The following is a 56,351-nucleotide window of genomic DNA, read 5'->3' as shown; positions in this document are numbered from 1 at the left end:
GGGCAGTGTGGACACTGCCGGAGGAGCGAGGGGCGGGCGGGGGTCAGTCCTGGCGGGCTGCCGTCGCCTTCGCCCAGCGGTAGTCGGCCTTGCCGCTCGGTGAGCGGTGGACACGGTCGGTGAGCACCAGCTTGCGGGGGATCTTGTAACCTGCGAGCCGGGTGCGGCAGTGGTCCTGGATCGCGGCCAGGTCCGGCGGGGCGGCGCCCTCGCGGACCTGGACGACGGCCGCCACCCGGTTGCCCCAGGTGGGGTCCGGCACTCCGGTGACCAGCGCGTCGTACACGTCCGGATGGGACTTCAGCGCCTGCTCGACCTCCTCCGGATAGACCTTCTCGCCGCCGGTGTTGATGCACTGCGAGCCCCGGCCGAGGACGGTCACGATGCCGTCCGCGTCGACGGTCGCCATGTCGCCGAGGAGCACCCAGCGCGCGCCGTCGCGCTGGAAGAAGGTCTCCGCCGTCTTCCCCGGGTCGTTGTAGTAGCCGAGCGGGACATGGCCGCACTGGGCGAGGCGGCCGATCTCGCCGGTGCCCACGGGTGCGTACGTCGCCGGATCGACCACCTTCGTCCGCTCGTTGACCTCCAGCCGGAAGCCCTTCTCGGGGCCGGAGTCGTCGGTGGCCCTGCCGTTGGAACCGGACTCGGAGGAGCCGAAGTTGTTCAGCAGCAGTACGTTCGGCACCAGCTCCTGGAACTGGGCGCGGACCGTCTCCGACATGATCGCCCCGGAGGAGGAGACGCTGAACAGCGAGGAGAGGTCGGTGCCCTTCAGGGGGCCGTTCAGGGCGTCCACCAGGGGGCGCAGCATCGCGTCGCCGACCAGCGACACGCTCGACACGCGCTCCTTCTCGATCGTCCGCAGCACCTCCTCGGGCACGTACTTGCGGTGGATGACGACCCGCTGGCCGTAGTGGAAGGCGATGAACGAGGTGAGCGTCGAGGTGCCGTGCATCAGCGGGGGAGCGGGGAAGAAGGCGAGGCCCGCACCGCCGGCCGCGACCCGCTCGGCCAGCTCCTCGGGCCGCCGGACGGGGTTGCCGGTGGGGTCGCCGCCGAACAGCCCCGCGAAGAACAGGTCCTCCTGACGCCACATCACCCCCTTGGGCATGCCGGTCGTGCCGCCCGTGTAGATGATGAAGAGGTCGTCGGCCGAGCGCTCCGGGAAGCCCCGCTCGGGGGACCCGGACGCCTCCGCCGCCGTGAACTCCACACAGCCGATGTCCGGGGCGTCACCGGCCGGCGGTCCCACCCGCAGCAGATGGCGCAGCTTCCGCGTGCGGGGGAGCGCGGCGGCCACCCGTTCGGTGAACTCCGCGTCGAAGACGAGCGCGGCGAGGTCCGCGTCGCGGTAGAGGTAGACCAACTCCTCCTCGACGTAGCGGTAGTTGACGTTCACGGGGACGAGGCGCGCCTTCAGGCAGGCGAGAACCGTCTGGAGGTACTCGACGCCGTTGTAGAGGTGCAGCCCCAGGTGCTCGCCCGGCTTCAGGCCCGCATCCATCAGGTGGTGCGCGAGCCGGTTCGCGGCCGCGTCCAGCTCGGCGTAGGTGAGACGGCGTTCGGCGCCCGTACCGGGATGGTCGACGTACACGAGTGCCTCGCGGTCGGGGACCGCGTCGACGACCGACTCGAACAGGTCGGCAAGGTTGTACTCCACCGTTCCTCCTGAACCCCGGTTGCGCACGGGCGAGTTGACGTGCCGGTCATCACAGCAAAGGGCGCCTCAAGTGGGAAGGGCGTACGCCGAACAAATCTGACTGACTGTCAGAAAACTCTTGAAGTGGCGGGTCCTCTCCTGCAACCTGTTCCAGGTCTGACGACGGGAGGACGGTCATGTCCGGTACGGACTCGGGTACGGAACACCTCACCGTGCGGCGCGAGGGCGCCACGCTGGTGCTCACCCTGAACAGGCCGGAGGCGAAGAACGCGTTGTCGTTGCCGATGCTGGTCGGGCTGTACGACGGCTGGCTGGAGGCCGACGCGGACGACTCCGTGCGGTCGGTGGTCCTGACGGGGGCGGGCGGCTGCTTCTGCGCGGGCATGGACCTCAAGGCGCTCGCCGGGCAGCGCGCGACGGGCGGCGACGCGGACGTCCACCGCGCCCGGATGAAGGCCGATCCCGACCTGCACTGGAAGGCGATGCTGCGCCACCACCGGCCGCGCAAGCCGGTGATCGCGGCCGTCGAGGGCCACTGCGTGGCGGGCGGCACGGAGATCCTCCAGGGCACGGACATCCGCGTGGCGGGGGCTTCGGCCACCTTCGGGCTCTTCGAGGTGCGGCGGGGGCTGTTCCCGATCGGCGGCTCGACGGTGCGGCTGCCGCGGCAGATCGCCCGCACGCACGCGCTGGAGATGCTGCTGACGGGGCGGCCGTACGGGGCCGAGGAGGCGGCCCGGATCGGGCTGGTCGGCCGGGTGGTCCCGGACGGGACGGCGCTGGACGCGGCGCTGGAGATCGCCGAACGGGTCAATGCCTGCGGTCCGTTGGCGGTGGAGGCGGTGAAGGCGTCGGTCTACGAGGCGGCGGAACTGCCGGAGGAGGAGGGTCTGGCGGCGGAGCTGAAGCGGGGGTGGCCCGTCTTCGACACCGAGGACGCGAAAGAGGGGGCGCGGGCGTTCGCGGAGGGGAGGGAGGCGGTGTTCCGGCGGCGGTAGGGGGGCGGTGCGGACTGTCCAGCGGTCGACGGGCCGTCCGGCGGTCGACGGACCGGCCGCCGGCCGGGGACGCGTGGTCGGCGGCCGCGCGGCGGACCGGGGGACCGCCCCGGCCCCGACCTCGGCCCCTGCCGCCAAGCCTTCGGCCTCGGACGAAGGGGCGGGGCTGGGGGGCCGATCCGCCGGAAGCCGCCCGCACCCGCGGTGATCCGCCGAAAGGCTCTGCACACCCCCTCAGCCCCACCCGTCGGCACAACCAACAACACATACCCCCCGCACACCGGAGGCCCCTCCCATGCCCACCCTGAAAGCCCCCCTCACCCTCGAATTCCCCTTCACCCGCTCCCTCGGGCCCGTCCAGTCCGCCTTCCTGTCCGGGCTGCGCCACCGCACCCTCCTCGGCGTGCGCACCGCATCGGGGCAGGTCCTCTGCCCGCCCACCGAGTACGATCCCGCCACCGCCGCCGAGCTCCGCGACCTCGTCGAGGTCGCCCCCACCGGCACGGTGACCACCTGGGCCTGGAACCCGCGGCCCCGCCCCTTCCAGCCCCTCGCCACCCCCTTCGCCTGGGTCCTCGTCCGGCTCGACGGCGCCGACACCGCCCTCCTGCACGCCCTCGACGCCCCCGGGCCGGAGCAGCTCCACTCGGGCATGCGCGTCCGCGTCCGCTGGGCCGGCGAACGCACCGGCGCCATCACCGACATCGCCTGCTTCGAACCGTACGAGAGCGAGAACGGGCACCAACCCGCCCCGCACAGCGGCGAGTTCGACGACATGACCACCCTCTTCACCGCGCCCGCCCGACTCGACTACACCTACACCCCCGGCCGGGCCCCCACCGACCACCTCACCGCCCTCGCCGACCACCGCATCGTCGGCGAACGCTGCCCCTCCTGCCACAAGGTGTACGTGCCGCCCCGCGGCGCCTGCCCCACCTGCGGCGTCGCCACCGCCGAGCGCGTCGAGGTCGGCCCCAGGGGCACCGTCACCACCTTCTGCATCGTCAACATCAAGGCGAAGAACCTGGACATCGAGGTGCCGTACGTCTACGCGCACATCGCCCTCGACGGCGCCGACCTCGCCCTGCACGGCCGCATCGCGGGCATCCCGTACGACCAGGTCCGGATGGGGCTGCGCGTCGAACCGGTGTGGACCGGGGACGCCCGCCACCCCGACCACTACCGGCCCACCGGCGAACCGGACGCCGACTACGACGCGTTCAAGGAGCTGATCTGAGCCATGCCCGCCACCCCCGCGCGGCCGCTGCGCGACGTCGCCGTCGTCGCCTTCGCGCAGACCGACCACCGCCGACGCACCGACGAGCTCTCCGAGGTCGAGATGCTCATGCCGGTCCTGCACCGGGTCCTCGCCGAGACCGGCCTGAAGACCAGCGACATCGGCTTCACCTGCTCCGGTTCCAGCGACTACCTCGCGGGCCGCGCCTTCTCCTTCACCATGGCCCTGGACGGCGTCGGCGCCTGGCCGCCGATCTCGGAGTCCCACGTCGAGATGGACGGGGCCTGGGCGCTGTACGAGGCCTGGGTGAAGATCCTCACCGGCGAGGCCGACACCGCGCTCGTGTACGCGTACGGCAAGTCCTCGCCCGGGCAGGTCCGCGACGTCCTGACCCGCCAGCTCGACCCGTACTACCTCGCCCCGCTGTGGCCCGACTCCGTGTCGCTCGCCGCCCTCCAGGCACAGGCCCTCATCGACGCCGGCGACACTGACGAACCCGCGCTCGCCGCCGTCGCCTCCCGCAGCAGGGCGGACGCCGTCGCCAACCCGCACGCCCAGCTCAAGGGCGACGTCCCGTCAGGCGACTACCTGGTGCGCCCCCTGCGCACCGCCGACTGTCCGCCCGTCTCCGACGGAGCCGCCGCCGTCGTCCTCGCGGCGGGCGACCGCGCCCGCGAACTCTGCGCGCGGCCCGCCTGGATACGCGGCATCGACCACCGCATCGAGGCCCATGGCCTCGGTGTCCGCGACCTCACCGACTCGCCGTCCACCCGGCTCGCCGCCGAACGCGCCGGGGCGTACGAGATCGACCTGGACACCGCCGAGCTGCACACCCCCTTCACCTCCCAGGAAGTCGTCCTGCGCAAGGCGCTCGGCCTCGGCGACGACATCGCCGTCAACCCTTCCGGCGGGGCGCTCGCCGCCAACCCGATCATGGCGGCCGGCCTCATCCGCATCGGCGAGGCCGCCGCCCGCATCCACCGCGGCGCGTCCGACGCCGCGCTGGCGCACGCCACGTCGGGCCCGTGCCTTCAGCAGAACCTGGTAGCAGTCCTGGAGGGGGAGCCCCGTGAGCACCGAACGCGCTAGCCACAAGGAGCCCGTCGCCGTCGTCGGCGTCGGCCAGACCGCCCATGTCTCCGCCCGGCACGACGTCTCGATCGCGGGACTGGTCCGCGAGGCCGCCCAACGCGCCCTCGCCGACGCCGAGTTGACGTGGGCGGACATCGACGCCGTCGTCATCGGCAAGGCCCCCGACTTCTTCGAGGGCGTCATGATGCCGGAGCTCTACCTCGCCGACGCGCTCGGCGCGGTCGGCAAGCCCATGCTCCGCGTGCACACGGCGGGTTCCGTCGGCGGCTCCACCGCCCTCGTCGCCGCCAACCTGGTCGCTGCCCGTGTGCACGGCACCGTCCTCACCCTCGCCTTCGAGAAGCAGTCCGAGTCCAACGCCATGTGGGGCCTGTCCCTCCCCGTCCCCTTCCAGCAGCCCCTCCTCGCCGGGGCGGGCGGCTTCTTCGCCCCGCACGTCCGCGCGTACATGCGCCGCTCGGGCGCGCCCGACCACATCGGCTCCCTCGTCGCGTACAAGGACCGCCGCAACGCCCTCAAGAACCCCTACGCCCACCTCAAGGACCCCACCCTCACCCTGGAGAAGGTCCAGGCGTCCCCCATGCTGTGGGACCCCGTCCGCTACTCCGAGACCTGCCCCTCGTCCGACGGCGCCTGCGCCATGGTCCTGACCGACCGGGCGGGCGCGGCCCGCGCTCCGCACCCGCCCGCCTGGGTGCGCGGCGGCGCCATGCGCAGCGAGCCCACCCTCTTCGCGGGCAAGGACTTCGTCTCGCCGCAGGCCGGCAAGGACTGCGCCGCCGACGTCTACCGGCAGGCGGGCATCACCGATCCGCGCCGCCAGATCGACGCGGTCGAGATGTACGTCCCGTTCTCCTGGTACGAGCCCATGTGGCTGGAGAACCTGGGCTTCGCCGCCGAGGGCGAGGGCTGGAAACTCACCGAGGCCGGCGTCACCGGACTCGACGGCGACCTTCCCGTGAACCCCTCGGGCGGCGTCCTGTCCACCAATCCCATCGGCGCATCGGGCATGATCCGCTTCGCCGAGGCGGCCCTCCAGGTGCGCGGCCGGGCGGGCGAGCACCAGATCGACGGCGCGCGCACCGCGCTGGGGCACGCCTACGGCGGCGGGTCGCAGTTCTTCGCGATGTGGGTGGTGGGGGCGGAGCAGCCTGGAGGGTGAGCGGGGGTGCGGGGGTCAGCCGGTGCGGAGGGAGCCCGCGAGAGCGGTGAGGAAGGCGGTGACGGCGTGCCGGTCGTAACCCGCCTGCCGGTGGCCCGCCGTGCCGAAGACGGCCCCGCCGATCCGCGCGGGGCTCACGGCGGGGCCCGTCCCCAGGAGACCGGCGCGGATACGGGCGAGGAACGCGTCGACCTCCGCCTGGTCGTACCCCGGCTGCAGGCGTGACGCCGGGAACCGGACGCCCGCCAGTTCCTCGGCCAACTGCTCCTGGAGGGTCGGCGTACGAGGCGGGGCGGGGCGGACCGGCCCGGGGGCGGGCCGGGCGGCCGGGCTCGGGCGCACAGGGCGCCGTATTGCTGCGGGGGCCGGGCCCAGAGGGGTCGGGGAGGCAGACGACGGCGGGGCCGGCCGTGCGCGGGACCTGCGGCGTGCGGCGGAGCGCAGGCTCCCTGCCGCGTCGGCGACGGGGCCGACGGCCAGGGCCGTGCCCCCGGCCAGGACGAGGCCGCCCACGCGCAGCAGCCAGTACGAGGCCTGGCCCGCCTGCTCCCGCTTCTCCTCGTAGCCGTCGTACGCCCCGCCGCCGACACAGGCGTCCCCCGGCTTCATGCTCTCGCCGCCGCACCGGGGGGACTCGGAGTCCGCCGCCGCGCAGCCGCCGCCCAGCAGGAGGAACGCCCCGATGACCAGGCCCATGGCCCCCAGGCCCCGCCTGGTGTCGCCGCCACTGCTGTACCGCGCCATGTCCGCCCCCGGTCGGTCGAGTCCGTGATCAGAGTTTTCCGGGAATGGTAGGGGCCGTTCCCCGTGCGGGACAGCGAAAGGGCACCGCCGGGGCGGGACAAGTGCCGTCCCCGGAAAGCGCGTTGCCGGTCCGGCCGCCGACCGCGCCCTGTCCGTCGTCCGGTGCGGTGACTAGGGTGGCTCGCGGACGACGGCGATGCGGGAGGAGCACGACGGTGGCGACGAGTACGCGGTACGGGGCGGTGGGGCGGGCGCGGCAGGAGCTCGATCTCAGCGGGGCGGACTGGCAGTCCGGGGCCGGGGGAGCGGGAGACGTGCAGATCGCCTTCGTGGAAGGGTTCATCGCGATGCGCAACGCCGCGCATCCGGTGGCGACTTCGGTCGTCTTCGATCCCGCGCAGTGGCGGACCTTCGTACTGAACGCCCGGGCCGGAGCCTTCGACGTGCGCTGAACACCCGGGCCGGGAGCTTCGACGTGCGCTGATCAGCAGGGCTTGCGCCAGGAGTCCAAGTCGAGGTTCTTGCGCATCGAGGACAGCCCGAGCCGGCGCGCGGCGGCGCAGAACTCGCCGTTGGGCACGGCGTACTCGACGTGGAAGACCGCCTTGCCCGCCGCGATGAAGGGGCGCAGGCGCTCGCACTCGTCGAACTCCGCGCACTGCTCGTTGACCGCGAAGTCGAAGTGGCGCACGAGCTGCGGGACGTGCTCCAGGTCGTTCTTGAGGCCGACGGCCAGGCCGCGTTCGTGGGCGATCGTGGAGAGCATCCTGTTGTACGTGAGCTGGTGGGCGGCGGTCAGCGGAAAGCCGGTGTCGTTCTGGTAGCCGTCCATCAGGTCGGGCTCGACCGCGTCGAAGCCCTTCGCCCTGCACATGTCGAAGCGTTTCTCCATGAGCGGGCGCAGCACGTCGACGCGGCGGATGTCGAGCCAGCGCTCGCCCGCCCAGCCGTTCGCGCCGCCGAGGACCGCCTCGGGGAAGTCGCCCTTGTCGGGCCGGAAGTCCTCCCACGCGCCCGCGTTGATGTAGCAGATCACCTTCCGGCCGTCCGCGTGCAGCCGTGCCACGTCGGCCGCGGTGTTCTCGAAGCCGTCGATGTCGTAGACGGGCACGTCGGTACGGGGGTCCACCCGCCCGTCCAACTGCCACTGCCAGGCCGTGCCCGGGCGGGGCTGCCAGATGCGGCGGGCGGCGGGACGGGTGGCCGTGTCCCTGCGGGGCGGCGGCGCGGAGGACGGCGGGCGGGAGGCGCTGCCGGGGGCCGCCGTGCCGGTGGGGAGCGGGGACGTGGCGGGCGACGGCGCGGGGGTGACGGGTGCGGGAGCAGTACCTGCGGCCTCCGGGGACCCGCCCGGATCGCCGTCCGTACCGGTGGACGAGCACCCCGCGACCCCGAGCAGCACCAGAAGCACCAGGAGCACCACGGGAAGCACCGGACGCGCCCGCCTCTTCCGTACGGGAGCGGCCCGGTGCGGCAGGGGGTTCATGACGCGTGCTCCAGGAGTTCGGGCGGCAGCGCCGTCCACGGGTTGGGGAGTTCGCCGCCGACCGCGCAGCTCACCGCCGCGCCCCGGGCGCGCGCGGTGCGGGCCGCCACCCCGGACAGGGCGCGGGGGACTCCGTACACCAGATGACAGAAGCGTTCCGGAGGGTGGTGTTCCGTCCAGCGGGGGCGGTGGAATCCGGCGACGTACGTCGTCCAGTGCCCCTCGAAGGTGACGACCAGGTCGGCGATGCGGGCGTACCCCGGGGAGGGGTGCACGCCCGGGTTGAGGACCACGGTCCGCGCACCCGTGCGGCGTGCGGAGCGGACCGTCCTGCGGCAGGCCGCGAGTCCGGCGCGCTCGGCGGGGGCCCGGTCGAAGAACCAGCCGTCGACGCCGAACCACTCCCGGTGCCGGCCGAGGTCGGCGGCGACCTCGGGGGCCGGGCGCGCCCCGTAGTCCAGGTCGACGTAGCCCAGCACGGGCACCCCCGCCGCGCGCAGGTCGGCGGCGGCGGAGGCGAACGCGGGGTCGAGCTGCCCGCCGGGACCGTCGGCGGCGTTCAGCACCACGCCGCGGACCCGGTCCCCGGCGCGCGCGGCGAGCCGCCACGCCTCGGGGTCCACGGCGGGGTGCGCGTACAGCGGCAGCAGGTAGCTCACCGCGGGGCGTCCGGGAGCGGCGTCCGGGCGGGCCCCCCGGCACGGGCGTTGCGGGCCGGGGATTCCGTCCGGGAGCGCACCGCCGTCCCCGGCCCGTGGGCGTCCGGGTGGGAGCCGGCCCTGACCCCCGGGGCGTGCGGTCCCGGACGGTGAGCGGTGCCCGGGCCCGGCGTGTGCGGGGCCGCGGGCGCGTGGGCCTGCCCGGAACCCGGCGCGGGGGCCGGTCCAGCCCCCTGCCCGTGCTCAGGACCGGCGTCCGCCGCCTCCCCGTGTCCCCCACGAGGAGCGCACTCCCGCCGCCCCTGCTGCCGTGCCGTCGCCTCCCACAGCGCCCGTGCCGACTCCTCCAGCGAGTGCCGGGGGCGCCAGCCCAGGGTGCTGCCCGTGTAGCTGATGTCCGAGCACTGCCAGGACACCTCCGCCGTGCGCGAGGGCGCCTCCCCCGTGTTCTCCGCCAGCCGTCCCCGGAAGCCCGAGACGCGGACCAGGCACTGGACCAGCTCGCGCACCGGCAGGGCCCGGCCGCCCGAGACGTTGAGGACGGGCGGGAGCGGGCCCGGCGCCGTGACCGCGAGCGCCACGGCCTCCGCCACGTCCCGCGCGTCCACGAAGTCGCGGAACGCGGAGAGGTCGCCGAGCCGGATCACCGCGTCCGCGTCCGTGCCCGCCGCCAGGAGTTCACCGGCCAGCCTGCCCGGCAGTCCCGCCGACGGTGCGCCGGGGCCCACCGGATTGCCGACCCGGAGCACCACCGCGTCCAGGCCCGAGGTCGCCACAGCCACCGTCCCGGCGAGCTTGGTGGCCCCGTACGGGCCCACCGGGCGGGTCGGGTCGGTCTCGGTGACCCGGATGCCGTGGGAGGTCGGCCCGTACTCGGCCGCCGAGCCCAGCTGGACCAGGCGGGCCCCGGGCGCGGCCCGGCGCAGGGCCGCCGCCAGCACGGCCGGGCCGCGCGCGTTGACCTCGGCCAGCGTGACCACGTCACCGCCCACCGCGCCCGCGCAGTTGACCACCGCGTCCGGACCGAACTCCCCGACCGCGTCCGACAGTTCACCGACGCCGACCGAGCCCAGGTCCACCCGCAGACCGGCCCCGGGCCCCCGGCCGCCGCACAGCAGCCGGACGTCCGCGAGGGACCCCAGCCGCTCCACGACGTGCCGGCCCAGATAGCCGGTCGCCCCCAGTACGAGTACGCGCATCGTTCCTCAGGCTCCCTTGAGCAGCAGCGAGCGGTGCGTCGTGAACTCCGCGTTCGCCCGGTCGTAGTCGTCCGGGCGGCCGATGTCGAGCCAGTAGCCGTCGAACGCGTAGGCGTGCGGGGGAGTGCCCTCCCGCAGCAGGTCGAGGACCAGCTCGTCGAAGCCGAGCGGCAGACCGGCGGTGTAGTTCGCGAGGGTGTCGCGGGAGACGCCGTACACCCCCATCGAGACCCGGTAGTCCATGCTGGGCTTCTCCGTGAAGGCCACCACCTCGCTCTCCCGCGTGGTCAGCACCCCGAAGTCGATGCGGACTTGACGGGCGTACGTGGCGATGGTGAGCGGTGCGGCCGAGGCGCGGTGGCTCGCCAGCACGTCCGCGTAGTCGAGGTCGGTGAGGATGTCGCCGTTCATCACGAGGAACGACTCAGGGAGCTTGTCGCGCAGGTTGAGCAGCGGGCCGATGGTGCCCAGCGGGCTGTCCTCGGTGGCGTAGTCGACCTTCAGGCCCCACTGTTCGCCGTCGCCGACATAGGCGCGGATGATGTGCCCGAGGTGCCCGATCGCGAGCGTGACACTGGTGAATCCGGCGGACGACAGCTGTCGCAGCACGATCTCCAGGATGGCGTGCTGGTCGCCGATCGGAACGAGCGGCTTGGGCAGGGCGGTGGTGTACGGCCGCAGCCGGACGCCCTTGCCTCCGGCGAGTATCACAGCGTGCATGGTGGCCTCCCTGAGTGGAACGCGGAACCGGCGGGGTGAGTGGTGCTGTGCGCAGTCGAGCGAGGGGTGACGCCGTGTGAGGTGACGCTGCGTCAGATGTTGTAGATGTCCGTCTTGTAGCGGGCCAGGTTCGCCGGGTCGCCGAAGAATCGGGCCGTGGCGGCAAGGCCCTGCTCCAGGTCGTACGCCGGGCTCCACCCGGTGGCCGCGGCCAGCCGGGACGCGTCCGCGACCAGGCGCATCACCTCGGAGTTCGCGGGCCGGATGCGCTGCTCGTCCTCCCGCACGTCGAGGTCGGCCTCCATCACCTTGCCGATCAGCCGCACCAGGTCGCCGACCGAGATTTCGCCGCCGGTACCGGCGTTGAAGGTCCGCCCCACCACGTCCTCGGCGGGCGCGGTGCCCACCGCGAGGAACGCCTGCGCGGTGTCCTTGACGAAGGTGAAGTCCCGGGTGGGGCGCAGGTCGCCCAGGGTGATGGTGCGCGAGCCCGCCGCGACCTGGCCGATCACGGTCGGGATGACCGCCCGCATCGACTGCCGGGGGCCGAAGGTGTTGAAGGGGCGCAGCGTGACGACCGGGGTGGCGAAGCTGGCGTGGTAACTGTCGGCCAGCCGGTCGCCGCCCGCCTTCGAAGCGGCGTACGGGGACTGGGTGTTGATCGGGTGGTCCTCGGTGATTGGCACGGTCTGCGCGGTGCCGTACGTCTCGCTGGTGGAGGTGTGCACCAGGCGCGGGGTGCCCAGCGCCCGCACCGCTTCCAGGACGTTGAGGGTGCCGGTGACGTTGGTGTCCACGTAACTGTGCGGCGCCTGGTAGGAGTACGGGATCGCGATGAGGGCCGCCAGGTGGTAGACGGCCTCCGCGCCCTCCGCCAGGGCCCGCACCGAACCGGGGTCGCGGACGTCGCCCAGGACGATCTCGACCTGGTCCAGGACGTCCGGCGCGAGGGTCTCCAGCCAGCCGAAGGAGGAGAAGGAGTTGTACTGCGCCATGGCACGCACCCGGAACCCGGCGGCCACGAGCGCTTCGGTGAGGTGGGAGCCGATGAAGCCCTCGGCCCCGGTGACGGCGGCGAGCGGTGAGGTGGTCAAGGTGAGCGTCCTTACGGGTTGTCGGGAGGAAAGGGGCAGGAGTCGCCCCGGAGGAGCCCCGGGGGCCGGGGTGTCCCGGAGACCGGGGAGGGAGAAGGGGCTCAGGCGTGCGCCGTGGGACGCCCGAGCAGGTGCAGCGCGCACGCCAGCAGCCCCGCGGCCGCGGCCCCGCACCACAGCAGCGGCACCAGCGGGCCCGCCGGTGGTCGCAGGAGGGCGTCCGCCGCCACCCCGGCCGCCGCGCACAGCGTCAGCGCCGCCGGAATCCAGGCGATTCCGAACGCCTGGAGGAGCAGCGCCGTCCACAGAACGGCGGCCAGCGCGAGGAGCGGCGCGATCCCGGCCCCGGCGACGTACGCCGCCGGCGCCAGCGGCAGCAGGTAGACGGCCAGACAACCGCCCAGCACGAGCGCCGACGTGCGCCGGAATCCGGCCGGTGTCCTGGCCCGGCGCAGCGCCGCGACCGACAGCCCCCGGTAGCGGAAGAGCAGCCACTCGGCCGGGCCCATGCTGAGCGTGAGCACGATCACCGCCCACGGATGCCGGAGCCCCGCGCACATCACCAGCACGCCCGCCCCCAGGCCGAACAGCCCGTACGGCAACGACACCAGCACGCCGGGCCGCAGCGCACCGGGCGCGGGGTCCTCCCGTACCGCGGCACGCGTCGCCCGGCCCGCCGCGGCGACCACCAGCACGGCGGTCAGCGCCGGCAGCCCGGCCCGCACCCACGGCCCCGGGTCCGCCCACGGCAGCACCGCCGCCCCGCCGATCACCGGCACCAGCGTCGCCAGCAGCAGCCGCTCCCGGGCGAACACCAGCAGCACCCCGGCCGCCGCGAGGTACACCGACTGCCACACCGCGAACAGGGCCGCCGGGGAGGGCCCGGCCAGCGCGGTGGCCGCCCCCGACGCCAGCAGCGCGCCCGCCGGGGCCCCGTACAGCAGCGTCCGCCCGGCCTCGTGCCGCCCGGAGGCCAGCCGCAGGTACGCCCGGTGCGCGAGCCCCTGGCTCCACGCCCAGGACACGAGGCCCGCCACGACCAGCGCGGCCACCGCACCGTCGGAGAACCACAGCCCGGAGGTGAGCGGATACGCCAGCCCCGGCAGCCCGAACAACGCCCCCCGCAACGCGCACCGCACCGGGTCCGGCGTCCACGGATCGACGGCCCCCGGCGGTTCCGGGAAGTCGCGCGGCACCCGTGTGAAGAGGTCGTCGGCCAGCGAGAAGAGGTCCCGGTGCCCGTACTTCTCGGTGATCGCCTCACCGGTCAGGCCCTCGGACTCCAGCAGGGCGGCCACCTCGTACGGGTGCACCGCCGGCCCGATCCGCTCGGCGAGCCGGGCCGCCAGCTCGTCCACCGCGTCGTCGGGGTGCACCCGGCGGCCCGCGCCGATGCGCGGCAGCCGCAGCGCCGCGGTGACCTGCGAGGGGGAGGCCAGGCGCAGGGTCAGCGTGTCCTCCTTGCCGCGGTGCTGCTCCAGCGAGACCGGGCCGCTCATCCGGCCACCTGCCGCAGCCGCCCGGCCCCGGAGCGGTCGGCGTCGGACCGGGCGGCGCGCGCGGTGCCGGACGCCAGGCCGACGTATATCTCCCGGAAGGTGTCGACCGTCTGCCGCAGCGTGAACTGCTCGATCACCCGCAGCCGGGCCGCCTCGCCCATCGCCGCCCGCCGGGCCGGGGCCCGCAGCAGCTCCAGCGCGGCCGCCGCCATCGCGGACGGGTCGCGCGGCGGCACCACCAGACCGGTGTCGCCGACCGCCTCGCGCACCCCGCCCACGTCCGTGGACACGGTGGCCCGCCCGCAGGACATGGCCTCGATGAGCGTGAAGGGGAACCCCTCGCTGATGCTGGAGAGCATTACCACGTTGCCCGCCGCGTACGCGTCCTTGATGTCGTCGACCCGGCCCTCGAAGGTCACCGCGTCGCCGTGCCCCAGCTCGGCGGCGAGCGCCTCGCAGCGCTCCCGGTACGCCTCCCCGCCGCGCGGGGTGCCGCCGAACAGCCGCAGCCGCGCGGCCGGCAGCTCCGCCCGCACCTGGGCGAAGGCCCGGATCAGCGTCTCCAGGTCCTTGATCGGGTCGACCCGGCCCGCCCAGCTCAGGGTGGGCCCGGCCGGTTCGGGTCCGGCGGGCGGGAAGGCGGCCGGATCGACGCCGTTGTAGACGGTACGGATCAACTCCGGCGGTGCGCCGCCCTGTTCCTCCCAGAGCCGGTTGTACCGGTTGCCCGGTGTGATCAACGCGGCCTTGCGGTACGTCTCTTCGGCGAGCAGCCGGAAGAAGCCCAGCAGCACCGCCTTGACCGGCCAGCGGTAGGGGCCGGTGCGGTAGCCGAGGTAGCGCTCGCGCAGATACACCCCGTGCTCCGTCAACAGCAGCGGCACACCGTGGAGTCGCAGCGCGGCCAGCCCCGGCAGGACCGCCACCCCGCCGCTGACCGCGTGCGAGACGCCGGCCTGCGGCGGGGGCGTGGACAGCGGGCGCAGCGCGTGCTCCAGGAGCCCGGTGGCGGTCACCGCGTCGTGCACGGTCGGCGACGCCTCGCCGACCGGAAGACCGGGCCGGTTCCACACGTCGGTGAGCACCCGGATCGCGTCGTCGCCGCGCAGCGCCGGGCTGAGCAGCCCGTCCCGGGCGGCGTGCGCCAGCTCGTACAGGGCGGGCGCGAACCCGTCCTCGGCGCCCGGGTCGAGCAGCGCCGTCAGGAACCGCTCGTACGACGCCATCAGCAGCCGCCGCCGACGGCCGCGCGGCGGCGCGCCGACGGGGGCGGGCCCCCACATGGGCACCGACCGGACGTCGCGGACATGGCCGGGAACGTCCCAGACGCGGGGCTCGCGGCCGGTGCCGGTGACCGCGACGACGTCGAAGCCGATGTCCGGCATCCCGGTGACGAGCTGGTCGCACCAGACGCTCACCCCGCCGTGGTGGTGCGGGTAGGTGCCTTCGGTGAGGAGGGTGACGCGCACGGCACCGGAGTGCTGTGCGCGGTGCGGATCGGGCATCGATGCGCTCCACGGCGGGAAGGGGTGCGGAAGGGGCCGGGGTGCGCGCGCACCCCTCGGTGGCGGGGGCGGCGTGCGCGCCCCCGGTGGTGCGTGGCTAGCGCTGCGCCTGGTGCGGGACCGGGCGGGCGACCCCGGGCGGGACCGGAGCGCGCGGCGGGACCCGGAGCGGCGGGGAGGTGAGCGGGGCGGCCCTCCCGGATGCGGCGCCGGCCCGCGGGGCCTCCGCCAGTTGCAGCGTCACCGCGCTCTGCCCGCCGTCCGGCGCGGCCCACCCGGAGACCGTCCCCGCGTACGCCTGCCCGAAGGCGTCCGTGCCCGAGGCGGTCACCCGGCGGGTGCCGTCGGGCATGGTGGCCGTGGCCCGGACGCCGGCCGGGGCCCGCACGGTCACCGTGTCGCCGACGCGGTACGCGGTGACCTGCCCGGCGTCCAGGGCCGACTTCCAGGCGGCCCGGTCGCGCAGCTCGGCGCCGATGTCGCGCATGCGCAGGTTCACCAGCGGCGCGGACGCCGTGTAAAGGTCGTCGTAGCGCTTCAGGGTGCCGTCCAGGACCGGATAGGCGATGCGTTCCTCGGCCAGGTTGGACTGGTGGATGAAGTGCGGGCGCGGGTCGTTGCCCAGCACGTGCCCCAGCGCGGTGGAGATCTCCTGCGGCACGATGTACCGCGCGAACCCGCTCGCCGCGTCCAGCGGGGCGGGCAGGCAGGTCGTGTTCGCCAGGTCCTCGCAGAGGCCGCTGCCGCCCTGGGAGCGCCTGGTGTAGATCCAGTTGTACTCGTCGACCTGCTCGGCGACCCTGCCCGCGTTGTAGAAGATGTTGATCGGGTGGCGCGAGACGGTCTTCGCCGGACCCACCTGCCGCTGCTGCGGCTCGCGCGAACTGTCGGAGCCGAGCCAGCCGATGCCCTGCGCGGCGAGCGCGGGGGCCAGGTTCGGATTGTCCTCGGGCTGCTGCGGCGAGACCCTCAGCCCGGAGTGCTCACCGGTCACCAACTCGTCGTTCGCCACCGGCAGTCGGGCGGCCGCCGCCCACTGCCGGTTGTCGGCTATCTGCCGGGACGTCTCGGCCTGGCTGACGTACTTCACCGACCCGTCGGGGTTCTTCGCGCACGTCCACGGCACCGAGGAGACGTTCTGCTCGCAGCCGAGGAAGGGGTGGTCGTAGGTGTGGTTGATCCAGCGGAAGTCGTCCCGCCGGGCCACGAACGCGTCGGTGAGCGGGTCGGCCCCGTTGTTGTTCTCCCGGTGCTCGACGCTGCCGCCGCCGTTGTACGCCATGTCCAGGGTGAAGTCCCGGGCGCGGGACCAGTCGGCGGCGTGGCCGGCGTCGGCCGCGGTCATCCGGATCGGGTTCGGCCGCCCCTGGCCCGGCGGGCAGTCCACGTCGCCCGGTGTGCAGTTGAGGGCGGCGTCCCAGCGGTCGTCGGCGGCGAACACGTCGTCCACGTGCACGGCGAAGTAGTTGCGGGCCGCGCCGAGCCGGACGTTCTGCGTCATCCAGTCGACGATGCCGCGCGCCAGCAGGCGGAACTGCTGCTGGTACTGGTTGTACGCGAAGGTGACGACCAGCTCGCGCCGCCCGTCGTGCCGGTACTCGCCGACCAGACTGCCCGTGCCGGTGCCGCCGGGGATCGGGGCCTCGACGTACGTCGTGAAGTCCGCCCCCGCCGCCGGACGGGCCAGGAACGCGTAACTCTCGCCCACGGTCGGCGAGTTGTCCTCGAACGGCACGGCCCCTTCGAGATAGCCGAAGGGCCCGCCGCGGCCCGCCGCCGTCACCTCGGCGCGCACGCCGTCCACGGACCCGCTGTAGAGGGGCGTCTGGAGACCGTTCTGCGGGGAGGCGTAGGTGTACGCGTCCACCTGCGGCACCGCGTACGTCTTCTCGTACGCCACCAGCGCCGCCATCTCGGCGGAACCGGCCGGGAACGGGTTGTCGTTCGGCAGCACGACCGCCTGGAACTTCGCCCGGGGCCGCCCGTCCACCGTGTCGGCGAGGAACGCCGCGTCGATCAACGGCCGGTGCGCGTCGCCGAGTTCGACGGTCGTGTACGGAGTCCCCGCGCCCTCCAGTTCGGCGGCGACGGCGGCGGTGCCGGGGCCGCCGTCGCTGACGACGAGCACGCGCAGGTCGACGCGCGGCTGCTCCTCGGCCGTCCCGGCCGGAAGCGGGAGCGCGCCCGCCGGTGCCGCCGACAGGCCCAGGGCCAGCAGCAATGCCCCCGTGCCGAGCGCGCGTTGACGTCTGAGACGTTTCATGCGGTGTGCTTCCCTCCCGAACGGACCCCACGGTGCAGCGGCACCGGGCGGCCCCCCACCCCCGTCACGGCGGCGGCCCCCGCACGGGGAGCCGTCGACGCACGCTGTTGACTCACATATTCACTCCTGAGTGCAGCATTTGTGTGCCTGATGTGAAACCTGACGAAAAAAAGTAGGTGTCGATCCGGAGGCACGGGCACGAGACGACCGCCCGGGCGGGACGGCGACGGTGGGTGCGGGCGCCTTCCGGCCCCATGATCCAGTCCGCTCCGCCCGCCGGCGCCCGAGGGCGGGCAGAGCCCTGGAAAGGGGCGCGGGGAACCGCGCGGGCACCCCGGCACGCCCCGCACGGCGAGCGCCGCGGAAGCGGGACGAGAACCGGGTCCCCGGGGCGCACACCGGCCACCGCCCGCTCCTCCCGCCCCGAAGACCGCACCGGCCGCCCGCTCCGCACCGCACGGGACGAGGGGCAGCCGTCGTGCCCGGGACCCCCACCCCCCGAGGGGCCGCCGGGGGAGGGCCCACCACTTGAACGCCGCCCGCCCCGGCCACGTACCATGTCCGCATGTCCTTCCTCCGCCGCCGCCCCTCCGCCACGCCCACGGGGCCGGATTTCGACGTCCTCGCGATGGACCCGGGCGACTGGCCGGGCAACCTCGGCGCCGGGCTGCTGCCCGCCCCCGACGGCACCTGCCAGGGCGTCTTCCTGCGCTACGACCTGTTCGGCGGGCGCGGCCCCGCCATGGTCATCGGAAACCTCCCCGAGGGGGCCCCGGCCCGCGAGCTCGGCGAGAGGCAGGTCCCCTTCGAGGTCGCGCAGCTCCTGCTGGCGCTGGAGAACGACGAGGAGGTCGAGGTCGTCAGCACCGAGGACGTGCCCGTCATGCAGGGCGACAACCTCCTCATCGTGCGTCGCCTCAAGCTCTCCGAGAGCCGGATCTCCTGCGTGCAGTTCGACCGCAGCGACAACGTGCTGGTCACCATCGCGAGCTGGGACCGGCCGATCACCGACGACCTGTACGCGCTGCTGAAGCCGCTCCCGGCGGAGATGTTCCAGGGCTGACCCGCGGCGGTCCGCACCCGGGCCGGGCGGCTCAGCCGCCCAGCACCCGCACGTCGGACTCCTTCACGTACCCGATCCGGTGCCCGTACTGGATCTCGTAGTACACCTCCTCGCCCCGGATCACCCGCCCCGGCTTCCCGAACTCCTTCGCGTGGAAGTACGCACCGCGCGTACGCTCCCCGATGACGTACCGCTGACCTGCGGGAACGCGGTACGGCAGCGGGACGACCGGCTGCGCCGGCACATCCGCCGGATACGCGGACTCCTCCGGGTAGGCCCTGCCGTACACCGCGATCGACTCCCGCCCCTCGCGCGGGGTGAGCAGCGGGGCCCCGGTGTTCACCGCGGTCGGCCGCGCGGCCGGGTTCGCGAACCAGGCCTTCTGCCCCAGGTACCAGATCGCCGTCCAGTCCCCGCGCCGCTCCGCCACCGCGAAGCTCTGCCCGGTCGAGGCCCGGGCCCCGGTGTCGTTCACCTGAATGGTCGAGTCCCGGCCGCGCCCTGCGTCCCGCACCAGCGGGGCCTCGGCGTCCGGCGCGGTGTGCAGCCGCACCGCGCCCGACGCGTGCCCGGGACACGGCTGCGCCGCCTGCTTGCCGCAGCCGGTGTACGCCGGGCGGTGCGTCTCGTACCGCGGCCGTACGGTCACCACCGCGCTGTCCGGGCCCGCCGTCGCCACGAAGGGCCGGCCCAGCAGCTCGAAGTAGTGCGCCCAGTCCCAGTACGGGCCGGGATCGGTGTGCATCCCGCGCACCGCCTCCGGAGTGCCGCCGGGCACGTTGTCGTGGCCGATGACATGCAGCCGGTCGAGCGGGATGTCGTAACGCTCCGCGAGGTGGCGGGTCAGCCGGGCGGACGTGCGGTACATCGCCTCCGTGTACCAGGCGTCGGGCGCGGTCAGGAATCCCTCGTGCTCCAGCCCCACCGAGGTGGCGTTCGTGTACCAGTTCCCGGCGTGCCAGGCGACGTCCTTCAGCGGCACGTGCTGGGCGACGTGCCCGTCGGACGAGCGCAGGGTGTACTGCCAGGACACGTAGTCGGGCCGTTGCACGAGCCGCAGCGCGGTGTTCCAGGAGCCCTCGGTGTCGTGCACGACGATGTAGTCGACGCTGCCCGTTCGGTCGCGGTCAGCCAGGTCGTGATTGCCGAAATCACCGTCCGACGAACCGTCAAGTCTCTTGTACGGCGCGGGGACCCACTCGCAGGACACCGTGGCCGGGCACTCCGCGGAGCCGGTGGGCGCGGCGGCCCCGGTGGCGGGAGCGGCACTGCGGTCCGCCCGCAGGACGACGTGCTGACCGTCGTCGTTCGTACGGCGCTGCCCCTCCCGCAGTACGGCGTGCACCTCGTCCGCGTACGCCCGTGCCGCGGCGGGTTCCCGGGCCCCGGAGAACCGGGCCAGCGCTCCCCGCCAGTGCTCCGGGCCGGTGCCGGGCGCACCGCCGGTCAGGCGGTGCGCGGCGGCCAGCAGGGCCGCCCCGCCGTGCACGTTGGCGGCCGGGTCCGTGCGCAGCTCCTCCTCGGGCAGCCCGGTGAGCGCCGCGGCCTGCGCCAGCATCCCGGCGCCCGGGGCGAGCCGGGGCCAGGGGGTCCGGGCGTCCGTCAGGTGCATCGGCCCGTAACCGCCGCCGACGCTGGGCGCGCCGCCGTGCGAGTCCCAGCGGGACCGCAGGTAGGACACCGCCAGCAGGAGGTCCGCCGGGACGCCGTACCGTTCGGCGGCCGTACCGAAGGCGCGTTGCAGGGAATCGGCCGCCGCGTGGGCCGTACGCGTCCGCAGGGCGGAGACGGGGGCGAAGGCGTCGGCGGACGCGGCGAGCGGGGCGAGGGCGAGCAGGAGGGCGGCGGCTGCCACGACGCCCCCCGTTCTGGTGACGGAACGGTGCAAGGCGTCCTCCGGTGGCACGTCAGCGGGCGGCGGAACCGCTCATGATGCCCACCGGCCGCCCGCGAACGGCGCAGGCCCGCTCACGGCACGTCGCATAGCGACATGTCGTGAGCGGGCCTGTTACCCGTCAAAAGCCTTGCGGGGCAAGGGTGTTGCGGTCCGCTGGGCAGCGGCCGCCGGTCGGCGTACGCCACCTGATCGGACGATACGACAACGGCTCGCCCCCGGCGCGGAGCTCGGCACGCGCCGTCCGCCGGGACGTCAGCCCTTGCGTCCCGTGACCACCCGGTACAGCGCCAGCACGATCACCGAGCCGATGATGGCCGCGATCCACGTCGACAGCGAGAAGAAGCCGTCGATCGACTTGACCCCGAAGATCACCTTGCCGAGCCAGCCGCCCAGCAGTCCGCCCACGATGCCGATCAGCATGGTCACCAGGCAGCCGCCCGGGTCCTTGCCCGGCATCAGGGCCTTGGCGATGGCTCCGGCAAGCAGACCGATCAGAATCCACGCGATGATGCCCACAGTGTTCCTACCTCCGTGCGAAAAGAAATCCGGCGTCGGCCGGAGCTTCTTCCTGCTTTCCCCGCACCGGAGCCCGAAACGCATCACAAGCACCAAAGCGGCCCATCTGCCACACAAAGGGCCGAAGGTCCCGAACCCCGGAGGACCTTCGGCCCGGGACTTCACAGGAGCCGAAGTCCCAGCCGAAGTCCCACAAGACCCGGAACCCCACAAGGCCCGACCCCTCTCAAGGCCCGAGCCGCCCCAAGGGGGAGTCCGCACAGCGCGGAGGGCAGTGCCCGCGCCCAGGCACTGCCCTCCGCCCTTCCCCTCCACCACCGCTGCTCCCCGGCCACCCCGGGCCCGGAAAGCGGCGGGTGTCCTCAGCGGGTGCCGACCGCCGCCCGCACCGCCCGGCGGGCCAGCGCGCAGTCGTCGTGCAGCCGGCGCAGCAGCAGCCGCTGCTCCTCGCCCGGCGGGACACCGGGGCCGGTCGGCGTGCCCGCCGAGGGGGCCTCGCGCATGGTGCGCTGCACCTTCGCCTCGTAGCGGCGGACCTCCCGCGTCGTCACGAGCATCAGGTTCACCAGGAACGCGTCCCGGGCGGCCGTGCCCGCGGCCTGCGCCAACTGGCTGATCTGCCGACGTGCCACCGGGGAGGCGTCGCCGAGGATCATCCAGAGGGTCGCCAGGTCGTACCCCGGCAGGTACCAGCCCGCGTGCTCCCAGTCCACCAGCACGGGACCGGCCGGGGAGAGGATCATGTTGGAGAGCAGGGCGTCGCCGTGGCAGAACTGCCAGGGCAGCGCGGACCGGGAGATGCCGTGCAGCAGCTTCTGCAGGTCGCCCAGGTCGCGGTCGGTGAACAGGCCCAGCGCGTGGAAGTCGGTGAGCCGCTTGCCGTAGTTGAGGGGCTGGCCGAACATCTCGGCCGCCGGCCGCCAGTGGTTGAGCTTGTCGATCGCGCCGAGCGCGGCCCGGACGTCGGCCCGCGGGGGAGCCTCCGCCGGGTGCCGCGTCAGGGCCGCCACCCGGCCCGGCATCCGTTCGATCACCAGGGTGCAGTGGTCGGGGTCCGCCGCGATCAGCCGCGGTACCCGCACCGGTGGACGGTGCCGGACGAAGGCGCGGTAGGCAGCTATCTCGTGCCGGAACCTCTCGGTCCACTGCTCGGACCTGTCGAGTAAACACTTGGCGACCGCGGTCGTGCGGCCCACGGTGCCGACGAGCAGGACGGACCGCCCGCTGCGGCGCAGCACCTGCACCGGCTGGAACTCCGGGCAGATCCGGTGCACCGACGCGAGAGCGGACCGAAGCTGTGCGCCCTGGGGGCCGGACAAGTCGAGTCTCCCGCTCAGCGGTTGGGATCCGGTCCCCGCCGCGCGCCGCGCCCGCCCGGTGCCCGCAGCGGCGTGGTGCGGATCGAGATACGGTCCGCTGCCCGCCACCAGCGGACGGTGCGGCCGGGGCGGGGCGGACACGGAGGACGATGCTGTGTACATGGGCGGTACAGGTCCCTTCGTGTGCCGACGAGTTGCGTGCGCCACCCGCCCCGGCGGACGGTCCGCACCCTGGGGAGTACGAGCCGGCTGCCGGGCCGGGGTGGCGCACTTCTACCTAAGACCCGGCCGCGGGTGGCACACCATCTGGCGCACCCTGGCGAACCCTGGCGAATAGTCGCGACGCATATCGCGGCGGGTTAGTGTCAAGTCAGCCGAGAACCTGGGGGCTTGACGTGAGCGGAGAACCCAACACCCGCCTGAACGACCTGTTCGGACTGACCGGATGGTCCAAGGGGGAACTCGCGAGAATGGTGAACCGGAAGGCGGCGGCCATGGGCCACCCCCAACTGGCCACCGACACCTCACGGGTACGGCGCTGGATCGACATGGGGGAGTCCCCCCGCGATCCCGTGCCCCGGGTGCTGGAGGCCCTGTTCACCGAGCGGCTCGGCCGTGTCGTGACCATCGAGGACCTCGGGTTCACTCGCCATGGCCGCACGGGACGACGACGGGCCCCGGGCAAGACCGAGCACCCCGACGGCGTGCCGTGGACGTCAGAGCAACTGGCCGAGATCCTCTCCGAATTCACGGGAATGGACCTCATGCTCAACCGACGCGGCCTGGTGGGCGTGGGCGCCGCGCTCGCCGCCGGCTCCGCACTGACCAGCGCCATGTACGACTGGCTGCACACCGACCCCAAGCTCGCGGCCGACGGGCCGCGCGTCAACGAACCCCTGCACGTGGAACGCGCCGGGTACGACCTGTACGAAGCGGCTCCCGTGGGGGCCGACGAGATCACCGCCCTGGAGCGCTCGGTCGACGTCTTCCGGGCCTGGGACGCCTCGCGCGGCGGGGGGCTCCAGCGCAAGGCGGTCGTCGGCCAGCTCAATGAGGTGAGCGGCATGCTCGCCTACCGCCAGCCCGCCCATCTGCAACGACGGCTGTGGGGGGTGGCCGCCAATCTGGCGGTCCTCGCCGGGTGGATGTCGCACGACGTCGGCCTGGAGCCCACCGCGCAGAAGTACTTCGTCATCGCCGCCCACGCGGCCCGCGAGGGCGGCGACCGTCCGCGCGCCGGCGAGGCGTTGTCCCGGGCGGCCCGCCAGATGGTGCACCTGGGCAAGCCCGACGACGCGCTGGACCTGATGAAGCTCGCCAAGTCCGGCTCCGGCGAACAGGCCCTGCCCCGCACGCGCGCCATGCTGCACACCATCGAGGCCTGGGCGCAGGCCTCCATGGGGCAGGGCCAGGCCATGCGGCGCACGCTCGGCGAGGCCGAGGAGCTGTTCGTCTCCGACGACGGCAAGACACCGGCGCCGAACTGGATGCAGATGTTCGACGAGGCGGACCTGCACGGCATGCAGGCCCTGGCGTTCCGTACGCTCGCCGAGCACGAGCCGTCGGCCGCGGCCATCGCCCAGCGGCACGCCCGGCTCGCCCTGGAGCTGCGGCCGGACGGCCGTCAGCGCTCGAAGCTCTTCGACCACATCTCGATGGCCTCGGCGTGCTTCATCGGCAACGACCCCGACCAGGCCGACCGCTACGCCCGGCTCGCGCTGAACTCCATGGGCGAGACCTCCTCGCACCGCACCTGGGACCGGCTGCGCAGCATGTACCGGCTCACCGCCCAGTACGCGGACTACCCCATGATCGACGACCTGCGCAAGGAACTGGAGCGTGTGATGCCGAAGAAGGCCGGCGGGGCCAGGGGAGCGGGGGCAGCCGTCTAGCGGCCCCCTTGCGGGACACCCGCACCGCACCCTCCGCACGGCACGCCGACAGCACGCCGACACGGGTCAGGACACGGCTCGTCCGGACGTGCGGCTACCCGCCGATCCTGGCGGCCAGCACACAGGCGTCCTCTTCCCGTTCCCTCCCGCCGAACTCCTCCAGCACCAGCCGCACGCACTCGCGGGCACTGTGGGCGCCGGCGAACCGGGGGGCCAGGGACAGCAGCCTGCCGCGGCACTCGTCGTCCGTCGCGCTGCGCCGGGACAGCCCGTCCGTGTGCAGGAGCAGCAGGTCGCCCGCCCGCAGGGTCGTCTGCGCCTGCTCGTACGCCGCCGTGCTCGCCGCTCCCAGCAGGACGCCGCGCGGCGGGGTCAGAGCCGTTCCCCGGCCGTCGCGGAACAGCAGCGGCGCGGGGTGACCGGCCTGCGCCCAGGTGAGGAGGCGGGTGGCGGGATCGTACTGACAGCACACGGCACTGCCCGGCGACGGGTGGGCGGAGGAGGAGTCCAGCAACTGGTTGAGATGACCCATCAGGGCCCCGGGCCGCACACCGGCGAGCGCCAGGCCGCGCAGCGCGCCCAGCAGCATCGCCACGGAGGAGGTGGCGGTGACGCCGTGACCGGTGAGCCCGCCGACGGTCAGCATCCGCTTGCCGTCGGGCAGCTCCATCGCGTCGTACCAGTCACCGCCGACGAGTTCGCCGCTGGCGCAGGGGAGGTAATGGGCGGCGAGGTCGAGGGTGTCCGTGACCGGGAGCGGGGGCGCGGCGCCGCACCAGGCGGGCAGCACCGCTTCCTGGAGCTGTACGGCCACGGTGCGCTCGGCCTGGGCGAGGCGCCGGGCGTGCTGGAGCGAGTCCTGGTTGTCCCGGACGGCCCGCTGGGTGCGGCGCAGCGTGCTCACGTCGCGCAGCACCGCCCACATGGAGGCCGTGCAGCCCTCGTCGTCGAGGACCGGCTCGCCCATCATGTGCAGCGTGCGCACCGCGCCGTCGCCGTGGCGGAGGATGCGGAACTCGCCGTCGATCGGCTTTCCGTCGACCAGGCAGTCGGTGACCATGGCGGTCAGCAGGCACTGGTCGTCGGGCAGCAGCATGGACGGCAGTTCGTCCAGCGGGAGCGGGCCGTCCGCGCGGGTGCGTCCGAAGATCTCGTACAGCTCGTCGGACCAGCTCACCTCGTCCGTCAGCAGGTTCCACTCGGCGCTGCCGACGCGGGAGAGGAGGGCGGGCTGTCCGCCGCCCGCGCGCTGCTCGGGCAGCTCGGCGGAGGGGAGGGGCGGCAGGCCGTCCTTCAACTGCCCCAGGTGCGCGCCGAGTTCGTCGAGCTGACTGACCGCCAGGTCGCACAGTGCCCGCTGCCAGCGCACCTGTGCGTCGTCGCCGAGGTCCAGCGGGGCGTCCCTGCGGACCGCGTCCATGTCCCCGCGCAGCCGGCGGGTCTGCGTGATCAGTGCGTCGACCACGCCCCGCTCGGGAGGCTGCGGCGCGGATCGGTCCGCGAACAGGGGGGACGGCATGGCGTACTCCGATACGGGCAGTGGCCGAAACGATCTGTGCGAGCTCTACGAGACGGTCTGCGGGAAGTCGACCGTTAAGACTCTGGCACAGGGGTGGGGGCCCCGTAAGGCGTTTGGCAACACTCGATCCGGTGGTGCACCTGGCATATGCCAAAGGCCCTCGGTCGCCGACGGGCGTCAGTGCCCCACCCGCCCCGCCCGCCCCGCCCGCCACAGCCGTACGGCGGACCAGCCCGCGGCGGCGACCAGCAGGCCGTCCCGCACGAACAGGTTGGCGATCGCGACCGGGTCGGCGTCGTCCCGCAACTCCCGGTACAGCAGCGGGAAGCCGAGCGTCGTGAACAGGCAGGCCACCGCGATCAGCGCCACCACGGGCCGCTGCGAGGTCTCCCGGCACAGCAGACACACGGCGCCGAGCCCGACCAGCCAGATCAGGTACTGCGGGCTGATCACCCGGCTCGTGACGACGAACAGCAGTACGGCGGTGAGCGCCGCGTCCGGCAGCAGCCAGGGGGCGGACCGGCGGGACCGCAGCCGCCAGAGCACCAGCCAGCCGAGCGCGAGCACGGTCAGCCCCTGCATCACCAGCGACACCGTCTCCACCCCCGGCCCCACGAACTCGTGCGACCCGTCCTTCGCCTTCCACGTCCCGCTCCACCCCAGGTGCCGGGCGACGTGGAAGGGCAGCGCCCCCACCGACTCGATCTGGACACCCCGGGACTTCTGCGCCGTGAGGAACGACAGCGCGTGCGGCATGGCCAGCGCGAACACCGCGAGCAGCCCGGCCCCGGCGACCGCCGCCGCGCCCCATGCCCGCCGGGTGCGCCGCCCGCGCTCCGTCCCCGCCAGCAGCAGCACCGGCCACACCTTGACCAGGGCCCCCAGCGCGACCAGCGCCCCGAACGCCCGGTCCGCCCAGGCCCGCCGGGAGGCGGCGACGGCGAGCGCGGCCATGGCGATCGCGGTCACCTGGAGGTCGAACCGGTTCCACGGCACGGTGGAGAGCACCGCGAGCGCCACCGCCCACAGCCAGGGCGCCGCGACCGACCGCCCCCGCCGCACCACGAGCCACAGCAGCCCCGCCATCACCAGCGCGTCCGTCACGGCGGCCGTCACGATGAACGCGAGCCCGTAGTCCAGGGACGGCAGAACCCCGGGCGCGAGGATCGGCAGGGCGGCCCCCGGCGGGTACTGCCAGCTCACGTCGTGCGCGGGGAACGCCCCGCCCGACAGGACCTCGAACCACCCCCGGTACACCCGGTCCACGGACGGGTCGAGCGTTCCGTCGCCGTCCAGCGGCGCCAGCTTGAGCGCGGCGGGCACCAGCCAGAGCCGGGTCAGCCCCCAGACGAGAAGCGCGGCCCAGGGGGAGCGGAGGGCGGAGAAGCGGGGGAGCGGGGCGCCACGGAGGCTGCTGCGGGGCATCCCCGCACTCTACGAGGCGCGCCCTTTCCGCAGAACGGCAGGTCAGACGCCGGACGCATGGCCCGCCTCCGCCCGGGTACGCGGCGCGATGGCACCCCGCCGACCGTCTCGCTGAAAGGACCCCTCCCATGGAAGACCGCCGTCAGGACGGCCCCGAGGAGCAGCCCCCGGGAATCCCCCGCGACCTCCCGGACCAGCAGGCCACCCCCGACGACGACCCCCGCGCGACGGTCGACGGCCCGGGCCTGGAGGACGCGTCCTCCGACGACCACTCCGTCGAGGAACCCTCGGGCTGAGCCGCCCCCCGGGGGGGTCTCCGCCAGGGGCCGACCTGCTTGGCCGCGCCCCGTCAGGGGCGCGGGGCTGTGTCGATCTGCGACTCCGCCGCGCGGGCGCGGCCACTTCCGTACCCCTTCAGGGGCGCGGGGCTGTGTCGATCTGCGGCTCCGCCGCGCGGGCGCGGCCACTTCCGTACCCCTTCAGGGGCGCGGGGCTGTGTCGATCTGCGACTCCGCCGCGCGGGCGGCGGCCACCTCCGTACCCCTTCAGGGGCGCGCGGAACCGCGCTCAGCCACGACGCACCCGCACGGGAACCCTCCACTGCCCCGCGGGTTCAGGTGAAGGGGCGGGGCTGGGGACCCCCTCGCCCGGGCGGGCGGAGCTCAGCTCCCCGGTACCGGGAGCACCGGGAGGAGGCCCGCCCCCTCACCCCACCGTCCGCCTCGCACACTCCTCCACCACCCCCCGCAAACTCCCCGTCCTCCTCAACAGCTCCCGCTGCACATGCGCCCCGTTCCCCCTTTCCAGCAGCACCTCCCAGTGCTCCTTCACCAGCTCCATGTCCCCGCTGTCCCGCAACGCCTCCGCCACGTGCGCCAGCAGCGCCCGCACCACCGTCTCCGCCGGCGCCGGCGTTAGCGTCACCGGGTCGACCAGCTCCCCGCACAGCCCCGACCGCGCCGCCCGCCACGAGGCCAGCCGCAGCAGCCCGACCCCGGTGTCGTCCGGCGGGCCGCCCGCGGCCCACTCCCGGGCCGCGGTCTCCACCAGCGCCCGCACCAGCGCCGCGATGAGCACGGTGTCGTCCGCCTCCAGGCAGACGTCCGGCACCCGTACCTCCACCGTCGGGTAGTGCCGCGACAGCCGGGCGTCGAAGTAGATCATCCCCTCGTCGAGCAGGGTGCCGGTGGCGAGCATCCCCTGCACCTGCCGGTGGTAGTTCTCGGCGGACCCGAAGTGCTCGGTGGCCCCGGTGGACGGCCACCGCCCCCACACCCGGCTCCGGTACGAGGCGTACCGGGTGTCGCGCCCCTGCCAGAACGGCGAGTTCGCGCTCAGTGCCACCAGCACGGGCAGCCACGGCTGGATCCGGTCGAGCACCGCGACGCCCTCGTCGTCGGACTCCACGGACACGTGCACATGGCAGCCGCACGTCAGTTGCTCCAGCGCGGTCAGCCCGAACTCCTCCTCCAGCCGCCGGTAGCGGTCCCCGGAGTTGATGGAGGGGTTCACCGGCAGCGGCGAGGTCGCGAGCGCCGCGAGTTCCGCCCCCGCGCGGCGCGCCCCGGCCGCCGCCTCCCCGCGCCAGCGCCGTACCTCCGCGGCCAGCCCCTCGATGGTGTGGCGCGGCCGGGTCGCGATCTCCAGTTGTTCCCGGTGCAGTTCCTTCTCCAGGGTCGATCCGTCGGGCAACGCCGCCAGCACGACGCCGGACACCGCCCTCGGCGTTCCGTCGCTGTCGACCAGTAACAGTTCCTCTTCCACTCCCACACTGCGCACGGGCGGCCCCCCTCGGGCTCGGTGATCCTCGTGAAATCCGACATCGATCTACGTACCGGCGGAGCGAGTGCCCTCTTTCTCTACCCATGTGCTCCGGTCGCGCCGCACGTTCAGGACTGTGCAAATATCGGATTCATGTCGGCATTGAGTGATCTACTTCCGCCAGAAGCGATACGACTCGATATCCGTGCGACGGACTGGAAGCACGCGGTCCGGGACGCGGGCGACCTGCTCGTCGCCACCGGCACCTCCACCGCCGCCTACACGGACGAGATGATCCGGAACGTGGAGGAGAACGGGCCGTACCTCGTCATCGCCCCCGGTTTCGCCTTCGCGCACGCCCGCCCGTCGCCCGCCGTGCGGCGAACCGGAATGTCCTGGGTGCGCCTGGCGGTGCCCGTCGACTTCGGGCACGAGACGAACGACCCGGTGACCCTGGTGGTCGCCCTGGCCGCGACGGACGCCGCCGCGCACACCGCCGCGATGGCCTCGCTGGCCCGCCTCCTGGGCGACCCGGAAACCTCCCGCGCCCTGCACGAAGCGCCTACGCCGACGGCCCTGCACGCCGTGCTCGCGCGGCAGGGCGACGTACGCCCGGTGCAGCAGGCCGCGCCCGCCGCCCCGGCGCAGGACCGCCCCGCCGCCCCCGGCATGCACAAGATCCTCACCGTCTGCGGCAACGGCGTCGGCACCAGCCTCTTCCTGAAGAACACCCTGGAACAGGTGCTGGACCGCTGGAAGTGGTCGAGGTTCGTGACGGTGGAGGCCACCGACACCATCTCCGCCAAGGGCAAGGCATCCGAGGCCGTCGCGATCCTCACCTCGCGCGAGATCGCCCGCACCCTCGGCGACGTGGGCGTGCCGGTCAAGGTCGTCGAGGACTTCACCAGCACCACCGAGGTCGACGGCGTCCTGCGCGACACGTACGACGTCTGACCACGGACCCACGGCGACGTCTGATCACGGACTCACGGCGACGTCCGACCACGGACCCACGGCACGGAGGCCCCGCCCCATGGACTGGCTCGTTCCCCTCGCGAAGTTCCTCGTCAACGAGATCCTCAGCCAACCCGCCTACCTCATCGGCATCATCACCGCCGTCGGCCTGATCGCCCTGCGCAAGTCGACGGGGCAGGTCGTCGGCGGAGCCATCAAGGCGACGCTGGGCTTCCTGCTGATCGGCGCCGGCGCGAGCCTCGTCGTCAGCTCGCTCGCCCCGCTGGGCGAGATGATCCAGGGCTCGACCGGCGCGCACGGCGTCATCCCCACCAACGAGGCCATCGTCGGCATCGCCCAGGCCCGGTTCGGGGCGCGCGTGGCCTGGCTGATGATCGTGGGCTTCGCCGTCAGCCTCCTGCTGGCCCGCTTCACCCCGCTGCGCTACGTGTTCCTGACCGGCCACCACATGCTCTTCATGGCGACCCTGCTGACCATGGTCCTGGCCACCGCCGGCCAGGGCTCCGTGGCCGTCGTCCTCGTCGGCGGCATACTGCTCGGCATCCTCCTGGTGGCCCTGCCCGCCTTCGCGCACCCCTGGACCAAACGCGTCACCGGCAGCAACAGCGTCGCCATCGGCCACTTCGGCACCGCCGGATACATCACGGCGGGGGCGGCCGGCCAGCTCGTGGGCCGGCGCAGCCGCAGCACCGAGGAGATGAACCTCCCCGAGGGCCTGCGCTTCCTGCGCGACTCCATGGTCGCCACCGCGCTCTCCATGGTCCTGATCTACCTGATCATGGCCGTCGTCCTCCTGGTGAAGGCGGGCCAGGACGTCGCCTTCCGGGCCTTCGGCGACGGGGCGGCCGCCACCGACGTCGGCAACTACCTGATGAAGTCCGTGATGCAGGGCCTCCAGTTCGGCATCGCCGTCGCCGTCATCCTCTTCGGCGTCCGCACGATCCTCGGCGAGCTGGTCCCCGCCTTCCAGGGCATCGCGGGCAGGCTCGTCCCCGGCGCGGTGCCCTCACTGGACGCGCCGATCGTCTTCCCGTACGCCCAGAACGCCGTCCTGATCGGCTTCCTCTCCAGCTTCACCGGCGGCCTCATCAGCCTCGGCCTGCTCGCCTGGATCTTCCACCCGGCCTTCGGCCTCGCCCTGGTCCTGCCCGGCCTGGTGCCGCACTTCTTCACCGGCGGCGCGGCGGGCGTCTACGGCAATGCCACCGGCGGACGCCGGGGAGCGGTCGTCGGCGCGTTCCTCAACGGCGTCCTCATCACCTTCCTCCCGGCCCTCCTCCTCAAGGTCCTGGGCGCGTTCGGGAAGGAGAACACCACCTTCGGCGACGCCGACTTCGGCTGGTTCGGCTCCGTCGTCGGCAACGTCGCCAAGATCGGCGGTGCGGGTGCGATCGCCCTGATCCTGCTGGTCGGCCTGGTGCTGCTGGCCGGCGCGATCGTCGTGCAGAAGCGGGTCGTGGACACCGGCTGGGACCCGGGCGCCCGGCGCGACGCCGCCCTCGGCACGCACGCCCGCGTCACGACCGAGGACCCGGTGGACACCGCCGTGCCCACCGGGCCCCGGACGAGGATCGCCCCGCCGGCCGGGGCGCCGCATCCGCCGCCCCGGCCGTGAACAGGTCCCGCACCGCGCGCGGGAGCGCCGGCTCCGCACCGCGCCCCGGGGCGTCGGCCCCTACGCCGCGCGCCAGAGCGCCGGCACGTTCGGCGGCTCCCAGCCGGCGCTCGCGGTGTGCGCCTGGAGGCAGACCCAGGAGCGCCCGCCGTACGTCACGCCGTCGCCCGCCTTGTACGCCGTGCCCGCCCGCCAGGTGCCGGACGGCGGCGGGGTGGTCGGCGGGTCGGTCGGGCCCGGCCCCTGCGGGACGTTGAGCACGAAGTCGTAACTGCCCTCCCTGGCCGGGCCGTTGGTGCGCATCGTCATCAGCAGGCGGGCGTCGAAGATGCTGTCGGTGTTGTTGCGCGGCTCATTCGGGAAGTACAACTGCGTGGTCAGCACGGGCCGGTTGGGGGCCTGCACCTTGACGTGGATGTGCCGGGTGCGCCCCGGGTAGAGGCCCGGCACGATCGTCGTCAGCGTGAACGCGCCCTGCGCGTCGGTGAACTGGTGGCCCCGGAAGCGGAAGCCGGTGTTGTCGTACGCCCCGTTGACGTCCGCCTGCCAGAAGTCCAGCAGGGCGTTGGCGATCGGACGGCAGGCGAGCCCGAACACGTATCCCGTCACGGTCAGCCGGGTCCCGGGCGGGTTGCCGTCCAGGAGCGAGGTGCGGCGCGGCGAGTTCGGCTTGAAGTACGGGCCCTCGGTCTGCGCCGGGGTCGGGTCGTCCCCGTCGTCGCACGAGGGGGTGAGCTGCGGCGGCACGTCGCTGTCGCGGGCCGTCCTGGCCAGTGCGGGCACACCCATCAGGGCGGTGGGCAGGGCCACCCCGGCGGCGAGAGCGGCCCGCAGCACGGTCTTGCGGGAGGGACGGGGCCCGGACGGGTCGGGGGTGCCGGGCGGCTGGGGCTGGTCCATGGCGGGGACGCCTCCAAGTGGGGGAGCGGAAGGGGGAGAGCCGGGACCTGTGGGGCAGGCCCCGGGACGCTCCGGGCGCGCTCCGGAACTCCCCTCGAACCTAGGACGGCGACTGCGGGTGCGCGAGGGACGGGACGCGGTAGTCGTGGTGCATTGCACCGCTGCCGCGCCGGAACGCGCCCGGGCTGATGCCGGTCTCCCGCCGGAAGAACCGGCAGAAGTACGCGGGGTCCGCGAAGCCGACCTCCGCCGCCACCTGACGTACCGTCAAGTCCGTTCGTACCAGCAGGCGTTTGGCCTCGTGCGTACGGACCTGGCGCACCAGTTGACCGGGTGTGCGGCCGGTGGTCTGCTTCACCGCCTCGTTGAGGTAGCCCACGCTCACACCGATCCGGCGGGCGCAGGACCGCACCTCCCACACCTCGGGGTCCGGCCGGGCCAGCAGCCGCAGGAACTCCTGGGTGACCAGCGCGGGCCGGCCCGCCGGGTCCGCGGGCGCGGGGGCCGGGCCCGCCAGCCGGGAGGCCCGCACGATCAGCACGTGCAGATAGGAGCGCAGCACCGAGGCGAAGCCCGCCTGGCCCGCCCGGTGCTCGCGCTCCATCTCGCCGATCAGCCGGGCGAAGGCCGGGGCGTCCTCCCCGGCGGGACTGAACCAGGGCCGCTCGCCGAGCGTCCGCAGCAGGTCGCGGTCGCCCGGGTGGTCGACCAGGAAGTCCTCGGTGAAGAGCACGACCCGGCCCTGGAGGCCGGTCGCGTTCTCCCAGTAGTGCACCTGGCCGGGCACGACGAAGCACAAGTGCGGCGGGCGCAGCTCCCAGCGGGAGAGGTCGATGACGTGCGCGCCGCGCCCGCCGGTGACGAAGACGATCTCGTAGAAGGTGTGGCGGTGGGGGAAGGAGGCCCGCGACAGCGCTCCGATGCTGTCGAACGAGCCGATGGCGAAGGGGAGCTGCTGCGGGGCGGGCACGTCGAGCCGGTGCAGCGGAACGGCTCTCTCCAGGGTTTCCATGAGCGCTGGCCTCTTCCTTCCCGGGCTCTCCCGGGGCCTGCGAATGGTCCGGACCAACGCACGATGTCATGCCCGCCGGACCGGCGACAGGCCGAGTCCCGGCCGGTTCCGACATGCCGGGACGAATGACCTGGCCCAGCCTGGAAACGCGAAAGCGGAACACCTGAGGGCGGCCGACGTGTGCGACGCACGGGACGGCCGCCGACCGGACGAAGGGCGCGCACTGCACATGGGAACCGACGACTTCGCCGATGAGGGCGGCCACCGCGACGTGCCCGGCAGCGCCGTCGCCATCAGGTCCCGCATCACCCTGCACCTCAACGCGGAGACCCGGTCGCTGACCGTCGACCACCGCGCCACCCTGCTGGACGTGCTGCGCGAGGACCTCGGCCTGACCGGCGCCAAGAAGGGCTGCGACCACGGCCAGTGCGGTGCCTGCACCGTCCTGGTCGACGGCCGGCGCGCCAACAGCTGCCTGCTGCCCGCCGTCGCCCAGGACGACCGGGAGATCACCACCGTCGAAGGACTCCACGGCCCGGACGGCCGGGAGCCGCACCCCCTCCAGCAGGCGTTCCTGGAACGCGACGCCTTCCAGTGCGGCTACTGCACCCCCGGCCAGATCTGCTCCGCCGTCGGCATGCTCGCCGAGGCCGCCCAGGGGCACCCCTCCGCCGCCACCGCCCCGGGCCCTCACCCGAACGGCCCCGCCGCCCTCGACCGGACCGAGATCCGCGAACGGCTGAGCGGCAACCTCTGCCGCTGCGGCGCCTACCCCAACATCGTCGCCGCCGTCGAGGACGCCCACGCGGCCGCCCCCGCGCAGGAGGTCTCCCGGTGAAGCCCGTCGGCTACGTCCGCCCCGCCACCGTCGAAGAGGCCGCCCGCGCCCACGCCGGGGACCCCGAGGCCCGCTACCTCGGCGGCGGCACCAACCTCGTCGACCTGATGAAGCTCGGCGTCGAGACCCCCGGCCTCCTCGTCGACGTCAGCAGGCTCCCCCTGGACACCGTCGAGGAACGCCCCGACGGCTCGCTGCACCTCGGCGCGACCGTCCGCAACAGCGACCTCGCCGCCCACCCCCTGGTCCGCGACCGCTATCCGGTCCTCTCCCAGGCCCTGCTCGCCGGAGCCTCCGGCCAGCTCCGCAACATGGCCACCACCGGCGGCAACCTCCTCCAGCGCACCCGCTGCGGCTACTTCCAGGACACCGCCAAGCCCTGCAACAAACGCGAACCCGGCACCGGCTGCGCCGCCCGCGACGGCATCCACCGCGACCACGCCGTCCTCGGCCACTCGCCGCAGTGCATCGCCACCCACCCCTCCGACCTCGCCGTGGCGCTCGCCGCCCTCGACGCCTCCGTCGAACTGCACGGCCCGGACGGCGACCGCACCGTCCCCGTGACCGACTTCCACCGCCTCCCCGGCGACCGCCCCGACCGGGACACCGTCCTGCGGCACGGCGAGCTGATCACCGCGGTCACCCTGCCGTCCGGCCCCGCCGGACTGCCCTCCGCCTACCGCAAGGCCCGCGACCGCGCCTCGTACGCGTTCGCGCTCGCCTCGGTCGCGGCGGTGCTCGACGTGCGCGACGGAGTGGTGCGGCACGCGGCGCTCGCCTTCGGCGGACTCGCCCACCGGCCGTGGCGCGCCCGGCACGCGGAGGCCGAACTCCTCGGCCACGCGCCGGACCCCGAGCGCCTCACCCGGGCGCTGGACGCGGAGCTGGAGCAGGCCGAACCGCTGCGCGACAACGCGTTCAAGGTCCCCCTCGCCCACCGCGTCGCCCACGACGTGCTGACGCGCCTCGCCGCCGCGCGGGCCTGAGCCCCGCCCCTCACCGGCCCGATTCCCGCCCCTGGAAGGACACCCCCGCGATGAGCGACACCCCGACCGCGCTCGGCGCCCCCGCCGCCCGCCGGGAGGGCCGGGACAAGGTCACCGGCACCGCCCGCTACGCCGCCGAGCACACCCCGCCCGGCTGCGCGTACGCCCGCGCCGTACCGGCCACGGTCGCGCGCGGCCGGATCACGGAGATCGACGACAAGGCCGCCCTGGCCGTCCCCGGCGTCCTCGCCGTGCTCACCCCGCGCAACGCGCCCCGCCTCGGCGACGCCGACGACGCCACCCTTCGCCTCCTCCAGGACGACACCGTGCCGCACCGCGGCTGGTACGTCGCCCTGGTCGTCGCCGACACCCCGGAAGCCGCCCGCGAGGGCGCCGCGGCCCTGCGCGTCGAGTACGCCGCCGAGCCCCACGACGTCACCGTCCGCACCGACCACCCGGACGCGTACACCCCCGACGACGAAGACGAGGACCAGCCCTCCCACCGCGAACGCGGCGACGCCCCGGCGGCGTTCGCCACGGCGGAGCACCGGGTCGACGCCTCCTACTCCGTACCGCCCCTGCACAACCACCCCATGGAGCCGCACGCCGCCACCGCCCGCTGGGAGGACGACCGGCTGACCGTGTACGACTCCAGCCAGGGCGCGAGCACCGTCCGCGAGGTGCTCGCCGGGCTCCTCGGCCTGCCGCAGGAGCGGATCACCGTCGTCTCCGAACACGTCGGCGGCGGCTTCGGCTCCAAGGGCACCCCCCGCGCCCAGGTCGTCCTGGCCGCGATGGCCGCCCGCCACGTCGGCCGCCCCGTCAAGCTCGCGCTGTCCCGGCGGGAGCTGGCGGCCGTCGTCGGACACCGGGCCCCCACCCTGCACCGGATCAGGCTCGGCGCGGACGCCGACGGCGCCCTCCTGTCCGTGGACCACGAGGTCACCACGTACACCTCCCGGATCAAGGAGTTCGTCGAGACGGCCGCCGTACCGGCCCGGGTCATGTACCCCTCCCCGCACAGCCGCACCACCCACCGGGTGGTCCCGCTGGACGTGCCCACCCCCTCCTGGATGCGCGCACCCGGCGAGGCGCCCGGCATGTACGTCCTGGAGTCCGCCATGGACGAACTCGCCGAAGCCGCCGGCCTGGACCCCATCGACCTGCGGGTGCGCAACGACACCGGCCACGAACCCGACAGCGGCAAGCCCTTCAGCAGCCGCCACCTGGTGGAGTGCCTGCGCGAGGGCGCCCGCCGGTTCGGCTGGGCCGCCCGCGACCCGCGCCCCGGCGTGCGCCGCGAGGGCTCCGTGCTGACCGGCACCGGCGTGGCCGCCGCCACCTACCCCGTGCTGGCGTCCCCCTCGGCCGCGTCCGCGCAGGCGCTCCCGGACGGCACGTACCGCGTACGGATCAACGCCACCGACATCGGCACCGGCGCCCGCACGGTCCTCGCCCAGGTCGCCGCCGACGCGCTCGGCGTGCCGCTGGAGACGGTGCGCACGGAGATCGGCAGCACCGCCCTGCCCAAGGCCCCGCTGGCCGGCGGCTCCTCGGGCACCGCCTCCTGGGGCTGGGCCGTCCACCAGGCGTGCACGGCGCTCGCGGGCCGCCTCGCCGCGCACCGCGGGCAGCTTCCGGCGGACGGCCTGACGGAGACCGCCGACACCACGGGCACGGCCGACGCGGACTCCCCGTACGCCCGGCACGCCTTCGGCGCGCACTTCGCGGACGTACGGGTCGACACCGTCACCGGCGAGATCCGGGTGAGCCGGCTGCTCGGCGTGTACGCGGCGGGCCGCATCCTCAACGCCCGCACCGCGCGCGCCCAGTTCGTCGGCGGCATGACCATGGGCCTGGGCATGGCCCTGACCGAGCACAGCTCCCTGGACCCGGCGTTCGGCGACTTCGACGCCCGCGACCTGGCCTCCTACCACGTCCCCTGCCACGCCGACGTGCCCGACATCGAGGCGCACTGGATCGAGGAGGAGGACCCCCACCTCAACCCGATGGGCAGCAAGGGCATCGGCGAGATCGGCATCGTCGGCACCGCGGCCGCCATCGGCAACGCCGTCCACCACGCGACCGGCATCCGCTTCCGGGAGCTGCCGCTGACCCCCGACCGGGTCCTGGCCGCGGGGGTGTGACGACGCGGCCGCCGGGGCAGGGGAGCGGGAACGCGGTACGAGGCGGCCCCGTCCGGGACGCCGTCCGCTCCGGAACACCCCGAGAGGGCCCGTCGGGCCCGGCACCAGAAGCGGAGGCGGACATGCGAACCCGAGGGGCGAGCGCGGGACAACGGGCTTCAGCCCGCCGGCCGGCACCCGAGGCGGCCGTCCTGCTCCTGCACGGCGGCCGCGCCGACGGCCTGGAGCCGCCGCCCGCGCTGAACCTCCCGGGCCGCCGCCTGATCCCCTTCGGCCGGGCGATCGCGCGGGCGGCGGGGGCCCACCCGCTCGCCCTGCGCACGGCCGTCTACCGGCACCGGGGCTGGAACGGCGCCCGTGCCGACCCCGTGCACGACGCCCTGCGCGCCCTCGACGCGCTGACCGACGCACTCGGGCCGGTGCCCGTGGTCCTCGTCGGCCACTCCATGGGCGGCCGGGCGGCACTGCGCGTCGCGGGCCACCCGCAGGTCACCGGAGTGGTCGGACTCGCCCCCTGGTGCCCGCCGGGCGAACCGGTCGACCACCTCGCGGACCGCGACGTGGTCCTGCTGCACGGCGACCGCGACCGTACGACCAGCCCCCGCGACACCCGTGAACTGGCGGCCCGCGCCCGCCGCGCCGGGGCCCGCACCTGCGTGATCACCGTCGAGGGCGGCGACCACGCGATGCTCCGCCGGGCGGGGGAGTGGCACACGACGACGGCAACCCTGACAACAGGACTACTGGGCCTCTCCCCCTTGCCGGCCCCGGTGTCCGAGGCCCTCCGGGAGGGCGCCAACACCCCCCTGGGCCTCGACACCCTCACCTGACCTCCTACCCCCTCGGGCGACGCGGCGATCCCCCTCGCCCCGCCTCAGCCCCGCCCCATCCTCGGATGCCGCCGCCCCGGCCCCCGCCCCTCCAGCCTCGCCAGCTCCACGTTGAACTGCGCCCCCACCAACAGCGCCAGATTCGCGAACCACACCCACACCAGGAACACCACGATCCCGGCCAGCGACCCGTACAGCCTGCTGTAACTGGCGATGTGCGTCGTGTAGAACGCGAACCCCGCCGACGCCGTCAGCCACAGCACCGCCGCCAGCACACCCCCCGGCAGCCCCCTGCGCACGCCCCGTGCCACCGCCGGGCCGGTGTGGAACAGGATCATGATCAGCAGCGCCACCAGGAACCCCAGCACGGGCCACTTCAGCCCCGACCACACCGCCTCTCCCACGTCGCCCATCCCCAGCTTGTCCGCCAGCCCCCGCGCCATCGGCCCGGTGATCACCAGCGCCGCCGCGCTGGCCAGCAGCAACAGCAGCAGACAGGCCGCCGTGACCACGATCAGGTGCGCCTTGCGCAGCGCCGGACGGACGTCCCGTACGTGATGCATGGCGTGCATCGCCCGCCGGAACACCGCCAGATAACTCGACGCCGACCACAGGGCGCTCACCGTTCCCGTGACCATCAGCAGCCACACCGCGGAGTTCCCGTTGACCGCGTCCTCCAGCGCCTGACGCAGCGCCTTGCTGGACTCCGCCGGAGCCACCGAGGCGATGTCGTCGATCAGCGACTGCACCGCGTCCGGATTGGCGAGACCGATCAACGTCACCGTGATCAGCAGCGACGGCAGCAGCGCCAGGATCGCGTAGTACGTGAGCGCCGCCGCCCAGTCGGACACGTCGTCGTTCCACACCGACACGGGGGTGCGGCGCAGCGCGGTGCGGCAGCGGGCCAGTACGCCGGGGGCGGGAGACGGACCGCTCCGGTCGGTCGGCGGTGCGATGGGCTCACTCGGCATGGGGCGTACTTTCGTGGCGTGTCGGGCGTGGGCTGCGCCTACCTTCTCACCCGTTGTCGCGCTTCTCCCCGTCTGGGGTGGTACGTCAGCGGGAACGGGTGTTCTCGTCGTATGCCCCGGAACCGGCCGCCGACTCCCCGCGCGTGGCGTCCCGCACCTCTGCGCGCATCCCGTCACCCGCCCGGCCGTGCGCGGCCTTCCGCGTCTCCGTGCGCAGGGCGATCCCCGTGGCCAGCGCGCCCACTCCCTCCCAGACGCCCACCGCGAGGAACCCGGCCGGAGCCCTCCCGGTGACCACGGCGAGCGTGAACACGGTGAAGGTGAGCAGCCGGAACGGCACCGTCCAGCGGAAGAAGGCTCGCCAGTCGGCGAGCGCGGCCAGCACGTAGTAGACGCCCATGTTCACCGCCGCCATGGACGAGGCGGTCAGGAACATCAGGGTGTGGTCCCCGTCGGCCCGCACACCGCCGGCCGGCGTCTCCAGGCCCATCAACGCCAGTTGGGCGTCCGGGGCGACGAGCCCCACGACGCCCAGTGCGGCGGCGAGCAGACCGAAGACCGCCATGGTCCAGCCGGAGGAGGAACGGGGCAGCCGCAGTGAGAGGTTCACGGGGGTCCTTCGGAAAGGCGGAGCGGGACGACGGAACAGTTGATCACTGAATCGTCCCGCTCACCACCCCCAACGGTCCTGCTACCTACGGAACTTCAGCGATACCTCGGCCGACGCGTTGCCGTACGCGTCGACCGCCGTCACCCGGGCCGCGTACCGCGTGCCCGGCGCGGCGGCCGGCAGCGGAACGTCCAGGGAGTTCGGCAGCGGCGCGTAGTAGTACTCGGCGAGCACCTTCGAGGAGAGGGCCTTGGCGCCGGTCGTCTCGTCCGTCACGTCGACCCGGTAGTGGTGCACCATCTGGTCGTCCCGGGCCTGTGCGATCCGCAGCGCCGTGCCGCCCTTCGCGTCCCGCACCGCCGACAGCGGACGGCGGCCGGTGAAGACGGGAGCGGTCGTGTTCCGGTGCGCCGCGGTGTAGGTGAAGTTGTCCTTGATCTGCTGTGCGGTGCGGCCCTTGAGCCGTACCGTCCAGCTCCTGCCGCTGAGGGTGCCGGCGCTCGCGTACGGCGGCTGCCAGTCGGCCGACCACTTCCCGCCGGTGTAGATGTCGTGCTTGTCGGCGGCCATGTTCACCCGGGCGATCTCGGTGCGGTCCTTGTACACCTCGACGAACAGGGCCTGCGAGGTGGGCGACTCGAACCGGTTGGCGAGGCCCTCCTCGGTGACCGCCTGGTACCCGTGGTCCATCTCCACGTAGCTCATCGACCCGTCGTTGACGGCCGTGAAGTCCTTCTGGTGCACGGACCGGTCGTCGTTGAGGTTGAGGTGGGAGTGCCCGGAGAAGAACACCGCCTGCGGGAAGGCGCTCAGGTCGGCGGTCAGCTTCGGGTTGGCGGCCTGCTGCCCGTCCATCACCGTGTTCGACGCGGGCCGGTGCCCCTGGACCAGCACGGGCGTGTTCGGGCTCTTCGCGGTCAGCTCCGCCATCCGCTTCTTCAGCCAGTTCTGCTGCTCCGTACTGGAGTTGTACGTCTCCGTGTTGAGCGTGAGCAGCGGTACGCCGCCCACCGAGGACTCGTAGAAGCCGCCGCCCGCGTCCGGGAACCAGGCCTTCGGGTAGTGGGCGCGGATCTGGGCGAGGGAGTCGTCGTGGTTGCCGTTGGAGAGCAGGACCTGGGTGCCGGTCATGCCCTTGCGCCGCAGGTTCTCCTGGAAGATGCGGGCCACGACGGCGTGGTCGGGCCCCTTGCCGTCCCCGTTGTCGTTGATCATGTCGCCGTTGGAGAGGATCGCGTCGGGCCGGGGGAAGACCGAGCCGATGGTGTCGAAGAAGCTCGCCCACTTCCCGGTGTTCTTCGCGTAGTCGCCGATGTGCACGTCCGACATGACCACGACGCGGGCGACCGGCTTCTCGGCGCTCCTGACCAGATAGCCGCGGGAGACCGGGACGCTGGCCCTGCCGCCCCGGAAGGCGACGGCGGTGACGTTGGTGTCCTGCGTGATCCGCACGGGGACACCGGGCACGTACAGGCGGCTGTGCCGCGTCGGTGTCGTCCCGTCCAGGGTGTACCGCACGACCGCGCCGCGTTCCGCCCGGAAGGCGAGCCGGACACCGTGTTCGTAACGGCCGCCCGGCTTGTCGACGGCCGGCGGCGCGGGGGTCGCCGGCCCCGCCGCGGCGGGCACGGGCGCGGGGGCGGCGAGCGCGGTCGGTACGAGGAGGGCGGCCGAAGCGGTGGCGATCACCAGCGGGGCGAATCTCATGGGGCTGTGCCTTGTCTGTCGTCGGTTCGTCGGTTCGTCGGATCGTCGTCCGGGCGGGACAGCGGCGACGTTAGAGGGCTTGATCCAGTTCGCCGGGGCGCAATGAGCAACGCCCGCATGGCAGACGCGTGAACACCCCGCGGCACCGGGCGACGCGCCACGGCGGCGGAATTCGCTGGCGCGGAGACCGGCCCCGTGCTCAGGTACGCGGATGAACCTTGACGCAGTGCGAGAACTCTTCGACACCGAGATGCGCCGCGGGGCCCCCGGCGAGCGCGTCGGCCCCGCAGCCGGGCACGTCGTCCGGCACACCAGTGACGCCCGGGGCTGGAACGCCGTCCTGTGGTCGGACCTGACCGAGCGGACCGCGGACGCCGTCATCGCCGAACAGGTGCGGCACTACACCGCCCTCGGCCTGGACTTCGAGTGGAAGCACTACTCCCACGACCGCCCCGAGGACCTCCCGCGACGGCTTCGCGCCGCCGGGTTCGTGCCCGAGGACCCGGAGGCCGTGATGGTCGCCGAGACCGCGGGACTCGCCGTGCCGCCGGTGCTCCCCGACGGAGTGCGGCTCGTCGAGGTCACCGACGCGGCGGGGGTCGACCTGATGGTGCGGGCCCACGACCTGGCCTTCGGCACGGACGGGACGCGCATCGGCCAGCAGGTGCTCGACCGGCTCACCGAGGCCCCGGACACGGTCTCGGTGGTCGTCGCCCTCGCTGGGGACGAACCGGTGAGCGCCGCCCGCGCCGAATTCGACCCCGGTACCCGGTTCGCGAGCCTGTGGGGCGGCGGCACGGCGCCCGAGTGGCGCGGCCGGGGCATCTACCGCGCCCTCGTCGCCCACCGTGCCCGCACCGCCGCCGCCCGCGGCTACCACTACCTCCAGTCGGACGCCGTGCTGGACACCAGCCGCCCGATCCTCCAGCGCCTCGGCTTCGCCCAGATCAGCGTCACGACGCCCTACAACTACAGCGTCGCGGCGCGCGGTTAGACCGTGGCCAGGGCCGGGTCGCTCACTCCGGCCCGGCCCGTCTCCACACGCCCCGCGAGCCGCCGCAGGAAGGCGGCGTCCGTCCCGGACGTCACCCTCAGGTCGTACCAGCCCCGGCCGGCCCGCACCTCCACCGTCCGCTCGACCCGTCCGCCGGCGGGCACGGTGAACGACACCGGCTGCCCGCCGTAGGAGTCGGCCACGGTCAGCCGGCAGGCCGCCGTGCCCGCGTTGCTCGCGCTCAGCAGGAGCCGTCCCTCGCCCTCGGCGCTGTGCCGGACGGCGACCTCGGGTCCGGCCGTGCCGTTCGCGCCCCGGAAGGTGCGCAGGAAGCCGTTCGGGCCGAACACCGACAGGTCGTAACTCCCCTTGGAGTACTTCGCGTTCCAGGTGTCGGCGACCGCCTTGCCCGCCTCCGCGGTGTACGTCCACGGCCCGTCGGTGCGGTTGCCCGCCGTCACGTGGAAGCACGCCCCGGCCGACGGGCCGCCGCTCATCGTCAGCGTGAACCTCCCCGCCGCCGCGTCCACCGCCCCGTCCGCGTACGGCGCGTACCGCAGCGGACGCGAGGGCCGCGCACCCCGCTCCTGCCGGGGCAGCGCTCCCGCCGCCGGGGGCTTGGGGACGTAACTGTCGTGCCGCTCCCGGTCCGGCGGCTCGTAGGCGTCGGTGCCGGGCAGCGCCGCCGGGCCGGTGTCGTGCAGGGCGAAGTCGAAGGCCGAGGTCAGGTCGCCGCAGACGGTCCTGCGCCACGGCGAGATGTGGGGCTCCTGGACGCCGAAGCGCTTCTCCATGAACCGGATCACCGAGGTGTGGTCGAAGGTCTCCGAGCACACGTAACCGCCCGTGCTCCACGGCGACACCACCAGCATCGGCACCCGCTGCCCGAGCCCGTAGGCGCCCGCCGCGTAGCCCGCGTTGCCCCGGAAGTAGTCCAGCGCGGTGTCGACCGTCGACCTGCCCTGCGCGGCCGAGGCCGGCGGATAGGGCGGCACCACGTGGTCGAAGTAGCCGTCGTTCTCGTCGTACGTGATGAACAGCGCCGTCCTCGCCCACACCGCGGGATTGGAGGTCAGCGCGTCCAGCACCTTGGAGATGTACCAGGCCCCGTAGTTGGCGGGCCAGTTGGGGTGCTCGCTGAAGGCCTCCGGGGCCGCGATCCAGGAGATCTGAGGCAGCCTGCCGGCCTTCACGTCGGCCCTCAGCCGGTCGAAGTAGCCGTCGCCCGCCTTGACGTTCGTGCCGGTCCTGGCCTTGTCGTGGAGCGGGTCACCGGGCTTGGCGTTGCGGTACTTGTTGAAGTACAGCAGGGAGTTGTCGCCGTAGTTGCCCCGGTAGGCGTCGTTGATCCAGCCCCACTTGCCCTTCGCGTCCAGGCCGTCGCCGATGTCTTGGTAGACCTTCCAGGACACCCCGGCCCGCTCCAGCCGCTCCGGGTACGTCGTCCAGTCGTACCCCGCCTCCTCGTTGCCCAGGACCGGGCCGCCGCCCTTGCCGTCGTTGCCGACGTGGCCGGACAGCAGGTAGTAGCGGTTGGGGTCGGTGGCCCCGATGAACGAGCAGTGATAGGCGTCGCACACCGTGAACGCGTCCGCGAGCGCGTAGTGGAACGGAATGTCCTGCCGGGTCAGGTGCGCCATCGTGCCCGCCGACTTCGCGGGTATCCACCGGTCGTACGAGCCGTTGTTGAACGCCCGGTGACCGCCCGCCCAGTCGTGGTTGAGGCCCGCGATGAACTGCATCCCGAGGTCGTCGGCCTCCGGGTGGTAGGGCAGCACCGTCCTGGCCCCGTCGGGCTGGTGGAAGACGGACTTCAGCCCGTGCGGCACGACCGGGCGCGGGTCGCCGAAGCCCCGTACGCCCTTCATCGTGCCGAAGTAGTGGTCGAAGGACCGGTTCTCCTGCATCAGCACCACGATGTGCTCGACGTCGTTGATGCTGCCGGTGCGCCGGGCGGCCGGAATGGCGGCGGCCCGCTCGATGCTGCCGGACAGCGCGGCGAAACCGGCGGTGGCGCCCGCGATCTGGAGGAAGCGGCGGCGGTTCACCGCGGTGGACGAGGGGACTTCTGGCACGTCGGACATGGGTGGGCAACCTCATCGTGGGGGATCAGAAGCAAACGGAATGCTGCAAGAACGACCAGCAAAAGGGAAGAGGGCGACGGCGGCGACCGTCGGGCGCGGCTCCGGCGGGAGGACGACGGAGGGGACTTCGCCCCCGGGCGGGACGAGACCCCGGGACGAGGCCCCGGGGCGGGTCCTCCGGGCCAAGGCCCCCTGGAGGGAGGGCTTCCGGCCTTGATGAATGATCAATAACCTGATCGGACAAGCCCATCGCCGCACCGGCAGCCGCCGGTCCAGCAGCCCCCGCCGCCGAAGGAGCCCTCCCGTGACCGCAGTCGACGAGATCCCCGACATCCTCTCGCCCGAGTTCGCCACCGACCCCTACCCCGTGTACCGCGCGATGCGCGAGCGGACGCCGCTGCTCTGGCACGAGCCCATGCAGAGCTGGATAGTCTCCCGCTACGAAGACGTGGAGCGGATCTTCAAGGACAAGGAGGGCCAGTTCACCACCGACAACTACGACTGGCAGGTAGAACCCGTCCACGGAAAGACGATCCTCCAGCTCAGCGGCCGTGAGCACGCGGTGCGCCGCGCCCTGGTGGCCCCCGCCTTCCGCGGCAGGGAACTCCAGGAGACCTTTGTCCCGGTCATCGAACGCAACGCCCGTGAACTGATCGACACCTTCCGGGAAACGGGCGAGGTCGACCTGGTGGACGCCTTCGCCACCCGCTTCCCCGTCAACGTCATCGCCGACATGCTCGGCCTCGACAAGGGCGACCACGCCAAGTTCCACGGCTGGTACACCACCGTCATCGCCTTCCTCGGCAACCTCTCCGGCGACCCCGAGGTCGCCGCCGCGGGCGAGCGCACCCGCGTCGAGTTCGCCGAGTACATGATCCCGATCATCAGGGAGCGCCGGAACAACCCCGGCGACGACCTGCTCTCGTCCCTGTGCGCCGCCGAGGTCGACGGCGTACGGATGAGCGACGAGGACATCAAGGCGTTCTGCAGCCTCCTGCTGGCGGCCGGCGGCGAGACCACCGACAAGGCGATAGCCGCGATCTTCGCCAACCTCCTCGCGCACCCCGAGCAGCTGGCCGCCGTCCAGAAGGACCGCACCCTCATCGACCGGGCCTTCGCCGAGACCCTGCGGTACACCCCGCCGGTCCACATGATCATGCGTCAGACCGCCGTCGACGTGCGGGTCACCGGCGGCACCATCCCGGCCGGCGCCACCGTCACCTGCCTCATCGGCTCCGCTAACCGCGACGAGCGCCGCTACGCCGACCCCGACACCTTCGACATCTTCCGCGAGGACCTGAACGCCACCAACGCGTTCTCCGCCGCCGCCGACCACCTGGCCTTCGCGCTCGGCCGCCACTTCTGCGTCGGCGCGCTGCTCGCCCGCGCCGAGGTCCAGATCGGCGTCGGCCGCCTCCTGGACGCCATGCCCGACGTCCGTCTCAAGGAGGGCGCCGCGACCGTCGAGAGGGGCGTGTTCACCCGCGGCCCGGAGTCCGTGCCGGTCACCTTCACGCCCGTACGGTAGGACCCGCGGCGGCCGGGGGAGGGGCGGCCCCCCCCGGCCGCGTACCGGACGACCGGCCTGCCGCGCCGCCGCCTACTGGGCCACCGGCGTGAACGACACCGGAAGCGCGGTCAGCCCCCGCATCCAGATCGAAGGACGCCAGGTCAGCGACTCGGCCGGCACCGACAGCATCACGTCCGGCAGCCGTTCGAGGAGCGTCTCGATCGCCGTGCGCGCCATGACGTCCGCCAACTGCGGCGCCGGATACGGGCAGCGGTGCTCACCGTTGCTGAACGACAGGTGCGCCGAGTTGCCCTCCGCACCCACATGACCCTGCGGCCATATCTGCGGATCCGTGTTCGCGGCCGCGAGCCCCAGCACCAGGCAGTCGCCCGCCCGGATGTGCCGCCCCCCGAGCTGCGTGTCGCGCACCGCCCACCGGCCGATGAAGTTCTGCGTCGGGGTGTCCCGCCACAGGATCTCCGTCAGCGCCTCGCCCACCGACAGCCGCCCGCCCGACACGTTCAGCGCAAACCGGTCGTCGGTGAGCAGCAGCCGCAGCGTGTTGCAGATCCAGTTCGCCGTCGGCTGCTGGGCCGCCGCGATGATCGAGATCAGGTCCTGCACGATCTCCTCGTCCGCGAGCCCCGCCGGATGGTGCAGCATCCGGGAGGTCACATCGGGCCCGGGCGCCGCCCGCTTGTCCTTGACCAGCCGCTGGATGCGCTCCTGCACCCGTACGTACGCGGCGACCGGATCGTCCCCCTCCGCCGCGTCCAGCGACGTCCGCAGATCGTGCACGAGATCCGCCGTGTCCGCCGACCCGGCCGGCATCCCGCACATCTGCACCGCCGCCCGCATCGGCAGCGCGTGCGCGTACGCGCTCATCAGCTCGGCCCGCCCGCTGCCCTCGAACGCGTCGATCAGCTCGTCCGCGATCAGCCGGCAGTCGTGCCCCAGCTCGAACTGGTCCACCGCCTCCAGCGCCTCGCTGATCACCCCGGCCCGCCGCTCGTGCTCGGGGCCCTCGGTGAACAGCACCGACGGCTGGTAGCCGACGAACGGCAGCAGCGGCCAGTCCGCCGGAATGTTCGGCCACTGGTTCCAGCGCCGCGAGTCCCGCGCGAACAGCTCGTCGTGCGCGGTGACGTAACTGACCTCCGGATACCCGAGCACCAGCCACGCCGGAACGTCTCCGTCCAGGAGTACGGGCGCGACCGCACCGTGCTCCCGGCGCAGCCCCCGGTACAGCTCGGCGGGGGTCTGCTGGTACTCCAGTCCGCCCAGCCGTACGGCCGAGGCGTGTGCGGGGCAGCCTTCGGTGCCGCTGCTCATGTGGTCAACTCCCGTGCCAGGGCGAGGCGGTAGAGATGGTCGACGAGCGTGGTCAGCACGGCCTTGCCCGAGGACCGCACCCGCGCGTCGCAGGAGATCATGGGGACGGTGTCGGAGAGGGCGAGGGCCTGCCGGATCTCCTCCAGCGAGAAGTGCGCCCCGTCGTCGAACCGGTTCACCGCCACGATGAACGGCGTCCGGTGGTGTTCGAGCCGGTCGATGGCGTACCAGGAGTCCGCCATCCGCCGGGTGTCCACCAGCACCACCGCGCCCAGCGTCCCCGCGAACAGCCGGTCCCACAGGAACCAGAACCGCTCCTGGCCGGGCGCCCCGAACAGGTACAGCACCATCCGCTCGTTGAGCGTGATCCGCCCGAAGTCGAAGGCGACCGTGGTCGTCGTCTTCTCCGAGGTCAGCGACAGGTCGTCGACGCCCGCGCCCGCCTGCGTCATGTGCTCCTCGGTGTTCAGCGGCCGGATCTCGCTGACCGCCTTCACCAGGGTGGTCTTGCCGACGCCGAACCCGCCGACGACCACGATCTTCAACCCGGTGTCGACGGTGTCGCCGAGCGGAGTGCGCTCCGGGGCCTGGGGCTCCTCAGAGGTTGCGAAGTCCATCGAGCACCCCCAGCAGCAGTTCGGACTCGGGGATGTGGGACACGGAGGCCGCCGCGCGGGGGCGGCGGGCGGTGATCGACCCGGCGGACAGGAGATCCTCCAGCAGGATGCGTACGACGGTGATCGGCAGCTTGAGATGGGCGGCGATCTCGACGACGGCGGCGGGATGGCGGCAGAGTTCGAGGATGCGGACGTGCTCCGACGGCATCCCGGGCGCCGGTTCGCGCTCGCTGACCACCAGGGTCACCAGGTCGAAGACCAGGCCGTCGGGCTCCGTGCGGCCGCCGGTGACGGTGTAGAGGCGGTCCGGGGACCCGGTGTCGACGGGCGGCCGGCTCATGACCGGCTGCCGTCAGGGGACGGTTGCCGCGGATCGGCGCGCAGATGGTCGCCGATCTGCTCGACCAGCTCGCTCATGTGGTGCCCGATCATCCCCGGGTCCGCCCCGGCCGCCGCCACCACCGCGAGGTGGGCGCCCTGCCCGGCCTCCACGATCAGCAGCAGCCCGCCGGGGAACTCCGTCATCAGATGCATCACCCCGCCCGACCCGTCGCCGAACTCGACGGACGCGCCGTGCGCGAGGGACTGCATCCCGGACGCGATCGCCGAGAGCTGGTCGGCCTGGTCGAGCGTGAGGTGACTGCTGCGGCACAGCTTCAGCCCGTCGCGGGAGAGCACGAGGGCGTGGCGGGAACCGGGGGTGCGCTCCAGGAGGTTGTCCAGGAGCCAGGTGAGGCTGTTGTCAGTGGTCTGCACGGTGGTCAAGGGCCGCCGGGGGAAGGCCGGCCCGTGCCTCCAATCGGGGGGAGCAATCGGTAAGGGGGGGAAGGGGGGAGGGGTCACTCGGAGGGCGGACTCTGCCGCTTCTGCGAACGGTGGAAGGCGCCGAACCGGGCCCCGGCATCGGGACGCGGCGGCCTGGCGGGAGCCTCGGGCCGCCCGGGCAGCGGGGGAGCGGGCCGGGCGGCAGGAGCCTCGTCGGCGTCCAGCCGCTTGCGGTCCGCGGCCTCCATGGTCCGGCCGCGGGGCCGCACCGGGAGACCGTTGGGGGTGGCGGCGGGCTCCGGGGCTTCCGGCGCGGGCCGCTGGGGCTCGCGTACCGGAACGACCTGGTCCTGCACCGGTGCGGCCTGCTCGCGCACGGGCGTCTGCTGCTCGTGTACGGACGTCCGCTGATCCCGTACGGACGTCTCCTGCGGTACGGACGCCTCCTGCGGTACGGACGCCTCCTGCGACGCGGCCGGACGCGGCAGGCCGGCCGGAGCCGGGGCGGCGGTCTGGGCCGGTGCCGGGGTCGTGGCCGGGGCGCTGCGCTGCTGGGCCAGCAACTGGGGCGGCAGCAGCACCACGACGCCCGTGCCGCCGCGCGAGGAGGGCCGGTAGTTCACCGAGATCCCGTACTTCGCGGCGAGCACACCCACCACGGCGAGACCGAGCCGGGTGCCCTGGAGGGCGGCCAGGTCGTTGGACTGCCCGGACACCGAGGCGACCGCGCGGCGCATCGCGGCGGGGGGCATGCACAGCCCGCTGTCCTCGACGGTCACCACCAGACCCGAGGTGCCCTCCTCGACGTACACGTGGACCTCGTTGACCGGCGGCGAGAAGTTCGTCGCGTTGTCCATCAGCTCGGCCAGCAGGTGCATCACGCCCTCGGCCGCGAACCCGGCGATCGCGGCCGTCGACGTCGAGTGCAGGCGCACCCGCCGGTAGTCGCTGATCCGGCCCACCGCGCCGCGGAGGATCGACTCCATCACGATCGGCTTGTTCCAGGCCCGGCTGGACCGGCCGCCCATCAGCAGCGCCAGACGGTCCGTCAGCAGACCCAACTGGGAGGTCGTGTGGTCGAGTTGCAGCAGGTCGCCGAAGACCTCGCCGCCGTACTTGTCCTGCATCCCCCGCAGGTCGGCGAGTATCCGCAGCGTCTTGGCCTGCACCCGCCCGAGCCCGGTGGCACTCGCCGCCTGCGCGGCGACGGCACGGCGCTCGCTGTCCGCGAAGTCGCGCACGGTCCGCTCCAGGAGCCCGCGCAACCGGGGATCGGCGGGCATCGGAAGCGCGGCGAGCACGGTCTCCGCCGACGCGCCCGTACGCAGCCGGGCGACCGCCTCCGGCAGCACGTCCGCCGCCAGCTGTTCCACGTCGCCGAGCGCGTGCTCCGCCCGGGCGCGCCCGGCGTCGGCGTCGGCGGCCCGGGCGTACAGATCGCCGCAGCGGGCGGCCACCGCGTACAGCAGTTGGGCGAGCTGCGGGTCCGCGGGCCGCTGCACGGCGTGCAGCGCAGCCTCCGCTCCTACGCCGTCGTGCAGCCGCTTCGCCACCTCCGGCAGTGACACGTTGAGCAGATGTGCGGTCTCCCCGGCCCGGCGCAGCGCCTCCTGACGCAGTGCGTCGTTCTCGGCACGCATCCGGTCGGCCCGACGGGCCCGGGACCCGGCGACGGCGACCGCCACGACCACGCACACCGTGGCGACGAGGGCCGCCCCCAGTACCCAGGCCCGCGCGGTCCCGGGCGCGGCGGCCACCGCGCCGGCGCCCGCCGCGGCCGCGACGACCAGGCTCGCCAGGGGCGCGGCCCAGGGCGGGCGCCGCTGCCCTCCAGGTGGGCTGTGGCGCGGTCGGGGAGCGGCGGGCGATGTCATGGCACAGGTCCTCTGACGTGGATGCGACGGCGGGTCGGGGCTGGAACCCGGCTCGCGCCGTACGAACGGGCGGTCGAAGGGCGGAAGTTGAATATCGTGCTCCGCTCCGTCGACCATGGCCATGCTAGCCACGCGTGGTGACCCACGGACACCGCCCCGGCAAGTTGCCGACATCCCGCATTCCCGGCACCCGGGGCGCGGGCCGACTCGGCTCCCCGCCAGGGCGAGGGACCGTGTCACGGCCCGGCTCCGCCGCGCGGACGCGACCGGCCGCGAACATCCGCACGAGAACCGCTCACCAGCCGCGCGACGACCACGCCAGGCGCGGGTGCGGGTGCGGGGCAGAGCCTCTCTGGCGCGCGGGCGCGCGGGCCCGCACGCCGCAACCACGGGAAAGGGGACCAGAGCCCTACCCGAACACCCTCAGGGGGCGTCACGGCAAGGGCCGACCCGATGGACCACCGCCGCCCGCCCCGCCCGAAAAACACCCTGCCCCTCACGTCCTGACCAGGTACTGTGCGCCCCGCCCTGCCCTCCCAGCCCTTGATTTCCAGCCCCCGGACCCCCGGGCCCCAGCCCTCGGCCCTAGCCTCCTGACTTCCAGCATCCGACTCCCACCCCCGGCCTCCAGCCCGGCTCTTGGCCCCCGACTCCGGCCCCCAGCCCCTGTCTCCTAGCCCTCGGCTCTTAACCCCCGACCCTCGCCTTGGCTCCTGGGCCTCGGCCCTCGCCCCCCGACTTCCAGCATCCGATTCTCGCCTGCGGCCTTCAGCTTGGCCCTCCAGCCCGGTTCTTGGCCCCCAGCCGTCAGACCTCGGCTCCCAGCCGTCAGCCCTTGGCCCTCAGCCGACGGCCCCCAGGCCCCAGCCCTCGCCCCAGGGTCCTCAGCTCTCGGTCCCTGGCCCCCCATCCTCAGCCTCCTGACCTTCAGCATCCGACTCCCACCCCCGGCCTCCAGCCCAGCTCTTGGCCCCCAGTCCCCGGCCCCGACTCTCACCCCCGCCCTCCAGCCGGCAACCCTCGGCCGTCGGCCCTGACCCCCGACCCCCAGCCCTCACACCCCCGACACCCCCCAAGGCCCCCATGAAACTCCGCTGCGCCCTCCTCGACGACTACCAGTCCGCCGCCCTCGCCGCCGCCGACTGGTCTCCCCTCGACCCCGACGTCGACCTCGTTCCCCTCCCCACGCACTTCTCCTCCGAGGACGAACTCGTCGCCGTCCTCGCCGATGTCGACATCGTCGTCACCCTCCGCGAGCGCGTCCCCTTCCCCGCCTCCCTCTTCGCCCGGCTGCCGCGCCTGCGCCTCCTCGTCGCCTCCGGCATGCGCAACTCCGTCATCGACTTCGCCGCCGCCGAGAAGCACGGCGTCACCGTCTGCGGCACGTCCAGCGCCCCCACCCCGCCCGTCGAGCTCACCTGGGCGCTGCTCCTGGGCCTCGCCCGCGGACTGGTCACCGAGGCCAACAACATCCGCAGCAACGGCCCCTGGCAGTCCACCGTCGGCGCCGACCTGCACGGCCGCCGCCTGGGCCTCCTCGGCCTCGGCAAGATCGGCAGCCGTGTCGCCGCCGTCGCGGGCGCGTTCGGCATGGACGTCACCGCCTGGAGCCAGAACCTCACCGAGGAACGCGCCGAAGCGGCAGGCGCCGCCCTCGCCCCCTCCAAGGAGGACCTCCTCGCCACCAGCGACTTCGTCTCCCTCCACCTGGTCCTCGGCGACCGCACCCGAGGCATCCTCGGGGCCGCCGAACTCGCCCTGCTCAAGCCCACGGCGTACTTGATCAACACCTCCCGTGCCGGTCTCGTCGACCAGGACGCCCTGCTCGCGGCCCTGCGCGCGGGCGCCTTCGCCGGAGCCGCCGTCGACGTCTTCGACACCGAACCCCTCCCCGCCGACCACCCGTTCCGCACCGCCCCGCGCCTGCTGGCCACCCCGCACCTCGGCTACGTGACCCACGCCAACTACGCGACGTACTACGGCCAGGCCGTCGAGAACATCCGCGCCCACCTCGACGGCCACCCCCTCCGCCGGATCGGCGGCACCGCGTAACCCCGAGCACCGCACCGTCCCGCCCGGACACCGCGCGCTCCCGGAGGCTTCCGAACGGCCCGGGGCGGCGGGCGCCCCTACTCGTTGCGCAGGGCCCCCGCCACCCCGGCCCGCCCGGCCCGCCGCGCCGGCCCCACCATCACCTCGCCCGCCGCCTCCGGCAGACGCCCCGTGAGGAGATAGCGGCCCTCCGTCGTGGGATCGCCCCGGTAGAAGTTGACGAACCGCAGCTGCGCGTATCCGGCCAGCCGCACCTGGAGCAGCCCCCCGCCACCCGCCCCGTACCTACCCGCCCCGCACCCATCCGCCCCGCACCGAACGAGGACACCGACCCCATGGCCGCCGCCCCCACCCCCTCCCCGGCAGAGACTCCCTTCACCCCGGCCACAGGCGACGGCCCCCTGCCCGCGGAACCCCGGGACCGGCGGACCGCCGCCGTCCGCACCGCCTTCGACGGCCTCCTCCAGATCCGCCGCCTCACCCAGGACTCGGAGACCGTCCCCGCCGCCTGGGAACTGCGCAAGCTCACCCACGCCGTCGCCCTCGCCCTGGAAGCCGCCCCCTTCACCCCCTCCGCCACCGACGCCGACGGCAACCGCACCGCCACCGGCTACCGGGTCCGCCCCGGCGAGGAGCCGCGGACCGTCGCCGTCGAGTGGCTCGGCCCGCCCGGCAGCGGGGCCGCCGCCGAGGAACGCGACCGGCTCACCCGGTGCGCGGAGACACTCACCGCCCTCGGCTGGGACGCCCTCCTGTACCGGGGCCCCCGTCGCCGCTGGTTCGCCGAGGTCCGCCCGCCGCACGGCACCCGCTGACCCCCGGCGCCCGCCCTCCGACGCCCCTCGTCGGCGTACGGGAAAGGCCCCGGCCCACCCCTCCCAGGGAACGACCGGGGCCTCACCCCTCACTCACTCACGCACACATCCGCCGGCTCAGCCGACCGGCGTCGCCGCAGCGCTCCTGCTGCCGCCGTCCTGGCCCTCGTCCCCGACCGGCTTGTCCTTCGCCGCAGCGTCCGCGGGAACAGCACCAGCACCCACGACCTCCTCCGCACCCGCCTCCTCGGCGAGCCGCTCCATACCGCTCGTGGTCTTCAGCGGCTTCTCCTTGATGAAGACCACCGCCACCAGCGCCAGCGCCGCGAACGGCGCCGCCAGCAGGAAGAGGTCGGCAGTCGCCAGGCCGTACGCGTTCTCCACGATCTCGCGGAGCGGCGCAGGCAGCTTGGCCACGTCGGGCACGGAGGACTCGCCACCGCCTCCCGGCGGAACGGGAATGCCCGCCGCCTTCATGCCGTTCGTCATCTCGGTCGCGACCCGGTTCGCCAGCACCGCGCCCAGCGCACTGGTGCCGATCGTGCCGCCCATGCTGCGGAAGAAGGACAGCACGGAGGTGGCCGCACCCAGCTCGGTGGCGGGAACGTCGTTCTGCGCGGCCAGCACCAGGTTCTGCATCAGCATGCCGACGCCGATGCCGAGGATGGCCATGTAGAGGCTGAGCAGCCCGAAGTGGGTGTCCGCGTCGATGGTCGCCAGGAGCCCCAGGCCGGCGGTCATGATGACCGCACCCGCGACCAGGTACGCCTTCCACTTGCCGGTCTTGCTGATGATCTGACCCGCGACGGTGGACGACACCAGCAGACCCAGGATCATCGGCAGACTCATCAGCCCCGCCACCGTCGGCGACTTGCCGAGCGCGATCTGGAAGTACTGCGACAGGAACACGGTGCCGCCGAACATGGCCACACCGACGAGCAGGCTCGCGACCGTGGTCAGCGTGACCGTGCGGTTGCGGAAGATGGTCAGCGGAATGATCGGCTCCGGCACCCGGCCCTCGACGAACACCGCCGCGACCAGCAGCAGCACACCGCCACCGGTCAGCGCGGCCGTCTGCCACGAGGCCCAGTCGAACTGGTGGCCCGCCAGCGAGGTCCAGATCAGCAGCGCGCAGACACCCGCCACGATCAGGAACGCACCCAGGAAGTCGATCTTCACTTCACGCCGTACGGTCGGCAGCTTCAAGGTGCGCTGCAACAGCACGATCCCGAGCAGCGCGAACGGGACGCCGATGAAGAAGCACCAGCGCCACCCCAGCCACGAGGTGTCCACCAGCACGCCGCCGATCAGCGGTCCGGCGACCGTGCCGACCGCGAAGACGGCACCGAAGATCCCGGCGTACTTGCCGAGCTGACGCGGCGGGATGATCGCGGCCATGACGACCTGGGCGAGCGCGGTGAGCCCACCGGCGCCGATGCCCTGGACGACGCGGCTGAAGATCAGCAGCCCGACCTCGTGCGAGAACCCGGCCAGCAGCGAGCCGACCACGAACATGCCCAGCGACAGCTGCAGCAGCAGCTTCTTGTTGTAGAGGTCCGAGAGCTTGCCCCACAGCGGGACGGTCGCCGTCATGGCGAGCAGCTCGGAGGTGACGACCCAGGTGTACGACGACTGGCTCGCGCCGAGGTCGGCGATGATCCGGGGGAGTGCGTTGGCCACGACCGTGCCCGCCAGGATGGCGACGAACATGCCGGCCATCAGCCCGGACATGGCCTGGAGTATCTGCTTGTGGTCCATGGAGGTGGGCGCCTGGTCAGGCGCCTCGATTGCGCTCACGGTGTCCTTCTGGGAAATCGGTCCGAGGGTCGGGCAGGATCGGGCAGGAACAAATCTCAAGGGGGGTTACGGCAGGGGCCGACGTCCGTACGGACGAAGGAGCGCCGAAGCACTCACACGTCCGGCGAGTCCGCAGCGGGGGCGACCAGTCCGGAGCCCAGGTGTTCGAAGGCCTCCCGGAACACGTCGATGAAGGCCACGTCCGGTGTCCGCTGGACCCAGTCCTCGATGGAGGCCCGGATCGCGGTCGTCGCGACGGCGGCGACGAGCCGGGGATAGAGACCGACGGGTTCGTCCGGGCCGCCCCCCAGCCGCTCGGCCACCGCAGCGGCCAGCTCCTGCTCCTCGGCCATGTGGGCCCCCAGCCCGCGGACGAGGAGATACGGAGAGCGCTGGAAGACCTTGGCCCGCAGGCTCCAGATCTCGTGGCGCTCCTCGACGTCCGCCAACTCCGCCGCGAACGCCTCGCGCAGAACGTCGAGCACGGGCAGCGCGGCGGGCGCCTCGCGCACCGCACGCCGCACCCGCTCGCCGACCGCCGGGTCGACCATGAGGAAGGCGTCGTCGTGGCTGTCGAAGTAGTTGAAGAACGTGCGCGCCGAGACGCCCGCCGCACTGCTGATCGCCTCGACGGTGACGTTCTCCGCCCCGTGCTCGGCAGCCAGCCGCACCGCTGCTTCGGCCAACGCCGCCCGGGTCGCCTGCTTCTTGCGCTCACGGAGCCCGGGCACGCTGTCCTTGTTCTTCACAACTTGCAGAGTACGCAAAGATGCAGACCCTGCAAACTTATTAACGCGCGGCTGCCACCAGGCCGCCGACCTGGGCCTGTTCGGGCGGGGGTTGACGCGACCGGAAGAGGCCCGTATAGTTCTTCGGGTTGTCCGATGTGAGCACCGGTTTCGACTGGCCCAGGACGACCATTCCGCAGAACAAGATGACGACAAACTCCGCGACGCTGTCGCGCGGCCTTTCGTTGCCTTTTCGCGGAATGAGGAAGCCGAATCCCCGATTTGATTCGGGGCGCGGGAATCCGCTAATGTCTCACTCGTCGGAACGGCCCAACGGCCGGAAAGACAACCCAAGTTCGACTGGGAATCAGGCCGGAAACGATCTGGTAGAGTCGGAGACGCAAGAACAACAGAAACACCGAACGAAAACGTCCGGAGGAAAGCCCGCAGGGGTGAGTACGAAGGAAGCGTCCGTTCCTTGA

At 73.3% G+C, this 56,351-nt stretch carries 46 protein-coding genes and 2 pseudogenes; 18 read left to right on the top strand and 30 right to left on the bottom strand.

Annotation, left to right across the window (positions count from 1 at the left end):
* Positions 1–43: 43 nt before the first annotated feature.
* Positions 44–1,660: an acyl-CoA synthetase gene (locus ACIP93_RS28530; protein ID WP_401763093.1), complete on the bottom strand. Its 1,617-nt coding sequence runs from the start codon at positions 1,658–1,660 to the stop codon at positions 44–46.
* Positions 1,661–1,836: 176 nt separating this feature from the next.
* On the opposite strand from ACIP93_RS28530, the gene ACIP93_RS28525 reads away from it, so the two are divergent.
* From ACIP93_RS28525 to ACIP93_RS28510, 4 genes are all read left to right on the top strand, one after another.
* Positions 1,837–2,658 carry a crotonase/enoyl-CoA hydratase family protein gene (locus ACIP93_RS28525; protein WP_401763090.1) on the top strand — a complete coding sequence of 274 codons (822 nt, stop codon included), beginning with the start codon at positions 1,837–1,839 and terminating at the stop codon, positions 2,656–2,658.
* Between the two features lie 295 nt (positions 2,659–2,953).
* Positions 2,954–3,895: a Zn-ribbon domain-containing OB-fold protein gene (locus ACIP93_RS28520; RefSeq protein WP_401763087.1), complete on the top strand. Its 942-nt coding sequence runs from the start codon at positions 2,954–2,956 to the stop codon at positions 3,893–3,895.
* A gap of 3 nt (positions 3,896–3,898) precedes the next feature.
* The gene (locus ACIP93_RS28515) at positions 3,899–4,984 is read left to right on the top strand and encodes a thiolase domain-containing protein (protein ID WP_401763086.1); all 1,086 of its coding nucleotides are present in this window, start codon (positions 3,899–3,901) and stop codon (positions 4,982–4,984) included.
* Positions 4,965–6,149: a thiolase domain-containing protein gene (locus ACIP93_RS28510; RefSeq protein WP_401763083.1), complete on the top strand. Its 1,185-nt coding sequence runs from the start codon at positions 4,965–4,967 to the stop codon at positions 6,147–6,149. Before ACIP93_RS28515 ends, ACIP93_RS28510 begins: the two co-directional genes overlap by 20 nt.
* A 15-nt stretch (positions 6,150–6,164) precedes the next feature.
* Here ACIP93_RS28510 and ACIP93_RS28505 read toward each other — a convergent pair whose 3' ends face one another.
* Positions 6,165–6,893 (bottom strand): DivIVA domain-containing protein, encoded by a 729-nt coding sequence (locus tag ACIP93_RS28505; protein WP_401763080.1) that lies wholly within the window; start codon positions 6,891–6,893, stop codon positions 6,165–6,167.
* A 215-nt stretch (positions 6,894–7,108) separates the two neighbouring features.
* On the opposite strand from ACIP93_RS28505, the gene ACIP93_RS28500 reads away from it, so the two are divergent.
* On the top strand, positions 7,109–7,345 hold the full coding sequence (locus tag ACIP93_RS28500; RefSeq protein WP_345225700.1) for a DUF397 domain-containing protein: 237 nt from the start codon (positions 7,109–7,111) through the stop codon (positions 7,343–7,345).
* A 32-nt stretch (positions 7,346–7,377) separates the two neighbouring features.
* Here ACIP93_RS28500 and ACIP93_RS28495 read toward each other — a convergent pair whose 3' ends face one another.
* The 8 genes and pseudogenes from ACIP93_RS28495 to ACIP93_RS28460 form a co-directional block, all read right to left on the bottom strand.
* Entirely contained in the window at positions 7,378–8,379 is a 1,002-nt protein-coding gene (locus tag ACIP93_RS28495) for an endo alpha-1,4 polygalactosaminidase (protein ID WP_401763078.1), read from the bottom strand.
* Positions 8,376–9,038, bottom strand: a complete 663-nt coding sequence (locus ACIP93_RS28490; RefSeq protein ID WP_401763075.1) for a spherulation-specific family 4 protein — start codon at positions 9,036–9,038, stop codon at positions 8,376–8,378. The genes ACIP93_RS28495 and ACIP93_RS28490 overlap by 4 nt, the downstream gene beginning before the upstream one ends.
* Before the next feature lie 311 nt (positions 9,039–9,349).
* A pseudogene (locus ACIP93_RS28485) lies at positions 9,350–10,237 on the bottom strand (NAD-dependent epimerase/dehydratase family protein); the annotation flags it as partial.
* A 6-nt stretch (positions 10,238–10,243) separates the two neighbouring features.
* Entirely contained in the window at positions 10,244–10,957 is a 714-nt protein-coding gene (locus tag ACIP93_RS28480; protein WP_345225706.1) for a sugar phosphate nucleotidyltransferase, read from the bottom strand.
* Positions 10,958–11,049: 92 nt separating this feature from the next.
* Positions 11,050–12,051 (bottom strand): SDR family NAD(P)-dependent oxidoreductase, encoded by a 1,002-nt coding sequence (locus tag ACIP93_RS28475; RefSeq protein WP_401763073.1) that lies wholly within the window; start codon positions 12,049–12,051, stop codon positions 11,050–11,052.
* Between the two features lie 101 nt (positions 12,052–12,152).
* Complete coding sequence (locus ACIP93_RS28470) at positions 12,153–13,550, bottom strand: hypothetical protein (RefSeq protein ID WP_401763071.1); 1,398 nt, start codon at positions 13,548–13,550, stop codon at positions 12,153–12,155.
* Positions 13,547–15,055: a GT4 family glycosyltransferase PelF gene (pelF, locus tag ACIP93_RS28465; protein WP_401763068.1), complete on the bottom strand. Its 1,509-nt coding sequence runs from the start codon at positions 15,053–15,055 to the stop codon at positions 13,547–13,549. Before pelF ends, ACIP93_RS28470 begins: the two co-directional genes overlap by 4 nt.
* Positions 15,056–15,152: 97 nt before the next feature.
* Positions 15,153–17,318 (bottom strand): hypothetical protein, encoded by a 2,166-nt coding sequence (locus tag ACIP93_RS28460; protein WP_401763066.1) that lies wholly within the window; start codon positions 17,316–17,318, stop codon positions 15,153–15,155.
* Between the two features lie 565 nt (positions 17,319–17,883).
* On the opposite strand from ACIP93_RS28460, the gene ACIP93_RS28455 reads away from it, so the two are divergent.
* On the top strand, positions 17,884–18,381 hold the full coding sequence (locus ACIP93_RS28455; protein ID WP_401763063.1) for a hypothetical protein: 498 nt from the start codon (positions 17,884–17,886) through the stop codon (positions 18,379–18,381).
* A gap of 31 nt (positions 18,382–18,412) precedes the next feature.
* On the opposite strand, the gene ACIP93_RS28450 is transcribed toward ACIP93_RS28455, so the two are convergent.
* From ACIP93_RS28450 to ACIP93_RS28440, 3 genes are all read right to left on the bottom strand, one after another.
* The gene (locus tag ACIP93_RS28450; RefSeq protein ID WP_401763060.1) at positions 18,413–20,236 is read right to left on the bottom strand and encodes an N-acetylmuramoyl-L-alanine amidase; all 1,824 of its coding nucleotides are present in this window, start codon (positions 20,234–20,236) and stop codon (positions 18,413–18,415) included.
* Positions 20,237–20,530: 294 nt separating this feature from the next.
* Positions 20,531–20,794, bottom strand: a complete 264-nt coding sequence (locus ACIP93_RS28445; protein ID WP_345225721.1) for a GlsB/YeaQ/YmgE family stress response membrane protein — start codon at positions 20,792–20,794, stop codon at positions 20,531–20,533.
* Between the two features lie 362 nt (positions 20,795–21,156).
* Positions 21,157–22,275, bottom strand: coding sequence for an aminoglycoside phosphotransferase family protein (locus tag ACIP93_RS28440; protein WP_401763056.1), 1,119 nt, complete (start codon positions 22,273–22,275; stop codon positions 21,157–21,159).
* A 233-nt stretch (positions 22,276–22,508) separates the two neighbouring features.
* Here ACIP93_RS28440 and ACIP93_RS28435 point away from each other — a divergent pair, with 233 nt between their 5' ends.
* Complete coding sequence (locus tag ACIP93_RS28435) at positions 22,509–24,005, top strand: hypothetical protein (RefSeq protein ID WP_401763055.1); 1,497 nt, start codon at positions 22,509–22,511, stop codon at positions 24,003–24,005.
* A 94-nt stretch (positions 24,006–24,099) separates the two neighbouring features.
* Here ACIP93_RS28435 and ACIP93_RS28430 read toward each other — a convergent pair whose 3' ends face one another.
* Entirely contained in the window at positions 24,100–25,524 is a 1,425-nt protein-coding gene (locus tag ACIP93_RS28430) for a PP2C family protein-serine/threonine phosphatase (protein WP_401763052.1), read from the bottom strand.
* A gap of 177 nt (positions 25,525–25,701) precedes the next feature.
* Complete coding sequence (locus ACIP93_RS28425) at positions 25,702–26,949, bottom strand: glycosyltransferase 87 family protein (RefSeq protein ID WP_401763050.1); 1,248 nt, start codon at positions 26,947–26,949, stop codon at positions 25,702–25,704.
* A 128-nt stretch (positions 26,950–27,077) separates the two neighbouring features.
* On the opposite strand from ACIP93_RS28425, the gene ACIP93_RS28420 reads away from it, so the two are divergent.
* Positions 27,078–27,245 carry a hypothetical protein gene (locus tag ACIP93_RS28420; RefSeq protein WP_345225732.1) on the top strand — a complete coding sequence of 56 codons (168 nt, stop codon included), beginning with the start codon at positions 27,078–27,080 and terminating at the stop codon, positions 27,243–27,245.
* Positions 27,246–27,654: 409 nt separating this feature from the next.
* Here the strand turns inward: ACIP93_RS28420 and ACIP93_RS28415 are convergent, their stop codons facing one another.
* Positions 27,655–28,728: a glutamate--cysteine ligase gene (locus ACIP93_RS28415; RefSeq protein WP_345225734.1), complete on the bottom strand. Its 1,074-nt coding sequence runs from the start codon at positions 28,726–28,728 to the stop codon at positions 27,655–27,657.
* Between the two features lie 135 nt (positions 28,729–28,863).
* Between ACIP93_RS28415 and ACIP93_RS28410 the strand changes: the two genes are divergently transcribed.
* Positions 28,864–29,664, top strand: coding sequence for a PTS sugar transporter subunit IIA (locus ACIP93_RS28410; protein WP_401763047.1), 801 nt, complete (start codon positions 28,864–28,866; stop codon positions 29,662–29,664).
* A 79-nt stretch (positions 29,665–29,743) separates the two neighbouring features.
* The gene (locus ACIP93_RS28405; RefSeq protein WP_401763045.1) at positions 29,744–31,300 is read left to right on the top strand and encodes a PTS ascorbate transporter subunit IIC; all 1,557 of its coding nucleotides are present in this window, start codon (positions 29,744–29,746) and stop codon (positions 31,298–31,300) included.
* 60 nt (positions 31,301–31,360) lie between these two features.
* Here the strand turns inward: ACIP93_RS28405 and ACIP93_RS28400 are convergent, their stop codons facing one another.
* Positions 31,361–32,200, bottom strand: coding sequence for a carbohydrate-binding protein (locus tag ACIP93_RS28400; protein ID WP_345225741.1), 840 nt, complete (start codon positions 32,198–32,200; stop codon positions 31,361–31,363).
* Between the two features lie 100 nt (positions 32,201–32,300).
* Positions 32,301–33,212: an AraC family transcriptional regulator gene (locus ACIP93_RS28395; protein ID WP_345225744.1), complete on the bottom strand. Its 912-nt coding sequence runs from the start codon at positions 33,210–33,212 to the stop codon at positions 32,301–32,303.
* Between the two features lie 229 nt (positions 33,213–33,441).
* Here ACIP93_RS28395 and ACIP93_RS28390 point away from each other — a divergent pair, with 229 nt between their 5' ends.
* From ACIP93_RS28390 to ACIP93_RS28375, 4 genes are all read left to right on the top strand, one after another.
* Positions 33,442–34,050 carry a (2Fe-2S)-binding protein gene (locus ACIP93_RS28390; protein WP_401763042.1) on the top strand — a complete coding sequence of 203 codons (609 nt, stop codon included), beginning with the start codon at positions 33,442–33,444 and terminating at the stop codon, positions 34,048–34,050.
* A complete protein-coding gene (locus tag ACIP93_RS28385; protein WP_401763040.1) occupies positions 34,047–35,036 on the top strand; it encodes an FAD binding domain-containing protein in 990 nt (329 codons plus the stop codon). The genes ACIP93_RS28390 and ACIP93_RS28385 overlap by 4 nt, the downstream gene beginning before the upstream one ends.
* Positions 35,037–35,086: 50 nt before the next feature.
* Positions 35,087–37,183, top strand: a complete 2,097-nt coding sequence (locus tag ACIP93_RS28380; protein WP_401763038.1) for a xanthine dehydrogenase family protein molybdopterin-binding subunit — start codon at positions 35,087–35,089, stop codon at positions 37,181–37,183.
* 122 nt (positions 37,184–37,305) lie between these two features.
* Positions 37,306–38,013: an alpha/beta fold hydrolase gene (locus tag ACIP93_RS28375; RefSeq protein ID WP_401763035.1), complete on the top strand. Its 708-nt coding sequence runs from the start codon at positions 37,306–37,308 to the stop codon at positions 38,011–38,013.
* 44 nt (positions 38,014–38,057) lie between these two features.
* On the opposite strand, the gene ACIP93_RS28370 is transcribed toward ACIP93_RS28375, so the two are convergent.
* From ACIP93_RS28370 to ACIP93_RS28360, 3 genes and pseudogenes are all read right to left on the bottom strand, one after another.
* Entirely contained in the window at positions 38,058–38,984 is a 927-nt protein-coding gene (locus ACIP93_RS28370; RefSeq protein ID WP_345225758.1) for a YihY/virulence factor BrkB family protein, read from the bottom strand.
* 190 nt (positions 38,985–39,174) lie between these two features.
* Positions 39,175–39,549: pseudogene (locus tag ACIP93_RS28365) on the bottom strand (hypothetical protein); the annotation flags it as partial.
* A 126-nt stretch (positions 39,550–39,675) separates the two neighbouring features.
* Positions 39,676–41,301: a metallophosphoesterase gene (locus ACIP93_RS28360; protein WP_401763032.1), complete on the bottom strand. Its 1,626-nt coding sequence runs from the start codon at positions 41,299–41,301 to the stop codon at positions 39,676–39,678.
* Positions 41,302–41,512: 211 nt separating this feature from the next.
* Between ACIP93_RS28360 and ACIP93_RS28355 the strand changes: the two genes are divergently transcribed.
* The gene (locus ACIP93_RS28355; protein WP_401763030.1) at positions 41,513–42,295 is read left to right on the top strand and encodes a GNAT family N-acetyltransferase; all 783 of its coding nucleotides are present in this window, start codon (positions 41,513–41,515) and stop codon (positions 42,293–42,295) included.
* Here ACIP93_RS28355 and ACIP93_RS28350 read toward each other — a convergent pair.
* Positions 42,292–44,379, bottom strand: a complete 2,088-nt coding sequence (locus tag ACIP93_RS28350) for a phosphocholine-specific phospholipase C (RefSeq protein WP_401763027.1) — start codon at positions 44,377–44,379, stop codon at positions 42,292–42,294. The genes ACIP93_RS28355 and ACIP93_RS28350 overlap by 4 nt on opposite strands.
* Positions 44,380–44,683: 304 nt before the next feature.
* Between ACIP93_RS28350 and ACIP93_RS28345 the strand changes: the two genes are divergently transcribed.
* On the top strand, positions 44,684–45,907 hold the full coding sequence (locus tag ACIP93_RS28345) for a cytochrome P450 (protein WP_401763025.1): 1,224 nt from the start codon (positions 44,684–44,686) through the stop codon (positions 45,905–45,907).
* 72 nt (positions 45,908–45,979) lie between these two features.
* Here the strand turns inward: ACIP93_RS28345 and ACIP93_RS28340 are convergent, their stop codons facing one another.
* From ACIP93_RS28340 to ACIP93_RS28320, 5 genes are all read right to left on the bottom strand, one after another.
* Positions 45,980–47,221, bottom strand: a complete 1,242-nt coding sequence (locus tag ACIP93_RS28340) for a cytochrome P450 (RefSeq protein WP_401763022.1) — start codon at positions 47,219–47,221, stop codon at positions 45,980–45,982.
* Entirely contained in the window at positions 47,218–47,838 is a 621-nt protein-coding gene (locus ACIP93_RS28335) for an ATP/GTP-binding protein (RefSeq protein ID WP_345225774.1), read from the bottom strand. Before ACIP93_RS28335 ends, ACIP93_RS28340 begins: the two co-directional genes overlap by 4 nt.
* Positions 47,819–48,178: a DUF742 domain-containing protein gene (locus ACIP93_RS28330; RefSeq protein ID WP_345225776.1), complete on the bottom strand. Its 360-nt coding sequence runs from the start codon at positions 48,176–48,178 to the stop codon at positions 47,819–47,821. The genes ACIP93_RS28335 and ACIP93_RS28330 overlap by 20 nt, the downstream gene beginning before the upstream one ends.
* Positions 48,175–48,594: a roadblock/LC7 domain-containing protein gene (locus ACIP93_RS28325; RefSeq protein WP_345225778.1), complete on the bottom strand. Its 420-nt coding sequence runs from the start codon at positions 48,592–48,594 to the stop codon at positions 48,175–48,177. The genes ACIP93_RS28330 and ACIP93_RS28325 overlap by 4 nt, the downstream gene beginning before the upstream one ends.
* Before the next feature lie 83 nt (positions 48,595–48,677).
* Positions 48,678–50,477: an ATP-binding protein gene (locus ACIP93_RS28320; protein ID WP_401763018.1), complete on the bottom strand. Its 1,800-nt coding sequence runs from the start codon at positions 50,475–50,477 to the stop codon at positions 48,678–48,680.
* 1,083 nt (positions 50,478–51,560) lie between these two features.
* Here ACIP93_RS28320 and ACIP93_RS28315 point away from each other — a divergent pair.
* Entirely contained in the window at positions 51,561–52,529 is a 969-nt protein-coding gene (locus ACIP93_RS28315) for a D-2-hydroxyacid dehydrogenase family protein (protein ID WP_401763016.1), read from the top strand.
* Positions 52,530–52,606: 77 nt separating this feature from the next.
* Here ACIP93_RS28315 and ACIP93_RS28310 read toward each other — a convergent pair whose 3' ends face one another.
* On the bottom strand, positions 52,607–52,783 hold the full coding sequence (locus tag ACIP93_RS28310) for a hypothetical protein (RefSeq protein ID WP_401763013.1): 177 nt from the start codon (positions 52,781–52,783) through the stop codon (positions 52,607–52,609).
* Positions 52,784–52,864: 81 nt separating this feature from the next.
* Between ACIP93_RS28310 and ACIP93_RS28305 the strand changes: the two genes are divergently transcribed.
* Positions 52,865–53,344 carry a hypothetical protein gene (locus ACIP93_RS28305; RefSeq protein ID WP_401763011.1) on the top strand — a complete coding sequence of 160 codons (480 nt, stop codon included), beginning with the start codon at positions 52,865–52,867 and terminating at the stop codon, positions 53,342–53,344.
* A gap of 117 nt (positions 53,345–53,461) precedes the next feature.
* Here the strand turns inward: ACIP93_RS28305 and ACIP93_RS28300 are convergent, their stop codons facing one another.
* Positions 53,462–55,102, bottom strand: a complete 1,641-nt coding sequence (locus ACIP93_RS28300) for an MDR family MFS transporter (protein WP_401763349.1) — start codon at positions 55,100–55,102, stop codon at positions 53,462–53,464.
* A gap of 152 nt (positions 55,103–55,254) precedes the next feature.
* The gene (locus ACIP93_RS28295; RefSeq protein ID WP_401763346.1) at positions 55,255–55,899 is read right to left on the bottom strand and encodes a TetR/AcrR family transcriptional regulator; all 645 of its coding nucleotides are present in this window, start codon (positions 55,897–55,899) and stop codon (positions 55,255–55,257) included.
* Positions 55,900–56,351: the final 452 nt, after the last annotated feature.

Source organism: Streptomyces sp. NPDC088745 (genome assembly GCF_044751045.1).
Taxonomy (GTDB): Bacteria; Actinomycetota; Actinomycetes; order Streptomycetales; family Streptomycetaceae; genus Streptomyces; species Streptomyces cremeus.
Note: the sequence above shows the minus strand (reverse complement) of the source record. Positions and strands in the feature narration are given on the sequence as shown.

What these genes read in the sequence shown, in the direction of transcription:
- ACIP93_RS28495 (WP_401763078.1), bottom strand. Translation starts at nt 8,379, where the DNA reads ATGAACCCCCTGCCGCACCGGGCCGCTCCCGTACGGAAGAGGCGGGCG.
- ACIP93_RS28515 (WP_401763086.1), top strand. Translation starts at nt 3,899, where the DNA reads ATGCCCGCCACCCCCGCGCGGCCGCTGCGCGACGTCGCCGTCGTCGCC.
- ACIP93_RS28395 (WP_345225744.1), bottom strand. Translation starts at nt 33,212, where the DNA reads ATGGAAACCCTGGAGAGAGCCGTTCCGCTGCACCGGCTCGACGTGCCC.
- ACIP93_RS28390 (WP_401763042.1), top strand. Translation starts at nt 33,442, where the DNA reads ATGGGAACCGACGACTTCGCCGATGAGGGCGGCCACCGCGACGTGCCC.
- ACIP93_RS28460 (WP_401763066.1), bottom strand. Translation starts at nt 17,318, where the DNA reads ATGAAACGTCTCAGACGTCAACGCGCGCTCGGCACGGGGGCATTGCTG.
- ACIP93_RS28420 (WP_345225732.1), top strand. Translation starts at nt 27,078, where the DNA reads ATGGAAGACCGCCGTCAGGACGGCCCCGAGGAGCAGCCCCCGGGAATC.
- ACIP93_RS28505 (WP_401763080.1), bottom strand. Translation starts at nt 6,893, where the DNA reads ATGGCGCGGTACAGCAGTGGCGGCGACACCAGGCGGGGCCTGGGGGCC.
- ACIP93_RS28525 (WP_401763090.1), top strand. Translation starts at nt 1,837, where the DNA reads ATGTCCGGTACGGACTCGGGTACGGAACACCTCACCGTGCGGCGCGAG.
- ACIP93_RS28315 (WP_401763016.1), top strand. Translation starts at nt 51,561, where the DNA reads ATGAAACTCCGCTGCGCCCTCCTCGACGACTACCAGTCCGCCGCCCTC.
- ACIP93_RS28480 (WP_345225706.1), bottom strand. Translation starts at nt 10,957, where the DNA reads ATGCACGCTGTGATACTCGCCGGAGGCAAGGGCGTCCGGCTGCGGCCG.
- pelF (WP_401763068.1), bottom strand. Translation starts at nt 15,055, where the DNA reads ATGCCCGATCCGCACCGCGCACAGCACTCCGGTGCCGTGCGCGTCACC.
- ACIP93_RS28405 (WP_401763045.1), top strand. Translation starts at nt 29,744, where the DNA reads ATGGACTGGCTCGTTCCCCTCGCGAAGTTCCTCGTCAACGAGATCCTC.
- ACIP93_RS28320 (WP_401763018.1), bottom strand. Translation starts at nt 50,477, where the DNA reads ATGACATCGCCCGCCGCTCCCCGACCGCGCCACAGCCCACCTGGAGGG.
- ACIP93_RS28350 (WP_401763027.1), bottom strand. Translation starts at nt 44,379, where the DNA reads ATGTCCGACGTGCCAGAAGTCCCCTCGTCCACCGCGGTGAACCGCCGC.
- ACIP93_RS28410 (WP_401763047.1), top strand. Translation starts at nt 28,864, where the DNA reads ATGTCGGCATTGAGTGATCTACTTCCGCCAGAAGCGATACGACTCGAT.
- ACIP93_RS28400 (WP_345225741.1), bottom strand. Translation starts at nt 32,200, where the DNA reads ATGGACCAGCCCCAGCCGCCCGGCACCCCCGACCCGTCCGGGCCCCGT.
- ACIP93_RS28440 (WP_401763056.1), bottom strand. Translation starts at nt 22,275, where the DNA reads ATGTACACAGCATCGTCCTCCGTGTCCGCCCCGCCCCGGCCGCACCGT.
- ACIP93_RS28360 (WP_401763032.1), bottom strand. Translation starts at nt 41,301, where the DNA reads ATGAGATTCGCCCCGCTGGTGATCGCCACCGCTTCGGCCGCCCTCCTC.
- ACIP93_RS28335 (WP_345225774.1), bottom strand. Translation starts at nt 47,838, where the DNA reads ATGGACTTCGCAACCTCTGAGGAGCCCCAGGCCCCGGAGCGCACTCCG.
- ACIP93_RS28455 (WP_401763063.1), top strand. Translation starts at nt 17,884, where the DNA reads ATGTCCTTCCTCCGCCGCCGCCCCTCCGCCACGCCCACGGGGCCGGAT.
- ACIP93_RS28425 (WP_401763050.1), bottom strand. Translation starts at nt 26,949, where the DNA reads ATGCCCCGCAGCAGCCTCCGTGGCGCCCCGCTCCCCCGCTTCTCCGCC.
- ACIP93_RS28305 (WP_401763011.1), top strand. Translation starts at nt 52,865, where the DNA reads ATGGCCGCCGCCCCCACCCCCTCCCCGGCAGAGACTCCCTTCACCCCG.
- ACIP93_RS28520 (WP_401763087.1), top strand. Translation starts at nt 2,954, where the DNA reads ATGCCCACCCTGAAAGCCCCCCTCACCCTCGAATTCCCCTTCACCCGC.
- ACIP93_RS28370 (WP_345225758.1), bottom strand. Translation starts at nt 38,984, where the DNA reads ATGCCGAGTGAGCCCATCGCACCGCCGACCGACCGGAGCGGTCCGTCT.
- ACIP93_RS28430 (WP_401763052.1), bottom strand. Translation starts at nt 25,524, where the DNA reads ATGCCGTCCCCCCTGTTCGCGGACCGATCCGCGCCGCAGCCTCCCGAG.
- ACIP93_RS28375 (WP_401763035.1), top strand. Translation starts at nt 37,306, where the DNA reads ATGCGAACCCGAGGGGCGAGCGCGGGACAACGGGCTTCAGCCCGCCGG.
- ACIP93_RS28340 (WP_401763022.1), bottom strand. Translation starts at nt 47,221, where the DNA reads ATGAGCAGCGGCACCGAAGGCTGCCCCGCACACGCCTCGGCCGTACGG.
- ACIP93_RS28355 (WP_401763030.1), top strand. Translation starts at nt 41,513, where the DNA reads ATGAACCTTGACGCAGTGCGAGAACTCTTCGACACCGAGATGCGCCGC.
- ACIP93_RS28330 (WP_345225776.1), bottom strand. Translation starts at nt 48,178, where the DNA reads ATGAGCCGGCCGCCCGTCGACACCGGGTCCCCGGACCGCCTCTACACC.
- ACIP93_RS28300 (WP_401763349.1), bottom strand. Translation starts at nt 55,102, where the DNA reads ATGGACCACAAGCAGATACTCCAGGCCATGTCCGGGCTGATGGCCGGC.
- ACIP93_RS28380 (WP_401763038.1), top strand. Translation starts at nt 35,087, where the DNA reads ATGAGCGACACCCCGACCGCGCTCGGCGCCCCCGCCGCCCGCCGGGAG.
- ACIP93_RS28470 (WP_401763071.1), bottom strand. Translation starts at nt 13,550, where the DNA reads ATGAGCGGCCCGGTCTCGCTGGAGCAGCACCGCGGCAAGGAGGACACG.